Source organism: Streptomyces sp. NPDC006544 (genome assembly GCF_040611715.1).
Taxonomy (GTDB): Bacteria; Actinomycetota; Actinomycetes; order Streptomycetales; family Streptomycetaceae; genus Streptomyces.
In genome coordinates this window covers 1-56467 of the sequence record NZ_JBEXOV010000031.1, presented here as the reverse complement: position 1 = coordinate 56467, position 56467 = coordinate 1, and the positions used below count along the sequence as shown (strand labels likewise).

51 protein-coding genes and 2 pseudogenes (2 of these 53 running past the window's edge) are annotated in these 56467 nt (G+C 72.9%); 33 read left to right on the top strand and 20 right to left on the bottom strand.

Translation table 11 applies throughout. The annotated features are described in order from the left end of the window. A protein-coding gene (locus tag ABZY44_RS17090) for a phosphonate degradation HD-domain oxygenase (protein ID WP_356654461.1) crosses the window boundary here: on the top strand, positions 1-8 show its 3' end. Its footprint begins 622 nt before the window's first position; only the last 8 of its 630 coding nucleotides appear in the window; the start codon falls outside the window, past its left edge; it ends in the stop codon at positions 6-8. On the opposite strand, the gene ABZY44_RS17085 is transcribed toward ABZY44_RS17090, so the two are convergent. Continuing rightward, positions 1-768, bottom strand: the 5' portion of a protein-coding gene (locus tag ABZY44_RS17085; protein WP_356654459.1) for a GntR family transcriptional regulator. 3 nt of this gene lie to the left of the window's left edge; 768 of the gene's 771 nt are visible here — the first part of the coding sequence; it begins with the start codon at positions 766-768; its stop codon lies off the left edge, out of view. The two genes, ABZY44_RS17090 and ABZY44_RS17085, sit on opposite strands and share 11 nt — an antisense overlap. Before the next feature lie 88 nt (positions 769-856). Between ABZY44_RS17085 and ABZY44_RS17080 the strand changes: the two genes are divergently transcribed. After that, on the top strand, positions 857-1015 hold the full coding sequence (locus ABZY44_RS17080) for a hypothetical protein (RefSeq protein ID WP_356654457.1): 159 nt from the start codon (positions 857-859) through the stop codon (positions 1013-1015). Positions 1016-1184: 169 nt separating this feature from the next. Next, a complete protein-coding gene (locus tag ABZY44_RS17075) occupies positions 1185-1667 on the top strand; it encodes a hypothetical protein (RefSeq protein WP_356654455.1) in 483 nt (160 codons plus the stop codon). A 52-nt stretch (positions 1668-1719) separates the two neighbouring features. Here the strand turns inward: ABZY44_RS17075 and ABZY44_RS17070 are convergent, their stop codons facing one another. The 5 genes from ABZY44_RS17070 to ABZY44_RS17050 form a co-directional block, all read right to left on the bottom strand. Beyond that, positions 1720-2385: an HAD family phosphatase gene (locus ABZY44_RS17070; protein WP_356654453.1), complete on the bottom strand. Its 666-nt coding sequence runs from the start codon at positions 2383-2385 to the stop codon at positions 1720-1722. Next, positions 2382-3479: an ABC transporter ATP-binding protein gene (locus ABZY44_RS17065; RefSeq protein ID WP_356654451.1), complete on the bottom strand. Its 1098-nt coding sequence runs from the start codon at positions 3477-3479 to the stop codon at positions 2382-2384. The genes ABZY44_RS17070 and ABZY44_RS17065 overlap by 4 nt, the downstream gene beginning before the upstream one ends. 5 nt (positions 3480-3484) lie before the next feature. Next, positions 3485-4375 carry an ABC transporter permease subunit gene (locus ABZY44_RS17060; RefSeq protein ID WP_356654507.1) on the bottom strand — a complete coding sequence of 297 codons (891 nt, stop codon included), beginning with the start codon at positions 4373-4375 and terminating at the stop codon, positions 3485-3487. 98 nt (positions 4376-4473) lie between these two features. After that, positions 4474-5382 (bottom strand): ABC transporter permease subunit, encoded by a 909-nt coding sequence (locus ABZY44_RS17055; RefSeq protein ID WP_356654449.1) that lies wholly within the window; start codon positions 5380-5382, stop codon positions 4474-4476. Continuing rightward, positions 5382-6509 carry an extracellular solute-binding protein gene (locus tag ABZY44_RS17050; protein WP_356654505.1) on the bottom strand — a complete coding sequence of 376 codons (1128 nt, stop codon included), beginning with the start codon at positions 6507-6509 and terminating at the stop codon, positions 5382-5384. Before ABZY44_RS17050 ends, ABZY44_RS17055 begins: the two co-directional genes overlap by 1 nt. Positions 6510-6843: 334 nt before the next feature. Here ABZY44_RS17050 and ABZY44_RS17045 point away from each other — a divergent pair, with 334 nt between their 5' ends. Then, the gene (locus ABZY44_RS17045) at positions 6844-7590 is read left to right on the top strand and encodes a GntR family transcriptional regulator (protein ID WP_356654447.1); all 747 of its coding nucleotides are present in this window, start codon (positions 6844-6846) and stop codon (positions 7588-7590) included. Here the strand turns inward: ABZY44_RS17045 and ABZY44_RS17040 are convergent. Beyond that, a complete protein-coding gene (locus ABZY44_RS17040; RefSeq protein WP_356654445.1) occupies positions 7587-8492 on the bottom strand; it encodes a reductase in 906 nt (301 codons plus the stop codon). The genes ABZY44_RS17045 and ABZY44_RS17040 overlap by 4 nt on opposite strands. A gap of 71 nt (positions 8493-8563) precedes the next feature. Between ABZY44_RS17040 and ABZY44_RS17035 the strand changes: the two genes are divergently transcribed. Both ABZY44_RS17035 and ABZY44_RS17030 read left to right on the top strand, forming a co-directional pair. Further along, positions 8564-9562, top strand: coding sequence for a LysR family transcriptional regulator (locus tag ABZY44_RS17035; protein WP_356654443.1), 999 nt, complete (start codon positions 8564-8566; stop codon positions 9560-9562). Beyond that, positions 9559-11109 (top strand): hypothetical protein, encoded by a 1551-nt coding sequence (locus ABZY44_RS17030; protein WP_356654441.1) that lies wholly within the window; start codon positions 9559-9561, stop codon positions 11107-11109. The genes ABZY44_RS17035 and ABZY44_RS17030 overlap by 4 nt, the downstream gene beginning before the upstream one ends. Positions 11110-11183: 74 nt before the next feature. Here ABZY44_RS17030 and ABZY44_RS17025 read toward each other — a convergent pair whose 3' ends face one another. Further along, positions 11184-11876, bottom strand: a complete 693-nt coding sequence (locus ABZY44_RS17025; protein WP_356654439.1) for a hypothetical protein — start codon at positions 11874-11876, stop codon at positions 11184-11186. Between the two features lie 311 nt (positions 11877-12187). Here ABZY44_RS17025 and ABZY44_RS17020 point away from each other — a divergent pair, with 311 nt between their 5' ends. The 7 genes from ABZY44_RS17020 (at position 12188) to ABZY44_RS16990 (ending at position 20493) form a co-directional block, all read left to right on the top strand. Next, on the top strand, positions 12188-13042 hold the full coding sequence (locus ABZY44_RS17020) for a CoA transferase subunit A (RefSeq protein ID WP_356654437.1): 855 nt from the start codon (positions 12188-12190) through the stop codon (positions 13040-13042). 1 nt (position 13043) lies between these two features. Next, positions 13044-13688 (top strand): CoA transferase subunit B, encoded by a 645-nt coding sequence (locus ABZY44_RS17015; RefSeq protein WP_356654435.1) that lies wholly within the window; start codon positions 13044-13046, stop codon positions 13686-13688. A gap of 171 nt (positions 13689-13859) precedes the next feature. After that, positions 13860-15437, top strand: a complete 1578-nt coding sequence (locus ABZY44_RS17010) for a PHB depolymerase family esterase (RefSeq protein WP_356654433.1) — start codon at positions 13860-13862, stop codon at positions 15435-15437. Positions 15438-15651: 214 nt separating this feature from the next. Next, positions 15652-17130, top strand: a complete 1479-nt coding sequence (locus ABZY44_RS17005) for a tannase/feruloyl esterase family alpha/beta hydrolase (RefSeq protein WP_356654431.1) — start codon at positions 15652-15654, stop codon at positions 17128-17130. Between the two features lie 260 nt (positions 17131-17390). Continuing rightward, positions 17391-18158, top strand: coding sequence for a 3-hydroxybutyrate dehydrogenase (locus ABZY44_RS17000; protein ID WP_356654429.1), 768 nt, complete (start codon positions 17391-17393; stop codon positions 18156-18158). Between the two features lie 174 nt (positions 18159-18332). Continuing rightward, positions 18333-18965 carry an NAD(P)H-dependent oxidoreductase gene (locus ABZY44_RS16995; protein ID WP_356654503.1) on the top strand — a complete coding sequence of 211 codons (633 nt, stop codon included), beginning with the start codon at positions 18333-18335 and terminating at the stop codon, positions 18963-18965. Positions 18966-19047: 82 nt separating this feature from the next. After that, the gene (locus tag ABZY44_RS16990) at positions 19048-20493 is read left to right on the top strand and encodes a glyceraldehyde-3-phosphate dehydrogenase (protein ID WP_356654427.1); all 1446 of its coding nucleotides are present in this window, start codon (positions 19048-19050) and stop codon (positions 20491-20493) included. A 250-nt stretch (positions 20494-20743) separates the two neighbouring features. On the opposite strand, the pseudogene ABZY44_RS16985 reads toward ABZY44_RS16990, so the two are convergent. Continuing rightward, a pseudogene (locus tag ABZY44_RS16985) lies at positions 20744-22093 on the bottom strand (CoA transferase); the annotation flags it as partial. A gap of 264 nt (positions 22094-22357) precedes the next feature. On the opposite strand from ABZY44_RS16985, the gene ABZY44_RS16980 reads away from it, so the two are divergent. The 4 genes from ABZY44_RS16980 to ABZY44_RS16965 all read left to right on the top strand — a co-directional run bounded on the left by ABZY44_RS16980 (position 22358) and on the right by ABZY44_RS16965 (position 26389). Continuing rightward, positions 22358-23305, top strand: a complete 948-nt coding sequence (locus tag ABZY44_RS16980) for an ion transporter (protein WP_356654425.1) — start codon at positions 22358-22360, stop codon at positions 23303-23305. 171 nt (positions 23306-23476) lie between these two features. Then, complete coding sequence (locus ABZY44_RS16975; RefSeq protein WP_356654423.1) at positions 23477-23629, top strand: hypothetical protein; 153 nt, start codon at positions 23477-23479, stop codon at positions 23627-23629. Between the two features lie 130 nt (positions 23630-23759). Further along, positions 23760-25127 carry a GH1 family beta-glucosidase gene (locus ABZY44_RS16970; protein WP_356654421.1) on the top strand — a complete coding sequence of 456 codons (1368 nt, stop codon included), beginning with the start codon at positions 23760-23762 and terminating at the stop codon, positions 25125-25127. Between the two features lie 86 nt (positions 25128-25213). Next, positions 25214-26389: an MFS transporter gene (locus ABZY44_RS16965; RefSeq protein ID WP_356654501.1), complete on the top strand. Its 1176-nt coding sequence runs from the start codon at positions 25214-25216 to the stop codon at positions 26387-26389. A 6-nt stretch (positions 26390-26395) separates the two neighbouring features. On the opposite strand, the gene ABZY44_RS16960 is transcribed toward ABZY44_RS16965, so the two are convergent. Then, positions 26396-26965, bottom strand: coding sequence for a MepB family protein (locus ABZY44_RS16960; protein WP_356654419.1), 570 nt, complete (start codon positions 26963-26965; stop codon positions 26396-26398). A gap of 437 nt (positions 26966-27402) precedes the next feature. Here ABZY44_RS16960 and ABZY44_RS16955 point away from each other — a divergent pair. Further along, positions 27403-28248, top strand: a pseudogene (locus tag ABZY44_RS16955) (VanW family protein); the annotation flags it as partial. Positions 28249-28361: 113 nt separating this feature from the next. Here ABZY44_RS16955 and ABZY44_RS16950 read toward each other — a convergent pair. The 3 genes from ABZY44_RS16950 to ABZY44_RS16940 are packed head-to-tail and all read right to left on the bottom strand — an operon-like array spanning position 28362 to position 29985. Next, entirely contained in the window at positions 28362-29333 is a 972-nt protein-coding gene (locus ABZY44_RS16950; protein WP_356654417.1) for an NAD(P)-dependent alcohol dehydrogenase, read from the bottom strand. Beyond that, complete coding sequence (locus ABZY44_RS16945) at positions 29330-29563, bottom strand: helix-turn-helix transcriptional regulator (RefSeq protein ID WP_356654415.1); 234 nt, start codon at positions 29561-29563, stop codon at positions 29330-29332. Before ABZY44_RS16945 ends, ABZY44_RS16950 begins: the two co-directional genes overlap by 4 nt. After that, the gene (locus ABZY44_RS16940) at positions 29557-29985 is read right to left on the bottom strand and encodes a hypothetical protein (RefSeq protein ID WP_356654413.1); all 429 of its coding nucleotides are present in this window, start codon (positions 29983-29985) and stop codon (positions 29557-29559) included. Before ABZY44_RS16940 ends, ABZY44_RS16945 begins: the two co-directional genes overlap by 7 nt. 112 nt (positions 29986-30097) lie before the next feature. Here ABZY44_RS16940 and ABZY44_RS16935 point away from each other — a divergent pair, with 112 nt between their 5' ends. The 5 genes from ABZY44_RS16935 (at position 30098) to ABZY44_RS16915 (ending at position 35005) form a co-directional block, all read left to right on the top strand. Beyond that, complete coding sequence (locus ABZY44_RS16935) at positions 30098-31270, top strand: polyprenyl synthetase family protein (protein ID WP_356654411.1); 1173 nt, start codon at positions 30098-30100, stop codon at positions 31268-31270. An 80-nt stretch (positions 31271-31350) separates the two neighbouring features. Further along, a complete protein-coding gene (locus ABZY44_RS16930; protein ID WP_356654408.1) occupies positions 31351-31992 on the top strand; it encodes a hypothetical protein in 642 nt (213 codons plus the stop codon). 113 nt (positions 31993-32105) lie between these two features. Beyond that, positions 32106-32354 carry a ferredoxin gene (locus tag ABZY44_RS16925; RefSeq protein WP_356654499.1) on the top strand — a complete coding sequence of 83 codons (249 nt, stop codon included), beginning with the start codon at positions 32106-32108 and terminating at the stop codon, positions 32352-32354. Continuing rightward, on the top strand, positions 32347-33738 hold the full coding sequence (locus ABZY44_RS16920; RefSeq protein ID WP_356654406.1) for an FAD/NAD(P)-binding oxidoreductase: 1392 nt from the start codon (positions 32347-32349) through the stop codon (positions 33736-33738). Before ABZY44_RS16925 ends, ABZY44_RS16920 begins: the two co-directional genes overlap by 8 nt. A gap of 28 nt (positions 33739-33766) precedes the next feature. Further along, on the top strand, positions 33767-35005 hold the full coding sequence (locus ABZY44_RS16915) for a cytochrome P450 (protein ID WP_356654404.1): 1239 nt from the start codon (positions 33767-33769) through the stop codon (positions 35003-35005). A gap of 99 nt (positions 35006-35104) precedes the next feature. Here ABZY44_RS16915 and ABZY44_RS16910 read toward each other — a convergent pair whose 3' ends face one another. Both ABZY44_RS16910 and ABZY44_RS16905 read right to left on the bottom strand, forming a co-directional pair. After that, positions 35105-36220 (bottom strand): mechanosensitive ion channel family protein, encoded by a 1116-nt coding sequence (locus tag ABZY44_RS16910; protein WP_356654402.1) that lies wholly within the window; start codon positions 36218-36220, stop codon positions 35105-35107. 252 nt (positions 36221-36472) lie between these two features. Further along, on the bottom strand, positions 36473-36982 hold the full coding sequence (locus tag ABZY44_RS16905) for a hypothetical protein (protein ID WP_356654400.1): 510 nt from the start codon (positions 36980-36982) through the stop codon (positions 36473-36475). 445 nt (positions 36983-37427) lie between these two features. Here ABZY44_RS16905 and ABZY44_RS16900 point away from each other — a divergent pair, with 445 nt between their 5' ends. The 3 genes from ABZY44_RS16900 to ABZY44_RS16890 all read left to right on the top strand — a co-directional run bounded on the left by ABZY44_RS16900 (position 37428) and on the right by ABZY44_RS16890 (position 42853). Beyond that, the gene (locus tag ABZY44_RS16900) at positions 37428-38465 is read left to right on the top strand and encodes a lyase (protein ID WP_356654398.1); all 1038 of its coding nucleotides are present in this window, start codon (positions 37428-37430) and stop codon (positions 38463-38465) included. A gap of 14 nt (positions 38466-38479) precedes the next feature. Next, the gene (locus ABZY44_RS16895) at positions 38480-39880 is read left to right on the top strand and encodes a cytochrome P450 (protein WP_356654396.1); all 1401 of its coding nucleotides are present in this window, start codon (positions 38480-38482) and stop codon (positions 39878-39880) included. A 72-nt stretch (positions 39881-39952) separates the two neighbouring features. Further along, complete coding sequence (locus ABZY44_RS16890) at positions 39953-42853, top strand: AAA family ATPase (RefSeq protein WP_356654394.1); 2901 nt, start codon at positions 39953-39955, stop codon at positions 42851-42853. A 96-nt stretch (positions 42854-42949) separates the two neighbouring features. Here ABZY44_RS16890 and ABZY44_RS16885 read toward each other — a convergent pair whose 3' ends face one another. From ABZY44_RS16885 to ABZY44_RS16870, 4 genes are all read right to left on the bottom strand, one after another. Then, positions 42950-43498: an SRPBCC family protein gene (locus ABZY44_RS16885; protein WP_356654392.1), complete on the bottom strand. Its 549-nt coding sequence runs from the start codon at positions 43496-43498 to the stop codon at positions 42950-42952. Positions 43499-43596: 98 nt separating this feature from the next. After that, a complete protein-coding gene (locus ABZY44_RS16880; protein ID WP_356654390.1) occupies positions 43597-46020 on the bottom strand; it encodes a SpoIIE family protein phosphatase in 2424 nt (807 codons plus the stop codon). Further along, the gene (locus ABZY44_RS16875; protein ID WP_356654388.1) at positions 46017-50036 is read right to left on the bottom strand and encodes a HAMP domain-containing protein; all 4020 of its coding nucleotides are present in this window, start codon (positions 50034-50036) and stop codon (positions 46017-46019) included. Before ABZY44_RS16875 ends, ABZY44_RS16880 begins: the two co-directional genes overlap by 4 nt. 147 nt (positions 50037-50183) lie before the next feature. Continuing rightward, positions 50184-50540: an STAS domain-containing protein gene (locus ABZY44_RS16870; protein ID WP_356654386.1), complete on the bottom strand. Its 357-nt coding sequence runs from the start codon at positions 50538-50540 to the stop codon at positions 50184-50186. 337 nt (positions 50541-50877) lie between these two features. Between ABZY44_RS16870 and ABZY44_RS16865 the strand changes: the two genes are divergently transcribed. From ABZY44_RS16865 to ABZY44_RS16845, 5 genes are all read left to right on the top strand, one after another. Further along, positions 50878-51675, top strand: a complete 798-nt coding sequence (locus ABZY44_RS16865) for a SigB/SigF/SigG family RNA polymerase sigma factor (RefSeq protein ID WP_356654497.1) — start codon at positions 50878-50880, stop codon at positions 51673-51675. Positions 51676-51683: 8 nt separating this feature from the next. Continuing rightward, the gene (locus tag ABZY44_RS16860) at positions 51684-52118 is read left to right on the top strand and encodes an STAS domain-containing protein (RefSeq protein WP_356654384.1); all 435 of its coding nucleotides are present in this window, start codon (positions 51684-51686) and stop codon (positions 52116-52118) included. Then, on the top strand, positions 52115-53074 hold the full coding sequence (locus tag ABZY44_RS16855; RefSeq protein ID WP_356654382.1) for a sensor histidine kinase: 960 nt from the start codon (positions 52115-52117) through the stop codon (positions 53072-53074). Before ABZY44_RS16860 ends, ABZY44_RS16855 begins: the two co-directional genes overlap by 4 nt. A 148-nt stretch (positions 53075-53222) precedes the next feature. After that, positions 53223-53687 (top strand): ATP-binding protein, encoded by a 465-nt coding sequence (locus ABZY44_RS16850; protein WP_356654380.1) that lies wholly within the window; start codon positions 53223-53225, stop codon positions 53685-53687. Between the two features lie 92 nt (positions 53688-53779). Further along, positions 53780-54442: a DUF4230 domain-containing protein gene (locus tag ABZY44_RS16845; RefSeq protein WP_356654378.1), complete on the top strand. Its 663-nt coding sequence runs from the start codon at positions 53780-53782 to the stop codon at positions 54440-54442. Here the strand turns inward: ABZY44_RS16845 and ABZY44_RS16840 are convergent. Further along, positions 54433-54852, bottom strand: coding sequence for a VOC family protein (locus ABZY44_RS16840; RefSeq protein ID WP_356654376.1), 420 nt, complete (start codon positions 54850-54852; stop codon positions 54433-54435). The genes ABZY44_RS16845 and ABZY44_RS16840 overlap by 10 nt on opposite strands. 233 nt (positions 54853-55085) lie before the next feature. On the opposite strand from ABZY44_RS16840, the gene ABZY44_RS16835 reads away from it, so the two are divergent. Next, positions 55086-55535 carry an SRPBCC family protein gene (locus ABZY44_RS16835; protein WP_356654374.1) on the top strand — a complete coding sequence of 150 codons (450 nt, stop codon included), beginning with the start codon at positions 55086-55088 and terminating at the stop codon, positions 55533-55535. Positions 55536-55645: 110 nt separating this feature from the next. Then, positions 55646-56359, top strand: a complete 714-nt coding sequence (locus ABZY44_RS16830) for a DUF1206 domain-containing protein (RefSeq protein ID WP_356654495.1) — start codon at positions 55646-55648, stop codon at positions 56357-56359. Positions 56360-56467: the final 108 nt, after the last annotated feature.

Sequence of the window (56467 nt, the reverse complement as noted above, 5' to 3'; positions counted from 1 at the left end):
GGAGCTGAGCCGACGGCCCAGGGCACTGGTTGCCGTCGTGTGCACGGTGAAGGCCACCGTGCCCGGCAGGTACCGGTCCTGCGACCACTCCACCGGGACGCCCGCCGGGTCGGTGGACCGGCGCCGCTCGCGCAGCAGGGCCTCCCCGGTCCGGCAGCCCAGCAGCCGCGCGTCGTCCGCGTCCGCCGTCGCGATGTCGATGGTGTGGTGGGCGTCGGTGAACAGCACTCCGTGCGCGGCGAGTCGCTCGGAGTAGGAGACCGTGTCGAACGACATGCCCGCCACCAGGGCGCCGACCACCTCCGGGTAGGTGGTGCGCTCCACCATCACCGGGGACCCGGACAGCGTGCGCAGCCGCAGTACGCGGTGGACGGGCGCGCCCGCGGGGATCCGCAACTGCTCCGCCTCCTCGGTTCCGGCCTCGCCCCGGTCCACGGAGACGGTCCGGCCGCCCGGCTCCTGCCCCAGCGAGCGGGCCCACCGGGTGAAACTGCGGAGCTCGGCGACTCCCCCGTCCCGCCCGGGGCCGCCGCCGAGCACGACCCGGCGGGTGCCGCGCCGGGAGGTGATCAGTCCGTCGGCGCGCAGCGCGGCGAGCGCCTGGCGGACCGTACCCCTGGACACCTCGTACCGGCGGGCGAGTTCGTCCTCGGCGGGCAGCCGGGCGCCGGAGCCGTACTCCCCCGCCGTGATGGCGGTCCGCAGGTCCGCGGAGACCTTCAGGTAGAGCGGTGTCCTGCGTGCGGGTTCGCGCGGTGCCTCGTTCACGGCCCCAGCCTGCCACGGCCCCGGCCCGGCCCGGTCCCGGCGCCCGTACCGCAGCGCACGAGCCGGACGGGCCGGGGCCGCCTTCGACATGGATCCGTTCCACCTCTTCGAGGATGCGCCGTCCCCGTACGCGTTCTTCGGCGTCAATCCCCCTGCGTTGTCGCCTGAGGACTGGGACGCCCACCTGTCCTCCCTCGGGACCTCTCATCCGGGCTGGGTGTTCGACACGTGGCGGCCCGAGCTGTGACGGTCCGTCCGTTCGGCCGTACCGTGTCCCGCGCGGGTCCCGCCGGGCAGGGGGGCGGAGCGGCCGCGCGGCGGAAGGGCCGAGGCTGCCGGGGAGACGGTCTCTGACCTGGCGCTGCGCGGCGGGAGCGGCCCTGGACCGGAGGCCGCCCTGATCCCATACTGCTCTCGTGAGAACGACGGACAAGCAGCCCCGCACCAGCCCGCTGGTACCCGACGCGGTCGCGCGGGAGATCGCCCGGCACGACTGGGACGGCGTCGACTGCGGCTGCGGCCGCCCGGCGGGGCATCTCGTGGACACCTTGTGGGACGCGGCCGAGGGACACCCGGCCGCGTTCCACGCGTTGGAGGGCCACGCCTTCCACACCGGCCGGCTGCGGCCGCCCGCCCCGGCGGTGTGCGGGGTCCTGATGGCCGTCTGGTCCGCCGGGCCGCCCCGGCAGTCGACGCGCGAGGCCCTGCTGTGGGCTCTCCTGCGGCTGCTCGGCGCGGAGGACGACGGCTCCTCGCACGAGGCCGGGCTGTACGGCCAGTGCGCCGCCCACATCCGAGCGGCCCTGCCGAGCCTGCGCTCCGCGGCGGCGCACCGGCCCGACTCCGTCTCGGCGGCCTACGCGGACGGCGTCCTCCGCCTCCTGGCCCTGGCCGACTGACCCCGCAAGCCGGGGCCGGAGGCAGGAGTCCGGAGGCAGGAGTCCGCCGCCCTCAGACCTCCGCTGCCGCGGCCAGACAGGCGCGCAGGGTGGCCGGGGTGACCTCCGTCAGGGAGTGCGCGAAGGTGCGTACCGGGGAGGGCGGGACCGGCAGGAGGGACGGGACCACCAGGAGGCCGCAGCCCGCGGCCTCCGCCGAGGCCGCGCCGTCCGGGGAGTCCTCGACCGCCACGCACGCCTCCGGCGGCGCGCCCAGTCTCTCCGCGGCCGCCCGGTACGGGTCCGGGTGCGGCTTCGTCAGGGCCGTGTCGTCGGCGGACAGCGTGAAGGCGAAGGGGACGTGGGCCAGCGAGCCCCCGACCACCGAGTCCACGACCAGCCGGGGCGAGGCGCTGACCAGAGCGAACGGCACGCCTTCGGCCTCCAGCGCGGTCAGCAGCCGCTGCGCGCCGGGCCGCATCGGTGCGCCCGCCTCGACCCGGCGGAAGAAGCTTGCGGTCAGGGCGCGCGCCAGCTCCGGCGCGTCGCCCGCGCGGGCGGCCCGTGCGAGGTGCGCCGCGGTGTCCTGCACCGCGCGGCCCACCACTTCGGGCGCGTCCGCCGCGGTCAGCGCGTACCCGAGGCCGGCCGCTATCTCCTCGGTGGTCTCCCACCACAGCACCTCGGTGTCCACGAGGGTGCCGTCCATGTCGAACAGGACCGCGGCGAGTTCGTTCACGAGCCGGCACCCACGACGAGTACGGGGCGTTCGGCCAGGCCCACGGCCGCCCGCGCGCCCGGCAGGAGGGAGCCGGCGTCGCGCGAGGGAAGGTCGGCCTTGACCCGGGTGCCGCCGGGCAGGTCCAGGTGGAGCCGGGTCACCGAACCGAAGAACGAGGCGGAGACGACGGTCGCCGTGCCCTCCGCGTCCGGCGACACCGTGATGTTCTCGGGGCGCACGAGGACCTCGACGTCCACGGTCGAGGGCACCGGGCCGTCCACGGGCAGCCGGGATCCGGCCACCTCCACCGTGCCGGAGCCGGCGAGCCGGCCGGGGAGCCGGTTCATGGTGCCGACGAACTCGGCGACGAACGGCGTCGCGGGCCGCTCGTACAGCTCGGCGGGGGCCGCGCACTGTTCCAGGCGGCCGGCGTTGAGCACGGCGACCCGGTCGGCCATCGAGAGGGCTTCCTCCTGGTCGTGCGTGACGAACACGGTGGTGATGCCGAGGGAGAGCTGGAGGCGGCGGATCTCCTCGCGCAGGCTGGCCCGTACCTTCGCGTCGAGCGCGGAGAGCGGCTCGTCGAGCAGCAGGACGCGCGGGCGCAGGGCGAGGGCGCGGGCGAGCGCGACGCGCTGCTGCTGGCCGCCGGACATCTGGTGCGGGTAGCGGTCGCCGTGGTCGGGCAGGCCGACCAGGTCGAGGAGTTCGGCGGCGCGCTCGCGGCGCTGCGCCGCGCCGACCTTGCGGACGCGCAGGCCGAAGGCGACGTTGTCGCGGGCGCTGAGGTTCGGGAAGAGGCTGTACGACTGGAACACCATTCCGGCGTCGCGGCGGTTGGCCGGCACGCGCGTGATGTCCTGTCCGTCCAGGAGGACTTCGCCGGAGTCGGGCTGCTCGAAGCCGGCCACGACGCGCAGTGCGGTGGTCTTTCCGCAGCCCGACGGGCCGAGGAGGGCGACGAGTTCGCCGGGCTCGATGGTGAGGTCGAGTCCGTCGAGGGCGACCGTGGAGCCGAACGCGCGGCGCAGGCCGCGGAATTCGACGCGGGCCCCGACGGGGGACGCGTCGCCCTTCGGCGGGTTCCCGGCCTCGGTAAGGGTGAGGGACATGCGGGTCAGGACTCCTTGCCGGAGGTGCGGGACGTACGGGAGGCGGCGGGCGCGGCAGACACGGTAGCGGGGGCGGTTCCGGCCCGGGAGAGGAGGAGCAGCAACAGCCAGGTGATGAGGAGGCTGAGGACGGAGACGGCCACCGACATGCGGGCGTGGGCTCCGGAGATCGACACGATCCACACGGCGAAGGGCTGGAATCCGAGCAGCGAGGCGATGGTGAACTCGCCCAGGACCAGGGCCAGCGTGAGGAAGGCGGCTCCGGCGAGGGCGGCCCGCAGGTTGGGCAGGAGCACGCGCAGGACGACGTACGGCCAGCTCGCGCCGCAGCTGCGGGCGGCTTCGACGAGGGTCGGGACGTCCACGGCGCGCAGTCCGGCGTCGAGGGAGCGGTAGACGAACGGCAGGGCCAGGACGGTGTACGCGAGGACCAGGACGACGGGGAAGTCCGGGTCCTGGACGGCGAGGAAGGTCTGGTAGAGCGGAGTCTTCGCGAGGTGGTCGGGTCCCCAGCGCAGCACGGTGGTGATGCCGGTGACCAGGGCGATCGGCGGCACGACGAGCGGCAGCATGCACATCACCTCGACGACCGGGCGCAGCCTCGGCGAGCCGACGCGTACGGCGACCAGCGCGGGCACCGCCAGGAGCAGCGACAGCAGGATGGTCGCGGCGGCGAGGCCCAGCGAGAGCAGCAGGCTCTCGGCGAATCCGTCGGCGGAGAGCAGCTGGGTGTATGCCTCGAAGCTGATGCCCTGGCCGGGCACGTGCACGGTGAAGACGAAGGAGGCGACGAGCGGGAGGAGGAAGTACGCGCCGGCGAGTCCGAGGACGGCTCCGCGCCACACCCGGGGGCGGGGCCGGGACCGTCGTACGGAGCGGGGCCGGTCCCCGGTCATGGTCGGGCCGGAGCCGGAGCCGGAGCCGGCGGCGGCCTCGGTGGCGGGCGCGCTCGCGGTGGCCGGGGCGTTCGCGGTGCTCGGGGCGGGCGTCGGTGTCATCGCAGCCATCGGGCGCTCCGTCGCTGGAGGGGCAGGTAGACCGCCATGACCAGGCCGGCGATCACGATCATGTCGAGGCCGAGGGCCAGTGCCACGTTCTCCTGGCCGGTCAGCACGTTCCCGGACAGTGCGTCCGCGATCTTCAGCGTGACCAGGGGGACGGAGCCGCCGACGAGCGCGGCGGCCGTGGCGTGCGCGGCGAAGGCGGTGCCGAAGAGCAGCACGAACCCGCCGAGCAGGGAGGGCGCGAGGACGGGCAGGCCGACGTGGCGCCAGAACTGCCGTCCGTTCGCCCCGTTGTTCTGGGCGGCCTCGCGCCACTGCGGGCGCAGTCCGTCCAGCGCGGGGACGATCACCAGCACCATCAGGGGGGTCAGGAAGTAGAGGTAGACCACCGTGAGGCCGGTGAAGGAGTAGAGGTTCCAGCCCAGACCGGTGAGGTCGGCGAGCTGGGTGACGACTCCGGAGATGCCGACCGTGGCGATGAAGGCGAAGGCGAGCGGGACCCCGCCGAAGTTGGCGAGGACGCCCGAGGCGGTCAGCGCCGCGCCGCGCAGGGTCTGCGAGCGGGAGGTGACGACGGCCTGCGCGATCAGGACGCCGAGCACGCCGCCCACGAGTGCGGTGAGGGCGGAGAGCTGGACGCTGCCGACGAGCGATCCGAGGTACGGGCCCTGGAGGGAGCGCGTGAGGTGCTCGCCGGTCAGCCGGGTGGCGCCGCTCGCCGGGTCGCTGCGGGTGACCGCGCCGAAGGCGATGGCGCCCAGCGGGATGCCGAAGCAGAGTCCGGTGAAGGCGAGGAGGGGGAGGGCGGCGAGCCAGGTGCGCGGGCCGCGCCGCCTGCGGCGGGTGGTGACGCCGCCGGCGGTCCCCGTCGTGTGGGGGGTGGTGGTGGAGTCGGACATCAGCTGAGGGCCTTGTCCCACTTCTCGGCGAGGGTGGCCTTGGCCTGGTCCAGCTCCGCTGAGGCCGGGAAGGTCGGGGTGCCCTGGACCTGCGGGAGCTGGGTGACGGCGTCCTTGTCGACGGTGCCGTCCTGGGTCATGACGGGCAGCAGCACGGGGCGGGCGTGGCCCTTGAGCCACAGGTTCTGGCCCTCGGTGCTGTAGAGGAACTCCATCCACAGACGGGAGGCGGCGGGGTGCGGGGCGTCCTTGTTGACGGCCTGCGAGTAGTACTGGGCGTAGACGCCGTCGGTGGGGATGGCGACCTTCCAGTCGACGCCCTTGCCCTTGAACTGCTCGGCGTAGCCGGCGTTCAGGTAGTCCCAGTCGATGGAGATGGGCGTCTCGCCCTTCTCGACGGTGGCCGGGGTGGACTCGACCGGGATGAAGTTCCCGCTCTTCTTGAGCTGGCCGAAGAACTCGATGCCGGGCTGGATGTCGCCGAAGGAGCCCTTGTTGGCGAGGGCAGCCGCGTAGACGCCGCCGAAGGCGGAGCCGGACTTGGTCGGGTTGCCGTTGAGGGCGACCTTGCCCTTGTACTCGGGCTTGGCCAGGTCGGCGAAGGACTGCGGGCAGTTCGGGATGCGGGCGGCGTCGCAGCCGATGGAGACGTAGCCGCCGTAGTCGTTGTACCAGCGGGCGTCCGCGTCCTTCTGGGAGGCGGGGATCTTGTCCCACGCGGTGACCTTGTACGGGGCGAAGAGGTTCTCTCCGGCGCCGCTGCGGGCGAAGGCGATGCCGAGGTCCAGGACGTCGGGTGCGCGGGTCTGGCCCTTGCGGGACTTGACGGCCGCGATCTCGTCGGCACTGGAGGCGTCCGGGTTCTCCGCGCTGATCTTGACCTTGGGGTACTTGGCCTGGAACGCCTTCTGGATCTCGCCGTAATTCGCCCAGTCCGCGGGCAGCGCGATGACGTTGAGCTGGCCCTCCTTCTCGGCGGCCGCGACGAGGCCCTCCAGGCCGCCGAAGTCGGCGACGGAGGTGGCGGCGCCGGGCTGGGTCTTGTTCTTGCCGTCGGCGGCGGCGGTGCTCTGGTCGGGTGCGGCGCCACACGCGCTGAGCGTGGTCAGGACGGCGGCACTGAGCAGGACGGCCGCACCGCGACGGGCGGAGGAACTGAGCACGGTCTCTCCCGGAGACAGGAACTGTGACGGGGGGTCTACTTGTCTGAACAAGTTGACCCCAGTTCGCCCTGGGTCCCTGTACGCACGGTGAACAGCGACCGTCTCTTGGTCCACGTCTCGACGAAGACCGGAAATGGCCGGATGCGCACGTGACAGGAGACCGACATGATGATCTTCATCGCGGGTCCCGGGGTGGCGGCCAGAATGGCCGCCGGCGCACCGCGCAGACGACGAGACGACGAAGACGGCGAGGACGGCGCGCACACGTCCACGGCAGGGGGCACGGAAGAGCATGGCCATGGCTACGGTGCGGTATCTGGAGATCGCCGGGGCGCTGCGCCGGTCCATCCTCTCGGGCGAATACCCCGTAGGCGCCCGACTGCCCTCGGAGAGCGATCTGGCCGCGCGGTGGTCGGCCTCGCGCGGGACCATCCGCCAGGCCGTGGCCACCCTCGCCGCCGAGGGGCTGATCGGATCCCGGCAGGGCGCCCGCCGGATCGTCCTGCGCCACGAGCGCAAGCACAGCTTCGGCGAGCTCAACAGCTTCGCCCAGTGGGCGGAGGGCGTGGGCCACCGGGCCACGAGCCGCTTCCTGTCGCGCACCCTCCGCCCGGCCACGGCCGAGGAGGCGGAGCGCCTCGCGCTGCCGCCCGGTACCGGAATCCTGGCCGTCCTGCGGCTGCGGCTGCTCGACGGGGAGCCGACGATGGTCGAGCGGACCGCGTACGCCGACTGGGTCGCGGCGGCGGTCGAGGCGATGCCCCAGGACTGCCGGTCGGTGATGGACCGCCTGGCCGACGGTTCCGGGATCGTCGCCCATTACGGCGAGCACCTCATCGACGCGCTCGCGGCCGGCAGCGAGGACGCGCGGCTGCTCGAAATCCGGCGCGGCAGCCCGCTTTTGCGCCAAAGACACGTCTCCGCGACCCGGACGGGCCGCCCGATCGAGTGGTCCGACGACCGTTACCGGCCCGGCAGCGTCACCTTCAGTGTGAGCAACTCGGCAGTAGCAACGCCCTTGGAACGGAGGGCCGGAGACCGCTAGTGCCGCGCCCGGTCACCACCCTGGTGCCGCGGCGCCCCCGTCAGCGGGGGGCGATGCCGGGCCGGGTCGGCGCGCAGCACCGCGGCGGTCTCCCCGATGGCCTCCGGCAGCCAGTCCGTGAGCCTGCCGAAGCCGAAGCCGAGGGCGGTTGCCCGGCCGTTGTCCATCGCGTAGGCGCGGTCGAAGGAGAACGGCGAGGCGTCGTCCGCCCCGGGGCCGACGGTCCGGTAGAGCGGCGCCCGCCCGAGCCGCTCGCCGACGGCCGCTCCCAGCCCGAGGACGTCCAGCTCTCCGTGGGAGGCGGCGTTCACCGGCCCGGTGAACTCCTGCTCCCCGGCCCAGTGCAGGAACCGGGCGATCTCGTGGTGGTGGATGAAGGAGGTGGGGTAAGGGGCCTCGTGCACGGCCACCGGGGTCCCGGCCCCGATCCGCTCCGTGTAGTGCGCGAGGCGGCCGGTGAACTCCGCCCGGCCGCCGCCGAGTACGTGCGCGGTGCGGACGGCGACCACGCCGAAGGCGGACTCCCCTCCGAGGACGGCTTCGGCCTGCCGCTTGCCCTCGGCGTAGTCGAGCGCCTCGGAGGTGGGCGGAGCCGGGTCGTAGACCTCCATCGTCGAGGTCATCACGTACCGCCCGGTCCGGCCGGCGAAGACGCGGCGGGCGAGCCGCGCCTGTCGGGGCGTGTAGCAGACCTGGTCGAAGACCACGTCGAAAGAGCGCTCCCCCAGCGCCGCGAGCAGCCCCGCCTCGTCGTCGCGGTCGGCCACCAGGTGGGCGACGCCCCGGGGCGGGATGCCGGAGCCACGGTTGAGGACGGTCACCTCGTTCCCGGTTTCCCGCTCGAGGGCGACCAGGCCCTTGCCGAAGTAGCGGCTGCCGCCGATGACCAGAATCTTCTTCATGCGCAGGACTCTGCCGCTGTACGGTCACCAGCGGAACTACCGGAACACTGAACGGGTCGTAAGGGAAACTGATGATAGATGTGCAGCGGCTGCGCGTCCTGCGCGCCGTGGCCGAGCACGGCAGCTTCAACAAGGCCGCCGGAGCGCTGCTCCTGACGCCCTCCGCAGTCTCCCAGCACATCGCCGCGCTCGAGCGCGGCCTCGGCCACCGCGTCGCGGTGCGCAGTTCGCGCGGGGTGACGCTCACCGAGCCGGGCCGGCTGCTCGTGGAGGCGGCGGAGACGATATCCGCCGAGCTCGACCAGGTCCGCCACGCGATCGACCGGATCACCGCGGAGCGGCCCCGCCTACGGGTCGCCACTTTCGTGAGCGGGGGACGGCACCTGCTGCCGCGCGCGTTCACGCGGTTCGTCGCCGCGCATCCGGAGGTGGAACTGACCGTACTGGAGGCCGAACCGGAGGACGCGCTGGCGATGGTGCGCCGTGGCGCGGCCGATCTCGCGCTGACCTATCACTTCGACGGGCCGCTGCCGCTGGGGCCGGGGGCAGCACTCGACTGGCTGCCGCTGATGGACGACCCGCTGTCGCTGGTCCTGCCCCGCGGCCACCCCTTCGCGGACCGCACGTCCGTGGCCCTCGCCGAACTCGCCGACGACCGCTGGGTGCTGGGCTGCCTCAAGACGGAGGCCTACCTGCGCCGGTATGCGGATCGGGCCGGTTTCGCCCTGCGGGTGGCCGCCTCCACCACGGACTACTTCTTCGCTCAGGCCCTCGTCGCGGCCGGCGTCGGCGTCGCGCTGATCCCGCACGTCTCGGTGGTGCCGACGGACGCGGGCACGGGTCCGGGAACGGGTTCGGGAACGGGTCCGGGAACGAGTTCGGGAACGGCGCCCGGTGCCGGCAGCGGTACGACGACCGGGGGCGCCGTCGAGGCGCTCGCCGTCGCGGTGGTAGGCGTCCAACCACCGCGTCCCGCCCGGCACATCGGGGTGGTGACGCCACGCCGGCGCCGCCCGGATCCGTACGCGCAGGCGCTGGCCGAAGCACTGACCGGGGTGGTGGCGCAGTGAACCACCTGCTCGGCGGACTCGCCACCAATCCGGCGCTCACACCCGAACTCAGGTCCCTCCTCGTCTCGTTGGCCGTGGCGAGCGCGGACGAGGCCCTCGCCGACGCGCTGACCGAGCGGACGGACCTCACGGTCGCCCAGGCCATCGCACTGGCGGCGTCCGACGGGGGCGCCGCCCGGGGGCTCGCCGCGAACGGCCTGCTGCCCGCCGCCGAGATCGACCCGGCGGCCCGGCCCGAAGTGGCGCTCGCCCTGCTCGACCGGGGCGACGGGCCCGCGGAGTGGGCCCGGTTCCTGGCCGCCCATCCGGACCACGAGATCCGGTGGCAGCTGGCGTCCTGCTCCACGCTGCCGCTCGACGCGGCCCTGGCACTGGCGGCCGACGTGGACGTCCAGGTGGTTGCGGAGCTGGCCCTGTGGACCACCCACCCGGTGGTCGCGGGCCGCCTCGCGGCGCACCCCCACGCCGAGGTCCGCAGCGCGGCCGCCGCGAACAGGGCGACGCCGGCGGCCGCCTTGTCGGCGCTGCTCACGGGCGAGGGGCTCGCCGCCGCGGACTCCTGCCTGGTGTGCGAGCGCGAGGAGATCCCGTTCACCCACGATCCGTACTGTCGGCGCACCGACTGCGCGTTGGTCGGGGGCGCCGCGTGCGCGGGCGGCCACGAGTCCACCGTGCTCGACATGTACTACCGGGCGCTGGACAACCCCGCGACTCCGGTGGAGGCGGCGCTCACGCTCGTCGACCACCCCTCGACGCTGGTCCGCAGGGCACTGGCCGAACGGATCGACCTGCCCGAGGAGTCGTACGAGCTGCTGGCCGAGGACCCTCTCGGGAGCATCCGGTTGGCGGTGGCCGGGAATCCCGCCATCGGCGAGCGGCTGATCCGCCGACTGGCCGCCACGGCCGAGGGCGACCTCCACGCACTGCGCTCCCTCGCACGCCATCCCCTGCTGCCTCTCGACGTACTGATACCGATGGCGGAGCGCAACCGGATGGGGCCGGGGCCGCTCCCCCGGATCCGCGCCGCCACACCGGACGAGCTCGCGGAGCTGACCGCCTCCGCGCGACCGGGCGTACGGATGCTCGTGGCGCAACGGCGCGACCTCCCGGCCCACTTGCGCGATGTCCTGGCCGACGACCCGGACGCGTCCGTGGCCAAGGCCGTCGCCTCGCACCCGGGCCTTTCCGAGGAGCGGCTGCGCGCGATGGTCGCACGGTACGGCGTACAGGTCCTCGCGCAAGTGGCGGCCAACCCGGACACCCCACCGGCCCTGCTGGAGGACCTGGCCCGGCACGATCCGCCGGTGCGGCGGGCGTTCCGCGAGGTCGCGGCACATCCGAACGCCACGGAGGCCGCGCTCCTGCCCTGCCTTCGCGATCCCAAGGCCCAGGCCCACGCCGCGCGTCACCCCGCACTGTCCCCACCGGTGCTCGTGGACCTGCTCACCCACGCGTCCCCGGACGTGGCCGAGGCCGCGGCCGCCAACCCCTCGCTCCCCCGGGCGGCGATGGAGGAGCTCGTCGCGCGAGGACGCAGACGCGTCTGAGCGGGTAAGTGGGTAAGTGGGCGGTGCGGGACCCATCGGCCACCGCGTCGGTACGGAGGACCGCTCCGGCCCGGTCAGGGTGCCGAGGTCAGCGCGGCGTCCGCGGCGACGGGGGGCGCGCCCCGCGTGAACGTGACGGGAATGCCGCCCGATGCCTCCTCCAGCCTCGCCCTGAATTCCGGTGACCTGGCACCTTCTTGACTGGTCGTCACTTCGAGTACGGCGCCGCGTTCGCCGGAGACGCCGTAGAGCGGGAAGTCCGCCTCCAGGCCGATGAGGCGGACTGCGGCGGCGTCGAGGACCTGCCGGGAGTACCGGCTGAGGTACAGGTCGGCGCGGGCCGGGTCCGCATCCGGATCCGCCGCGTGCGCGGCCGCCACGAGGAGCCGGCCGCGCGCGAGGTCGGTGACGCAGAGGGCCACGCGGCCCGCCGGTTGGTCGGTGATCTGCGTGGAGTAGACGTCGGCGAAGGCGTGGCGCCCCTGCTCGCCGATGGCCTGGGAAAGCCGCGCGCCCTCGGGGGTGTTGACCGGTGCGCCGTCGATGGGCGTCGGCGCCGCATGCGGTTCGGCGGGGTCGTAGGCGGGGCACGGCGACGGGGACGAGAACCGGATCTCGCCCGCGGACCCGACCTGGCCGCGCTGCACCGCGTTGCCGCAGCCGACGAGCAGGACGGCGGTCCCCAGGGCCACGGTGGCGGCCACCGCCACCGCCCTGTCGACGCTCGCGTTCACCACGCCCAGGCCTCGAGTGGCGGTTCGGTGCATCTTCGGTCCCCCTCGCGTTCCGGTGCCGGAGCCGGCGCGGCTGGGACGCACGCGCCCGCCGACCGGTTCCCCGCTCGCCCTCCGGCCCGGCACCAGGGACGTCCGGCAGGTCTTCCCGGTCCGTCCCGGCCACACAGTCGGGCGGTCCGGTGTGTACGCGGCCGCCATGGCCGGGGCGGGTCCGCGGTTCCTAGGGTCGGTCGGGTCGGCCCGACCGCACACCGGTCGGGCCGAGGCCGCCGGACCGGACGACGGCGACGGGGGACGGCGACGGCGAACGCGAAGGCGAAGGCCTAGGTGAAGGAGGACCTGTGACGGGGCTGGACAAGGAGGTCGCGAGTGCGGCCGAGGCGGTGGCGGACGTCCACGCGGGGGCCTCACTGGCGGTGGGGGGTTTCGGACTGTGCGGGGTGCCGGGCGTGTTGATCGGCGCGCTCCTGGAGCACGAGGGCGCGGACGCCCTGGAGGTGGTCTCCAACAACTGCGGGGTGGACGACTGGGGCCTCGGACTGCTGCTGCGCGCGGGCAGGATCGCCCGGATGACCAGCTCCTACGTCGGCGAGAACAAGGAGTTCGCCCGGCAGTACCTGAGCGGTGAGCTGGAGGTGGAACTGGTCCCGCAGGGCACGCTCGCGGAACGGCTGCGGGCCGGCGGCGCGGGCATCCCGGCGTTCTACACGCCGGCCGGGGCCGGTACGCAGGTCGCGGAGGGCGGGCTGCCGTGGCGGTACCGGGCCGACGGGGGCGTCGCGGTGGCCTCGCCGCCCAAGGAACTGCGGAGCTGGGGCGACCGGGAGTACCTCTTGGAGGAGGGCATCACCACCGATTTCGCCCTGGTCCGGGCGGCGGCCGGAGACCGGCACGGCAACCTCGTCTTCCATTCCTCGGCACGCAACTTCAATCCCCTGGCCGCGATGGCCGGACGGATCACGATCGCGGAGGTGGAGGAACTGGTCGAGCCGGGCGAACTGGACCCGGACGCCGTCCACCTGCCCGGCGTGTTCGTCCAGCGGGTGCTGCGCGTGCACCCAGGTGATCCGGCGGCCGAGCGGCGCGTCGAGCGCCGTACCGTCCGCCGCGACGGCGCTGACCGCACCGATCACGCCGACCGCAGTGACCGCACCGACCGCACCGTACGTTCGGCCGACCACGAAAGCGGCGTGTGACATGGCCCTTACGCGTGAACAGATGGCGGCCCGCGCCGCGCGCGAGCTGCGGGACGGTACGTACGTGAACCTGGGGATCGGGCTGCCGACCCTCGTCCCCAACCACCTCCCGCCGGGGGTCGAGGTGGTGCTCCAGTCGGAGAACGGAATCCTCGGCGTGGGCCCGTACCCGTCGGCCGAGGACGTGGACCCGGACCTGATCAACGCGGGCAAGGAGACGGTCACGGTGGTGCCGGGGGCCTCGTTCTTCGACTCGGCGCTGTCCTTCGGGATGATCCGCGGCGGACACGTCGACGCCGCCGTCCTGGGCGCGATGCAGGTGTCCGCCTCGGGGGACCTGGCCAATTGGATGATCCCCGGCAAGATGGTCAAGGGGATGGGCGGCGCGATGGACCTGGTGCACGGTGCGCGCCGGGTGGTCGTGCTGATGGAACACACCGCGAAGGACGGCACGCCCAAGCTCGTGGAGCGGTGCTCGCTCCCCCTGACCGGGCGGTCCGTCGTCCAGCGCGTGATCACCGACCTCGCGGTCGTCGACATCACCCCCGACGGGTTCCTGCTGAGCGAACTCGCCCCCGGGGTCGGTCTGGAGGAGGTGCGCACGGCGACGGGGGCCGCGCTGACGGTGGCCGCCGGGCTCGTTTAGCAGCGGGCCAGGGGCCCCCGCAACCCCTGTGGACCGGTCAAGCGGTGGCTGGATTGTGTCGGTCCGTGCCATGCCGCCGCGGACCGGGCCACTTCTACGGTGACGGACACCGCGGGCCTCGGACAGAGGCCGCAGACCCGCGGACCACCCACGTCACCTCGAGGAGCCGCCATGTCCGCGCGCCGCCCCACGTCGTCCGGTTCGCCGTCCGGATCACTGTCCGGATCGCCGCCGGGATCCCCGCCCCGATCGCGGTACGGACCCCCGGCCATCGCACGGCTGCTCGCGCAGGGTCCCGTACGAAGCCTCGTACGGGGACTCGCGCTCGTACTGCTGGCCGCCGGTGGCGTCCTGGCCGGGCCTCTCGCCCCGGCCGGTGCGGCCGTCGCCCTCCAGCAGATCGGCGATTTCGGCGCCAATCCGGGGCAGCTGACCATGTACGCGTACCGCCCGGCCTCCCTTCCGGCCCACCCGCCCGTGGTGGTGGCGCTGCACGGCTGCACGCAGAACGCCCGGACCTACGCGGACAACTCCGGACTGCCCGAACTCGCCGACCGCAGGGGCTTCGTCCTGGTCTTCGCGGAGACCACGTCCGCGAACAACCCCAACAAGTGCTTCAACTGGTTCCAGACGACCGACAACCGGCGCGGCCAGGGAGAGGCCGCCTCCATCCGGCAGATGGTCGCCTACGCCGCGTCCGCCTACTCCACCGACCCGGCCCGCACCTTCGTCACGGGCCTGTCCGCCGGGGGCGCCATGACCTCGGTGATGCTGGCGGCCTACCCGGACGTGTTCGCCGCCGGGGCGGTGGTGGCCGGACTGCCCTACGACTGCACGAAGGACACCGGTCCCTACGCCTGCATGAGCCCCGGCGTGGACAAGAGCCCGGCCGCCTGGGCACAGCTGGTGCGCGACGCGTTCCCGGCCTGGAGCGGCCCCTGGCCACGGATGGCGATCTGGCACGGGGACGCGGACACCACCGTCGCCCCGCGCAACGCCGACGAACTGCGCGACCAGTGGACCGCGTTGCACGGTCTGGCGCAGACGCCCGACCGCACCTCGGTCATCGGCCCCGACGCCACCCGGCACGAGGAGTACCTCGCCGGGAACGGCACGGTGGCCGTCGAGGTGGACCGGGTACCCGGCATCGGGCACGGCACCCCCGTCGACCCCGGCGCCGGCCCCGAACAGTGCGGTCGCACCGGTGCCCCGTACTTCCTCGCCTCGATCTGCTCCAGCCACTGGATCTCGGGGTTCTTCGGTCTGAACGGCTCCGGCCCGGGTCCCGGACCCGGGCCGGGCGATCTGCCCGCGCCCACCGGCCTGGCGTCCACCGGGGTCACCGACACCAGCGTCACGCTCACCTGGAACCAGGTGGCGGACGCGTCTGGCTACGAGGTCTTCCGCGACGGAACCCGGGTCGCCACCCCGGCCGTGCCCCCGTACACGGACACGGGCCTCGCCCCGGGTACGAGCCACGCCTACGCGGTGGCGGCCCGCAACGCATCGGGGACCGCGGGCACCCGCTCCGGCCCGGTCACGGCGAGCACGACGGGCGCGGCCGCGGTGTGCTGGACGGGAGCGAACAACTACCAGCAGGTGCAGGCAGGAAGGGCCACCACCGACGGGGGCTCCGTGTACGCCAAGGGCTCCCACCAGAACATGGGCCTCTACAACGTCTTCGTCACCCACACCCTGAAGGAGGTACCCACCGGCTACTTCGTCATCGCCGACGCCGGCTGCCCCTGAGCCCCGCGTCCTTGAGCCCCGTGCCCCGTGCCCCGGAGCGCCGTGCCCTGCACCCGTGTCCCGGCCCGCGTGTCCCGGCGCACGCGCGCCCGCCATGGCTCCCGTCCCCACCGGGGCGGCCTCGATCATGGCGGGCGCAGCCGTGTCGACGCCGGCGCACCCGCCCGTAGCCTCCGGGCCAGTCCCCCGTACGCCCGCCCCCTGGAGGCTCCCGATGCCATCCGCCGTCCGTTCCACCACGACCAAGCAACCGGCCACGGCGGTCACTGCGGTCACTGCGGCCGTCGCCGCCGTGACCGCCGTGACCGCGGCCCTGCTGACGCTCACCGCACCCCCTGCCCGCGCCGCCGACACCGGAACCAGCACCAGCACCAGCACCAGCGAATCGCACTGCGGCCGCCGAGCACAGCTCCACGTACCGGGAGCAGAGCGCCAACAGGCTGACTGCCTCGACGAGTTGACGACCGCCGGGACCACTCTCTCCGGGCACACCGATCCCGCCGACTGGGCCGGCCTCACCCCCAAGGACCTGGCCGTCCCCACGGGCGTCCCGGGAATCCAGATCGACGGCTACTTCCCCGACACCTCGGGCTCCAACACCAACCACGGCTGGAACCACGACGCGCAGTTCGTCATCCGGCTCCCCGACCACTGGAACGGCGGGCTCGTCGTCGCCGGATCCCCGGGCGTGCGCGAGCAGTACGCCAACGACCGCGCCATCGGCGACTGGGTGCTCTCGCGCGGCTATGCCTTCGCCGCCACCGACAAGGGCAACACCGGGGCCGCCTTCCACCGCGACGGCCGGACGCCCGGTGACGCCGTCGCCGAGTGGAACACCCGGGTCACCCAGCTCACCCGGGCCGCCCGCGCGGTCGTCGCGCAGCGCTACCACCGGCCGCCGTCGCGCACCCTGGCGACCGGCATGTCCAACGGCGGGTACCTCGTGCGCTGGCAGTTGGAGAACCATCCGGAGCTGTACGACGGCGGGGTGGACTGGGAGGGCACGCTGTGGCGGGCGGACGGCCCGAACCTGCTCACCTTCCTGCCCCCGGCGCTGGCCGCCTACCCCGTGTACGCGGCCGGCGGACCGGGAGCCGAACAGGCCCACGCGGCCATGACCGCCGCCGGCTTCCCCGCCGGTTCGGAGTTCCTGTGGCCCTTCCACCACAGCTACTACTGGGACCTCACCCAGCGGATCTACCGCGAGGAGCTCGATCCGGACTTCGACGGCCCGACCGAGGCCGGCACGCCCTTCTGCCGGCCCGGCATCCCCGGCGCCCCCGCCTGCGACGCGGACTACGCCTACGCCGACCGCCCCGTAGCGGTCCGCGATGCCGTCGCGAAGATCGCGCTCACCGGGCGGATCGGCAAACCGCTGGTCACCCTGCACGGCACCCTCGACGTGCTGCTCCCCATCTCGAAGGACTCGGACGTCTACGCCGAGATGGTCCGGCAGGCGGGCCGGGGCGCCCTGCTGCGCTACTACCGCATCGAGGGCGGCACCCACGTGGACTCGCTGGTCGACGCCTTCCCCGACCGGCTGCGTCCTCTCACGCCCTGCCACCGTGCCGCCTTCGCCGCGCTGGAGGACTGGATCGGCCGCGGCGTGCGCCCCCCGCTCGGCCACACGGTCCCCCGGGATCCCGCCGCCGACCCGGCGACCCTGCTGACCAACTGCCCGCTCGGCGCCTGACGGCCGACCACCGATGGCGCACGGCGGGACGGCCGACACCCGGTCGGCCGACCGGGCGAGCCGGGCGACCAGGCGACGACCACCGGACGCCGGCCCCGGATCCGGCCCCGGATGCGGCGCCCCGGACCCGGATACGGATGCGGCGCCCCGGACCCAGGCCACGGCCGCCGGGCGCATGGCGTCAGCCTCCATACGGACGGGCGCGAGTATGGGCCGGGACACCGTGGGCGCCGTCCCGGCCCCTCCCTACGCTTCGAGCCATGACGAGCGAATCTCCTTCCCTTCCGCACCTGCGGGGGCGCGTCGCCCTGGTGACGGGCGGCGCCAGCGGTATCGGCCGGGCCTGCGCCGTGGCCCTGGCCGAGGCCGGGGCCACCGTGCACGTGGTCGACCTCGACGAGAGGGCGGCCAAGGCCGTGGCCGCCCTCGTGGGCGGCCACGCCCACGTCGCCGACCTGGCCGATCCCGCCGTCATCGGCGGGCTGCCCGCCGCCGTCGACATCCTGGTCAACAGCGCCGGGCTCCAGCACGTCGCCCCGATCACGGAGTTCCCGCCCGAGCGCTTCGCCCTGATCCAGCAGGTGATGGTCACCGCCCCCTTCCTCCTGCTGCGCCACGTGCTGCCGCACATGTACGCCGCCGGCTGGGGCCGGGTGGTCAACATCTCCAGCGTCCACGGGCTGCGCGCCAGCGCGTACAAGTCGGCCTACGTCGCCGCCAAGCACGGGCTGGAGGGGCTCAGCAAGGTCACGGCGCTCGAGGCCGCCCCGTACGGGGTCACCAGCAACTGCATCAGCCCCGGCTACGTCCGCACCCCGCTGGTCGAGGGGCAGATACGGGACCAGGCCGCCGCACACGGCATCGGCGAGGATGACGTGCTCTCCGAGGTGCTGCTGACCCGGTCGCCGATCAAGCGGCTGATCGAACCCGAGGAGGTCGCGGCGGCCGCCGTCTGGCTGTGCGGCCCGCACACCGGCTACGTCACCGGCTCCTCCCTCCCCCTGGACGGCGGCTGGGGCGCCAACTGACCCCGTCCGGGTGACAGCCCGTGCGCCACGGCGCGGGGTCGCGCCGCAGCTCACGTACGGCCGCGTACGGTCCCGCACGTGACCGATGCGAGCAACGCGAACGCGAACCGATCGAGCGGCCGGACCGCCCCGGCCGACCCGGACAACCTGAACATCACCACCGGACCCGGCGCCCTGCGGGTCTTCGTCCTCGCGGGGTCCTCCCGCGAGGACTCCGTGAACACGCGGCTGGCCTCCCTCGTCGCCGCCCAGGTCGAGCGGTCGGGCGCCGTCGTGGACCTGGCCCGGATCGGCGATTTCGCCATGCCCTCGTACGACGGCGACGCCGAGGCGGCCGACGGTCCGCCCGTCGGCGCGGCCACGCTGCGTGAGCGGCTGCTCGCCGCGCAGGCCCTGGTCATCGCCTCGCCCGAGTACAACGCCTCCGTGCCCGGCGTCCTGAAGAACGCCGTCGACTGGGTCTCCCGGTTCCGGCCGCAGCCCTTCAAGGACAAGCAGACGCTGCTGGTGTCCGCCTCCCCGTCGATGATCGGCGGGAACCGCGGCCTCTGGGCGCTGCGCGTCCCCCTGGAACACCTGGGGGCCCGGGTGTACCCGGACATGTTCAGCCTCGCCAGCGCGCACACCGCCTTCGGCGACCAGGGTGACCTGCACGATGCCGGCCTGAGGGAGCGCCTGGCGAACACGGTCGACTCCTTCCTGGCCCTCGCCGAGGCCGATACCCGCTACCTGTGCCTGCAGCGCCGCTGGTACGAGTTCCTCGGCGACGAGAGCAGCGCTCCCGTGACCCAGCGCGCGGAGGGCTGACCGCCTCCTCAGGGGGCGCTTGAAGGCGCGACACGGGCGCGGGTTAGCATATGAGCGCCGCCTAGCTCGAAAGATAATTCCTGTGACTGTCAATGACGACTCGTTCACCAATTGGAAGAACCGCGAGGAGATCGCGGAGTCGATGATCCCGATCATCGGGAAGCTGCACCGGGAGCAGGACGTCACCGTCCTCCTCCACAGCCGCTCCTTGGTGAACAAGTCCGTGGTCAGCATTCTCAAGACCCACCGGTTCGCCCGCCAGATCGCCGGTGAGGAGCTCTCGGTCACCGAGACGCTGCCGTTCCTGCAGGCGCTCACCACGCTGGACCTCGGTCCCTCGCAGATCGACATCGGTCTGCTCGCCGCGACCTACGCGGCCGACGACCGCGGCCTGTCGGTGGCGGAGTTCACCGCCGGGGCCGTCGCGGGTGCCACGGGGGCCAACAAGATCGAGCGCGGCTCCTCGCGCGATGTCGTCCTCTACGGGTTCGGCCGCATCGGCCGCCTCGTCGCCCGCCTGCTGATCGAGAAGGCCGGTTCCGGCAACGGTCTGCGCCTGCGCGCGATCGTCGTCCGCGGGGGTGGCGAGCAGGACCTGGTCAAGCGCGCCTCGCTGCTGCGCCGCGACTCCATCCACGGCCAGTTCCAGGGCACGATCACCGTGGACGAGGCGACCAGCACCATCGTCGCCAACGGCAACGAGATCAAGGTCATCTACGCCAACGACCCCTCCGAGGTCGACTACACGGCGTACGGCATCAAGGACGCCATCCTCATCGACAACACCGGCAAGTGGCGCGACCGCGAGGGGCTGTCCAAGCACCTGCGCCCCGGTGTCGAAAAGGTCGTCCTGACCGCTCCGGGCAAGGGCGACGTCCCGAACATCGTGCACGGCGTCAATCACGACACGATCAAGCCGGACGAGCAGATCCTGTCCTGCGCCTCCTGCACCACCAACGCGATCGTCCCGCCGCTGAAGGCGATGGCGGACGAGTACGGCGTCCTGCGCGGCCACGTGGAGACGGTCCACTCGTTCACCAACGACCAGAACCTGCTGGACAACTACCACAGCGCCGACCGCCGCGGCCGTTCCGCGCCGCTCAACATGGTCATGACGGAGACCGGCGCCGCCTCGGCCGTCGCGAAGGCGCTGCCCGACCTCAAGGCCCCGATCAGCGGCAGCTCGATCCGCGTCCCGGTACCGGACGTCTCGATCGCCATCCTCAGCCTGCGCCTGGGCCGCGAGACCAACCGCGACGAGGTCCTCGACTACCTCCGCGAGGTCTCGCTGACCTCGCCGATGCGCCGCCAGATCGACTTCACCACCGCCCCCGACGCGGTCTCGAGCGACTTCATCGGCTCGCGCCACGCCTCGATCGTCGACGCCGGCGCCACCAAGGTCGACGGCGACAACGCGATCCTCTACCTCTGGTACGACAACGAGTTCGGCTACTCCTGCCAGGTGGTCCGGGTCGTCCAGCACGTCTCCGGCGTGGAATACCCGACCTACCCGGCCCCGGCGGCCTGATCCCCGCCCGGACCCGTACGTCAGCGTGCCCCCGAACGGCCACCGGTCGCTCGGGGGCACGCGGCGTTGTGCGGACGTTCCGTTCGGGGGCGGCCGACGCCGCGGCGAGCCGGGTGCGCGCGCGGACACCGCGTGCGCGGCGGACCCGGCTGTGCATGCCCGCGACGGTCTTGACCCCCACGCAGCCCCCGGGCCGCCCGCCGGTTCGCGGCTCGCAGACGGACGGGGTCGGCCCGGCGCTGCGCGGGGGTCAGAGCCATCTGGGGCGGTCGGTCCCCCACCGGGAGGGTCCGTGCTGCCACTCCCCGCCCGCGAGCGGGGACGCCGCGTACCGCAGCGTCCCGTATCCCGATGCGGTCTCGCGCAGCCAGGGTTCCGGCGCGTACGAGGGACCGGCCCCGGCCGCCCCGTCGGCCCCCGGCACGTCACGGACCAGCCACGACGCCGTTCCGGCGAGGGAGAACCGCAGCGCCCTCCCGCCGCCCTGTGCGAGGGCCCGCAGGACACCGGCCGCCATCAGGTACCCCGTCGCGTGGTCCAGGGCCTGTGCCGGCAGCACCCCGGGGGCCCGCCCGTCGCCGTAAGCCGCGGCGATCCCGTACCCCGCCTGCACGAGCGAGTCGAACCCCCTGCGGTCCGACCAGGGCCCCCGCCACCCCCACGCGCACAGCTGCGCCACCACCAGCCCCGGGCGCTTCGCGAGCAGTTCGTCCGCTCCCAGGCCGTACCGTTCCAGCGCTCCGGGCCGGTACCCCGTCACCACGACGTCCGCCGCGTCGAGGAGCCCCTCGAAAACGGCCCGGTCCGCCGCGCCCCCCAGGTCGAGCAGCGCCGACCGCTTGCCGAACCCGGTGTCCGCGTACGCGTCCCCTGACTCCTCGAGGCCCGGAGAGTCGACGCGCAGCACGTCCGCGCCCAACAGCCCGAGCGTCCGCGTGGCCACGGGCCCGGCGATGACCCGGGTCAGGTCCAGCACCCGCACCCCGGCCATCGGCCCCGCACCCCCGCCCTCGACCGGCGCCCCCACCGGCATCGGCGTCCACGCCGAGGGGCCGTCCGCTTCCGCCCGACTCGCTTGTCTCCACCAGCGGTTGTGGGGCTCCGTACGAGTCCGCCACGGCCACCGCGAGCCCGCCGTGCGCGTACACCGCTTCCTGTACGTCCACCGCCGACCGACGGGAGATCGCCTCGGCCACGCCCTCCGGCGTCCCGGCCGCCAGGACCCGTACCAGCGCGGCCTCGTGGTGCGGGTAGTTCGCGTGCGTCCGCACCCATCCGTCGGACGCCCGCCAGAAGCCGGACAGCGGGGCGAAGACCACCGGCACCCGTCCGTCCACCCGCAGGTGCCGCTCGCTGACGAACGCCGTTGCCACGGCCCCCTCGTCGACCACCAGCGGGGCCACGTCGTCCGCCCCGTGCCCGGCCCGTACGGCGGCCAGCTCCGCCGCGGCCAGCGCGCACGCGCCCACGGCGGCCCGTGCGAGTTCCCGGACGGGCAGCGGCCCGTCCCCCAGTCCACTCGTACCCCGGTAGGCGACGCGGCCCACCAGCTCCCCGGCCCCGCCCAGCGCGGCCCAGGCCTGCGCGGTCCCACCGTCATGACGCGTCATGGCACCCATTCTCGCGCCCGGCGGCGGCTGTCGCGGGCGCGCGGCGGCGGGTGGACGACCGGGGACGCCCGACCGGCCCCGGGACGGGCGTCCCCGATCGGGCGATGTGTCGATCCAGGGCGTCTCGTATTCGCCCTTCAGGCGTTACACGACCCGGAACATGATCAGCGCCTCGGCGGCCCCGTCCCTCTGTCGCGTCGCAGGCCGGCGCGTGCGGACCGGGGGGCGGCCGACGGCCCGCACGAGGGAGCACGATGACAGACCCGACCACGGTGGCCACCGGGCGCGAAAGGTTCGCCGCGCGCTGCCGTGCCGTGTGCGAGGCGCCCGCCTTCTCGCTCGCCGTCTTCACGGTGATCCTCTTCAATGCCGCGCTGCTGGGCCTCGAGACGTACAGCGGCCTGTCCGTCGAGTACGCCGGCGTCCTCTCCACGACCGAGCGCTTCTGCGTGATCGCCTTCACCCTGGAGATGCTGGTCCGCCTGGGCGCGCACGCCGACCGGCCGAAAGCTTTCTTCCAGGACCCCTGGAACGTCTTCGACCTGCTGGTCGTCTCCTCTGCGTTCGTCCCGTTCCTCAGGGAGAACACCACCCTGCTGCGGCTGCTGCGGCTGGCGCGCGTCCTGCGCACCGCGCGGTTCATGCCGCAGCTGCGGATCCTCCTGGTCGCCGTGGGCCGCAGTGTGCCCGGCACCGTCAGCTTCCTCTTCGTCGGCGCTTTGATCATCTACGTGTACGCGATGATCGGATGGATCTGCTTCGCCGGTCACGACCCCGCTCACTACGGGTCGATCGGCCGGGCCGGGCTCACCCTGTTCCTCCTGATGACGCTCGACGGGCTCGGGGACGCCGTCCACGCGGGTCTGGCCGTCTCCCCGTTCAGCATCCTCTACTACGCCTCCTACGTGCTCTTCGGATCCTTCGTCCTGGTCAACGTCCTGATCGGGGTGGTCCTCAACGCCCTCGAGGAGGCCCGCGAGATGGAGGCGGAGAGCGAGCTGGCGGCGCGCAGGGCGTCCGGGGACGTGATGCCGGACGCGGCCGACGAACTGCGGCTGCGGATCGCGGCGGTGCGCAGCGCCCTCGACGACATGGAGACCCAGCTCGATCCCACGCACGGAACTCCCGCGTCGGCGGCGGCGATGGAGGCCTCGCTCGAGGCCTCTTCCCGGCCGGAGCACGCCTCGGCGGGCGTCCGGTAGAGCGGGGGGGGAGGCAAGAAGAAGGGCGCCCCCGGTCCTCGGGCGGGCGCCCTTCCCGCGTCCCGGCTGCGGGCGCGCCCGGCCGACGCGGCTTGGGCGACGCGGCCCGGCCGGCGGGGCCCGGCGGCGGCGCTGTCCGGGGACGGGTTCGACCGGCTCTTCACCGACGCCTTGTGCGCGCGCCTCACCCAGTCGCTGCTGCTCCGCGCGGGCGAGTGCGCCTCGGGAGGCGCCGGGGAGGCGCGGGAGCCCGCCGCCGCGATGGAGAAGTCCGGCGCCGAGCAGCCGGCGCCGCTCGACGCGGTTCTGCCCCGGCGTTCATAGAAGTTGAGGATTGTTCACTTTCCATTGACAGGACGGGGTCGGGGACCCGAAAGTGCCGTGAACAGCACCCCGACAGCGTGTCCCCGCAGCCGTGCCGGGAATCCGCGCTCCCCGACCGAAGCGAGTCCGCATGACAGCGCCCGTACCCCAGTTCCCGGCCGCCTTCCTCTGGGGGGTCTCCGCCTCCGCGTTCCAGATCGAGGGCTCGACCACGGCCGACGGCCGGGGCCCCTCCTCATGGGACGCCTTCACCAAGGAGCAGGGGCGCGTCAAGGACGGCTCGCACGCGGACGTGGCCACCGACCACTACCGCCGCTACCGCGAGGACGTGGCGTTGATGGACGAACTGGGCGTCGACGCCTACCGGTTCTCGGTCTCCTGGTCCCGCGTGCTGCCCGAGGGGCAGGGGCAGGTCAACCGCCCGGGGCTGGACTTCTACGACCGGCTCGTCGACGAGCTGTGCGCCGCGGGCATCGCCCCGGTGCCCACCCTCTTCCACTGGGACACCCCGCTCGTCCTGGAGGAGCGGGGCGGCTGGCTGCAGCGCGACACCGCCGAGCGGTTCGCGGAGTACGCCTCCGTGGTCGCGGAGCGCCTCGCCGACCGGGTGCCCCTGTGGATCACCCTCAACGAACCCGCCGAGGTCACCCTCCTCGGCTACGGCCTCGGCGAGCACGCCCCCGGCAAGCAGCTGGTCTTCGACGCCCTGCCCGCGGCCCACCACCAGCTCCTGGCCCACGGGCTCGGAGTACAGGCCCTGCGTGCGGCGGGCGGCCGCCGGATCGGCATAGCCGTCTCGCACAGCCCCGTCTGGGCCGCCGGCGAGAGCGACGAGGACCGTGCCGCCGCCGAGTTGTACGACACGCTCACCAACCGCCTCTTCGCAGACCCGATCCTGACCGGTGCCTACCCGGACGGTCTGGACGCCCTCCTGCCCGGCCCGGTGGCGGACGACCTCAAGACGATCTCGGCGCCGCTGGACTGGTACGGGGTCAACTACTACAACCCGATGCTCGTCGGCGCCCCGGCCCCGGCCGGCGGCTCCGCCTTCGGCGGGATCCAGATCCCCTCCGGACTCCCCTTCGCCGTCCGGGAGATCGAGGGGTACGCACGCACCGACTTCGACTGGCCGGTGGTCCCGGACGGGCTGCGCGAGCTGCTGGCGACCCTGCGCGCACGCTACGGCGACCGGCTGCCGCCCCTGTACATCACGGAGAACGGCTGCTCGTACGACGACGGACCGGACCCGGGCACGGGCAGGATCGAGGACGCGCGCCGGATCGCCTACCACGAGGGCCACGTACGCGCCCTGCACCAGGCCATGGCCGAAGGTGCCGACGTGCGCGGCTACTTCATCTGGTCGATCCTCGACAACTTCGAGTGGGCGGAGGGCTACCGGCAGCGGTTCGGTCTCGTCCACGTCGACTTCGAGACGCTCGCCCGGACCCCCAAGGAGTCGTACGCCTGGTACCGCGACCTGATCAGGAACAGCAGGTGACCGCCGATCCGGAGGTTTCGCCGGCCGCGGGTGGAGCGGATGCCCCCGGAGCGGGCGCGGCGCCGGGCGGCCGGTGGGTCGGCGCGCTGTCCCTCGCCAACCTCGGGGTGTGGGTCGGCTGGTTCGGCCCGCTGCAACTGCTCCTGGCCCGCCAGGCCGAGCAGCTCGCCCCCGACCACAAGGCGTCCACCCTCGCCCTGGTGACGGGGCTGGGAGCTGCGGTCTCGATGGTCTCCAACCCGGTCTTCGGAGCCCTGTCCGACCGTACGACGGCGCGCGCGGGACGCCGGATCCCCTGGGTCGTCGCCGAGGTCGCGGGCGGCGCCGCCGGCCTGGTGGTGCTCGCCCTGGCGGCGAGCGTGCCGGCCGTGATCGCGGGCTGGTGCCTGACGCAGCTCGCCCTCAACGCGGCCTTCGCCGCCCTCACCGCGGCCGTCCCCGACCAGGTGCCGCCCCGGCAGCGCGGCCTGGTCGGCGGGTGGCTCGGCGTCTCCCAGGTCGTCGGCATCCTGGTCGGTACGGCGCTGGCCACGGTCGCGGGCGGGATCACCGCGGGCTACCTGGCCTGCGCGGCCTTCTCGGTGGTCGCCGCCGTGCCGTACGTACTGATGCGGCGCGATACGGCGCTCGCCCCGCAGGCCCGCAGCGCGTTCCGGTGGCGGACCTTCCTCACCGGCTTCTGGATCGATCCGCGCCGCCACCCCGACTTCGGCTGGGCCTGGCTCACCCGGTTCCTGATGAACCTGTCGTACTCCATCAGCACGATGTACCTGCTCTACTACCTGACCGACGCCGTCCGCTACGGGGGCGACGCGGACACCGGCGTCCTGATCCTCACCGCGCTCAACGCGCTCGCCCTGCTCTCCACCGTGGTGATCAGCGGCATCCGGTCGGACCGCAGCGGCCGACGGAAGTCTTACGTCCTGTGGTCGGGGCTGGTCATCGCCGCGGCCACCCTGCTCCTCGCCGTCTGGCAGACGTGGACCGGCGCGATCGTCGCCTCGCTCGTCCTCGGCCTCGGCTTCGGCGTGTACACGGCGGTGGACTTCGCCCTGCTCACGGACGTGCTGCCGACCGCAGAGGACCGGGGCAAGGACCTGGGGGTGATCAACATCGCCAATTCGATGCCTCAGGTCCTGGCTCCGGTGGTCGCGGCGCCGGTCATCACCCACCTCGGCGGCTACCCGGCCCTGTACGCCCTCGCGGGCGGCCTGGCCCTCGCGGGATCCGTGCTGGTCCGCCGCATCCGCTCGGTGCGCTGAACCCGCCTACGGGTGGTAGAGCTCCCGGGCGCGGGCCACGCCGGCCGGTCCGTCCAGGGGCAGGCACAGGAAGTGGTCCAGCTGCCAGGCCTGCGTACGGGCCGCCTGGCGGCTGGTGGTGGTCACCCACGGCGGGTAGACGCGAAAGCCCCGCTTCCCGCCGACGCCCTCCACCGACACGATCCCGTGCCGGCGGAGCGCGTCCTGGGGGAACACGAACTGGCCGACGTGGTCACCGTCCCGCGCGGCGATGACGAAGAGGTCGACCGGGTCCGCGGCGTCGTAGGGCTGGATGGGTCCGTCCGGGGACCTCTTCCACACGGTGACGAACTGGCCGGCCTTGGCGGGGGTCGTCTTCGCCGCGCGGAACCGGACGGCGCGGCCGTCCAGGGTGAAGGCGTGGGCGGCGTACTCGGCGCTCTCGGCTTCGGCGGCCGGCTGGGAGCAGGCGAACCCGCAGGGGTCGTAGACGAGCGCTTTCGCCGCACGCAGATCACCGTGGGCCGGGGTGCCGTCCGACCACGGTGCGAGTTTCTCGGGCGGGAGACCGGTCGAGGGGGTGCGGGGTGTCGGCATGCCTTCAGCCTGTCACGGAAACGATCACGGCTCTCTCGTGAGCATGGGCACATTCATGCCCCATTCGGTCGTAAATCACCCAGAATGGTGTGCGGTCCTGGCCCGCCCCCGGTTTTCGAGGGGCGGCGCCGGCACGGTACCGACATTCCAAGGCGACAGGGAGAGACATGCGACGGGCACACGGCCGGACGGTCACCAAGCGGATCGCCCTGACCTCGGCGGCCGTGGCCGCCGTACTCGGCCTCAGCGGCGTTGCCGCCGGTTCGGCGGCCGCAGCCGGTCCAGCGGCGGGTTCCGGGGCGAGTTCCGGATCCGGTTCCGCGGCCGCCGACCGGCCCGCCGGGACCGGGGACGCCCGCGGCGGGGCGCGGGGCGCCGCCGCGGCACCGGGCACGAAGCCCGGCACCGCCCCCGGAGAGGGCCTCGGCGCGGCACGGCAGCAGCTCTCGTCCTTCACCGTGGCGTTTCCGTCCGCCCCCTACCGCACCCACAACATCGCCCGCGCCGTCGAGCTGATCAACGGCGCCGTGGTCCAGCCGGGCGAGGTCTGGAGCTTCAATCGGGCCGTGGGCGAGCGGACCAAGGAGAACGGTTTCGTCGACGGGATCATGATCAACGACGGCCGCTACGTGAAGTCTCCCGGCGGCGGCGTCTCCGCGGTCGCGACGACCATGTACAACGCCATGTTCTTCGCCGGCCTGGCGCCGGTGGAGCATGGGGCCCACTCCTTCTACATCGAGCGGTACCCCGAAGGCCGCGAGGCCACCGTCGCCTGGGGCACGCTCGACCTGCGCTGGCAGAACGACTCCGGCCACCCCGTCACCATCCGGGCCTCCTCCACCGACACCTCGGTGACCGTCTCCCTGCTCGGAACGAAGCGGTACGACGAGATACGCGCGACCAAGGGTCCGCGCACGCACGTCACGCCCCCGGCCAAGCGCACGGTCGCCGGCCCCACCTGCGAGGCGCAGACCCCGCTGGAAGGTTTCGACGTCTCCGTCGACCGCGTCTTCGTCCGGGCCGGCAAGGAAGTCGGCCGGGAGACGTTCCGTACGCACTACACCCCGCGCGACGAGGTCACCTGCACCCCGGAATCACCCGCGGCCACGACCGGCCCGGCCGGTCCGAGCGCGTCGGCCACCCCCGGGGCACCGACCACACCGACCGCATCGACCACACCGACCGCGCCGACCCCGTCCGCGACGCCCGCCGCACCCGCCGCTCAGGGCACCCCCGCGAGCCCCGCCGCCACCTCCCCCGCACCGGGCCCGAGCCGGGGCTGAGGCGGGCCGGGCCGGGCCGAAGCCGGGCCGAGGCCCGCGCGGGCCGGCGGGCGCGCGGCATCGGCATCGGCATCGGCCCTCCGCGGACGGCCCGGCGAGGCCGGACCGCCGGCTCAGGGCTTGATCAGGATCTTCCCCCGCGCCTCGCCCCTATGGAGCTGGTCGACGGCTTCCGCGGCTCCGGCGAGCGCGCAGGTGCGCTGGACGGCCGGAGCGAGGACGCCGTCCTCCACGTACTGCTTGAGGACCTCGAGGTCGGCCTGCCGTTCGGCGGCGAAGACCCCCTTGAGCCCGTGCCGCACGAAGGGGTTCAGCAGCGCGGCCCGCAGGACCCGGTCGATGCCGCCGAGCCAGCGCCCGCCGCCCTCACCGCCGACGATGACCAGCGTCCCGCGCGGGGTCAGGGCGCGCCTGAGGTGCGTCAGGGTCCGGTTGCCGGCGGTGTCGAGGATCAGGTCGTAGCGGCGGATCCCGTCGGCGAACTCCTCGACGGTGTAGTCGACGACCTCGTCCGCCCCGAGCGAGCGCACCAGCTCCGTCTTCGCCGTGCTGCACACCCCCGTGACGTGGGCCCCGTACGCCTTGGCCAGCTGGACCGCGAACGTGCCGACCCCGCCCGCGGCGCCGATGACCAGAACTCGCTGTCCGGGCCGCACGCGCCCCACGTCGCGGAGCGCCTGGAGGGCGGTGAGGCCGGAAACGGGCAGCGCGGCCGCCTCCTCCAGGGGCAGCCCGGCCGGTTTGCGCGCGAGCTTGTCCTGCCGGGCGCACGCGTACTCGGCGAAGGACCCCTCGCAGATGCCGAAGACCTCGTCCCCCGGACGGAACGCGCTCACCCCCTCCCCGACCGCCTCGACGCGTCCGGCGACCTCCCGGCCGCGCACGGCGACCTTGGGTGCGCGCAGTCCGAAGCCCAGGAGCCGCAGCAGGTAGGGGCGGCCGCTCATCAGGTGCCAGACCCCGGCGTCCACCGCGGCGGCCCGGACGGCGACGAGCACCTCGCCCCGGCCCGGCTGTGGCTTCTCGATGTCCCGGAGCTCCAGCACATCGCTCGATCCGTACGTGTCCTGCACGATCGCCTTCACGGCGCCGTCCTTTCCTCGTCCGCGTACTGGAAGACCTGTTCGAGGGGCACCGCGAGGACGCGGGCGATCCTGAAGGCCGTTTCGAGCGAGGGCGAGTAGCGGCCCTTCTCGATGGCGATGACGGTCTGGCGGGTCACCCCGATGCGTTCCGCCAGGTCCGCCTGGGTCATTTCCCCGCGCTCGAAGCGAAGGGTCCTGATCCGGTTCGTGACGCCGGTCGCCTTCACCACGACGGGAACCCCCAGCGGTAGACGGCGAGCTTCACCACGGATCCGAGCACGGCCGAGAGGACGAAGCCCAGGTAGATCGCGTTGGAGATCCAGAACCGGTCCGCCCCGGCCATCGACAGGATCAGCGCGGCGACGGCTCCGATGACGAGGAAGGACTGTCCGGCGAGGTCTCCGAGGCGGCCGATCTCCTTGTCCCGCTGGTCCCTGACACCGGCCTCGGCGGGCACGGCCGCCGCCACCGCGACGTTCAGGAGGATCGAGGCCGCGATGGCTCCGCCGACCGTCCAGAGCAGCGGGGCGACGTACGCGACCTGGGCGGTCGGGGCGTCGCCGGCCCGGCCCAGTACGAGGGCCAGGTAGACCGCGTACCCGGCGACCGAGACCACCGCCATGATCCACGCGCGCTTCTCCTGGAAGGCCACACCCGCTCCTATGTAAAACAACTTTGACCTGTGGAAGGTAAAAGAATCCATACCTCGTGTCAATGATTTCTTACCTCGCCCGCACTCCTGGGCCATGCGGATAATGATCTTCATGAACGACACGGCCACCGTCGCCCGCACCCTGGAACGGATCTCCGGACACCGCAGGCGCTTCGACGCGCGCTTCGAGCGCTACTTCGACACCCTGGGGCAGCGGCTCGACACCCCGCTGCCGAGCCGGTTCGCGCCCCGCGCCCTCGAACTGCTGCGGGAGCTGTCGACGCGCGGCGGCAAGCGCCTGCGGGTCGTCCTGCTGTACGAGGCGGCCCGGCTGGTCACCACCGAGGAGCTGCCGGGGCTGGCGGAGGCCGGCCTGAGCCTCGAGCTCCTGCAGACCCACGGGCTGGTCCACGACGACATCATCGACGACGCGCCCCTGCGGCGCGGCGGCCCGTCCACGTACTACGCCTACCGCCAGGACCTGCCCGACGACCTCCCGGCCGCCCTCGGCCTGGCGGTCCTGGCGGGCGACCTCGCGGCCTTCCTCTCGATGCAGGTGCTGCTGGAGGCCGAGGTGCCGGCGGAGCTCCGCCAGGCCCTGCTGGCCGTCCAGATACGGACGGCGGCGGAAACCGTGGCCGGGCAGATCGCGGACCTGGAGCGGGACTCCCTCGAGAACCCGGACGAGGAGTTCCTGCACGCCGTCACCGACTTCAAGAGCGCGCGGTACTCCGTGCTGGCGCCGCTGACCATGGGGTTGCTGGCCGCCGGCGAGGATCCCGCGCCGCACCGCGACCGGCTGCACCGGTACGCCCGCCTGGTGGGGATCGGCGAGCAGATGCGCGACGACTTCCAGGACCTGTTCGGCGAGAGCGCCCAGGTCGGCAAGTCCACCGGGGCCGACATCCGCTCCGGGCGCCGTACGTACGCCGTGAACGCGGTCCTGGCCCGGGCGAGCGGGTCCGGTGCGGCGCTGGTGGAATCCGCGCTCGGCGACCCGGGCTGCTCCGACGCCACCATCGAGCGGATCCGGGAGATCGCCCGCGAAGGCGGCGCGGACCACCGGTTGCGCGCGGAGATCCGCCGGTACGCGCACGAGGCGTCCGCCGAGGCCGCGTCCTGGGCCCCGTACTGGCGGGAGGAGGCCGTGGGCTTCTTCCGGACCCTGCCGCTGTGGAGCATCGACCAGATGGACCGGGCCGCGGACGGGCCGACGCGGGCGACGAGCGCGGTGAACGCGACGGGCGCGGTGAACGGGCCTGACGGGGCACACCGGACGGCCTGAGGCGCTCGGGCCGCGGTCCCGCTTCACCCGGGCGCGCGGCCCGGCTGGCACGACGGCCGGGTCCCCGGCTTGCTGGACGAATGACACAAGGAGCTACGGGGGCCTCCCCCGGCCAGAGCCTGAGCACTCCCCGCGCGGCGGGGCTGGCGGGGATCCTCTTCGCCGCCCTCATGGCGACGGCCATCGTCCTCGCCCGGCTCGGCCTGCCGGAAGGGGGCGGCGCCGCTCAGATCACGGTCACCTCGGGCCAGCGGGACGCGGTGAGCACGGCGCTGGAGCTGGTTCCCTTCGCCGGCATCGCCTTCCTGTGGTTCATGGGCGCGCTGCGGGAGCACTCCGGGAAGGCCGAGGACCGGTTCGTCTCCACCGTGTTCCTGGGCAGCGGCCTGGTCTTCACGGCCAGCCTCTTCGGCGCCGCAGCGGCCGCCGGGACGGTGCTGGACGCCGATCAGCCGCAGGCGTTCGGCCGCCACTTCGCCTACACGCTGCTCACCACGTACGGGATGCGGATGGCGGCCGTGTTCGTCTTCGCGACCTCGACGATCGGCCGCAGGCTCGGGGTCTTCCCGCGCCCGCTGGTCCTCACCGGATACCTGGCCGGCCTCGTCCTGCTGGTGGCCGGCTCCTCGCTCCCCTGGTCCGAGCTGGTCTTCCCGGCCTGGGCCGCGGTCGTGAGCGTGTACATCCTCCGGTCGGGCCGACGGCGCCGCTCGGCCACCTGAGGGCGGCCGTAGGGCGGACGTCAGCCCGATGGCGGTACCGGACGGGCACCCGGGCGGCGGCGCCCGCACGCTGGTGCGGGAAGCACAGGGGGGCACCGAAAGGACACACCTTGCTGAGGCTCGTCGTCGATCTCAACCGGTGCCAGGGATACGCCCAGTGCGCCTTCCTCGCCCCCGACGTCTTTGCGATGCACGGGGACGAAGGACTGCTGTACGACCCGCAGGCCGAAGAGAGCCAGCGCGCACGCGTGGCCCAGGCGGTCGCGGCCTGCCCCGTGCAGGCGATCCTCGTGGACGAACTGGACCTGGCCGGTACCGGTGCCGGCCCTGCCGGTACCGGCGGGGAGGCCTCCCATGCCTGAAACCGCCCTGGAGCAGCTCAAGCGGTCGGGCCGGATCGTGGTCGTCGGCGCCTCGCTGGCCGGACTGCGCGCCGCCGAGACCATGCGGGAGAAGGGCTTCGCGGGTTCGCTGACCCTGATCGGCGACGAACCGTACGAGCCGTACGACCGCCCGCCGCTGTCCAAGCAGGTGCTGCTGGGCCGGGCCGACGCCGAGCGCACCGCGCTCCCCCGGCGCCGGGACATCGACGCCGAGTGGCGCCTGGGTGTGCCGGCCGACGGCCTCGACATGGCGGCCCGGACCGTCCGGCTCGCCGACGGCGACGAGGTCCCGTACGACCGCCTGCTGATCGCCACGGGGGTACGGGCCCGGCCCTGGCCCAACGAGGCGGAGGGCGAACTCGACGGGGTCTTCACGCTGCGCACCCGCGAGGACGGGGCGGCGCTGGCCCGGCGGCTGAACGCCGGACCGCGCCGGGTGCTGGTCATCGGCGCCGGGTTCACCGGATCCGAGATCGCCTCGGCGTGCCGCGAACGCGGACTGGAGGTCACCGTCGCCGAACGCGGGGACGCGCCCCTGGTCGGCGCCCTGGGCGGGGTGATCGGCGCCGTCGCCGCCGAGATGCACCGGGAGAACGGCGTCGACCTGCGGACCGGGATCATGGTCACCGCTCTGGAGGGCGACTCCACCGGCCGGGTGCGCGCCGCGCACTTCTCCGACGGCACCACGTTGGAGTGCGACGTGGTGGTCGTCTCGCTCGGCGCGCAGCGCAACACCGAGTGGCTGACCGGTTCGGGCCTCGGGGCGGGGCCCCGCGGCATCGCCTGCGACGCGGGCTGCCGGGCCTTCGACATCCGCGGCATCGTCACCGACGACATCTACGTGGCGGGCGACGTGGCCCGTTCCCCGCACGCCCTGTTCGGCTATCAGTTCCTGTCGCTGGAGCACTGGGGCAACGCCGTCGCGCAGGCCGAGACCGCGGCCCACAACATGCTCAGCGAGAGCACGGACCGCCGGCCGCACCTGTGGGTGCCGGCCTTCTGGTCCTCGCAGTTCGGGGTGAACATCAAGTCCGTGGGCGTGCCCTCCATGGGCACGGAGATCATGATCACCCAGGGTTCGCGGGCCGAGCGCCGCTTCACCGGGGTCTACGGATACCAGGGCCGGGTCATCGGCGCGGTCACCTTCGACAACGCGCGCTGGCTGCAGTTCTACGAGCGGCAGATCGAGCACACCGCTCCCTTCCCGCCCCCGTTCACCACGGTGGACCGCCGCGCCGAGGGGCAGCGGCCGATCCCCGCGGACTTCCCCGACCCGTCCGTTCCCACGCACGGCCCGACCATCACCCTCAGCGGGTACTCGCCGGCCGACCGCCGGATCACCTTCACCCCCGCCGGGCACTGACCCGCACGCCCACGGAGGACGACCCGCCATGAGCCACGGCATCCTGAGCCAGATCCTGGACTACGCCAACCGCGCGAACCCGTACCCGTTGTACGAGGAGCTCCGCAGGACACCGGTCTTCCAAGACGGGACCGGGCCGTACGTGATCAGCACCTACTACGACATCCAGAGCCTGCTGCACGATCCCCGCCTGAGCTCCGACTCCCGCAACCTCGCGCCCTCGGCCGGCGACCCGCTGGCCGAGGGCGGGGAGGAGGAGGCCACGGCGCTGCCGCCGAGTTTCCTGAAGCTGGACCCGCCGGAGCACGACCGCCTGCGCCGGATGACCAACCGGCCCTTCGGCCCTCCGCACTCCCCGCGCCGCGTGGACGGGATGCGCGACGGTCTGCAGGACATCGTCACCGGTCTCATCGACCGTCTCGGGGACCCCGGAAGCATCGACCTGGTCGACCAGTTCGCGTACCCGTTCCCGGTGACGATGATCTGCCAGCTGCTGGGCGTACCGCGCGAGGACGAGGCCCGCTTCCACGTCTGGGCCGACACCCTCGCGGCGAGTCTGGACCCGGATCCGGACTCCGACGTCGCGGAGCGGCAGCGGACCACCCACGACGCCCGGATGGAGCTGGGCATGTACCTGGCCGGGCTGATCGAGGAGCGGCGCAAGAACCCCGGCGACGACATGCTCTCCCAGCTGGCGGCGGGACACGGGCCGGACGAGTCGATGTCCACGATGGAGCTGCTCAGCACGGCGGCCCTGCTGCTGATCGCCGGCCACGAGACCACGGTCAACCTGATCACCAACGGGATGCTGACCCTGCTGCGCCATCCGGACGTGCTGCTCCGGTTGCGGGAGGAGCCCGGGCTGGCCGTACCCCTGGTGGAGGAGCTGCTGCGGTTCGAACCGCCGGTGCAGCTGCTTCCGCAGCGGACCCCGCTCACGGACATCGAGGTCCGCGGGGTGACCATCCCGAAGGGTTCTTCGATGTGGCTGATCCTGGCGTCCGGCAACCGGGATCCCGAACGCTTCAAGGATCCCGACCGCTTCGACCCGTACCGCAAGGACATCCAGCACCTGGGCCTGGGCAGCGGTATCCACAGCTGCTTCGGCGCCCCGCTGGCCCGGCTGGAGGCGCAGCTGGCGCTGAGCGAGCTGGCCCGGCGGCTGGAGAACCCCCGGCTGCTGGAGGACCCGCCGCCCTACCGGCAGAACGCGGTCCTGCGCGGCCCGCGGCACCTGCGGATCGCGTGCGACGGGATCCGCCCCTGAGCGGTCCCCGCGGGTAGCGGGTCACCGGCCGCGGTGGAGACCGGCCTCGCGGCCGGCCCGCCCGGTCTCCCCGCCCCGCCCGGCTTCCCCGCCCCGCCGTTACCGCCCGCTGTTCGCCGGCATCGGGGGCGGGGTGTCGCGCTGGTGCGGGACCGCCGGGGGCGACGCGTCGAACGCCGGCCTCGGGCCGCTCTGCTGGAGGTCGACCGTCCGGGTGGGGGCCGGGATCGAGATGCCCTCCGCCCGGAACCGGCGGTGCAGGCGCTTGATGAACTCGTGCTTGATCCGGTACTGGTCGCTGAACTCGCCGACGCCCAGGATGACCGTGAAGCCGATCCTGGAGTCCGCGAACGTGTGGAAGCGGACGGCGCCCTCGTGGTCGGGGACCGCGCCGTTGATGTCGGCCATCACGCTGTCGACCACGTCGAGGGTCACCTTCTCGACGTGCTCCAGGTCGCTCTCGTACCCCACTCCCACCTGCACGAGGATCGACAACTGCTGCTCGGGCTGCGTGAAGTTGGTCATGTTCGTGCGCGCGAGACGGCCGTTGGGGATGATCACCAGGTTGTTCGACAGGTTGCGTACCACGGTGTTGCGCCAGTTGATGTCGACGACGTACCCCTCCTCACCGCTCGTGAGACGGATGTAGTCGCCGGGCTGCACCGTCTTCGAGGCGAGGATGTGGACGCCGGCGAAGAGGTTGGCGAGGGTGTCCTGGAGCGCCAGGGCGACGGCCAGACCGCCGACCCCCAGCGCGGTCAACAGGGGCGCGATGGACACACCCACGGTCTCGAGTGCGACCAGCAGGCCCATCGCGAGCACCACGACCCGCGTGATGTTGACGAAGATGGTGGCCGAACCGGCCACTCCCGTCCGCGACTGGGCCATGGCCTGGACGAATCCGGCGACGACCCGGGCCGCACTGACCGTGGCGAGGAGGACGAGCAGGGCGGTCAGGGACTGGTTCACGTATCCGGAGACCCGGGCGCTCAGCGGCAGGGTCGACGCGGCCACCGCGGCGCCCGCGATGACGGCCGCCCACGGTGCGAGGGTGCGCAGCGCGTCGACGACGATGTCGTCCCCGCTCCACCGCGTCTTGAGGGCGTGCTTGGCCAGCCAGCGCACGAGGGCCCGCAGGAGCAGCCCGGCCAGGGCGCCGGCGGCCAGCGCGATGCCGGCGACCAGCCAGTCGTGCAGGACGAGGTCCCTGTTCACCGGACGCCCTCCGCCCCGCGCAGGACCGGGGGTGCGGCGACGGACGCCGCCGGCCGCCGTATGAGGGGTGTGCTCACCTTGTCACCTGTCAGTTCGTCGTGCCTGGTACCGCGTTCGGGCGTGCGTACGCATCCGGAACGGGCTGCCATCCTGCCTCATGGCCACGACGGCGGTGCAGGTGGGCCGGTGCGTAGGGACGGGCGTACGGGCGGGCGTACGGGTACCTCGCGCTCACCGGCGGCGCGGGGTCCTTCAGGGGGTCGTGCGGCCCTTGAGGGGGTCGTGCGGCCCTTCGGGAGCCGTGGAGCCGGTCGCGCGGACGATGCCGTCCAGCTGCCCGTCGATCCAGGCCCGTCCCGCCGCGTCCCACCCGGGGGCGGTCGCGGGCGGTGCGGCCGGAGCGGGGGTCCGTCGCGGCCGCGCGGGGGCGGTCTCCACGACCGCCCAGCCCTTGCCGCCGCCGGGGGTGTCGAGTTCGACCAGCCGGTGGTCCAGGTGGCCGGTGATCATCACGGCCATGAGGGAAAGGTACTCGCCCCGCAGATCGAGGGCGAGCTCGTCCTCCCCCGGTACCTCGAGGAGGGCCTGGTACTCCTCGGCGAGGAGGGCGCAGGTGCTCTGGACCGCCCTGACGAGCGCTTCGAACCGCTCGCCGCCCAGGCGTATCCGGAGGAACTCCAGGTAGGTGCCGAGGACATCGGGCTCCTGGCCGTCCCGGGGATCCGCCGGGTCTGCCGGGCCTGTCGGATGGTGCGCGGTCATGCTCCCATCCCTCCCCCGGCCGCCGTGGCCCTTCGCAGTGTAGGGAAGGACGGCCCGTCGACGGCGGTCTTCGGCCACGCGGCAGGCCCGTCTCACGAACCCACGGACCCCGGGGGTCCCTGGCGTCCCGGACGCCCCAGGCGGAAGCGACTATGCCGATTGCACATTCCGAACGAATGCCATTTCGGCAATTCCGGGATGGATTCCCCAAGTTGGATCGTCCTACATTGACAGTCCGCTGCACCCTGAGGGTAAATTAGTTCACGGGTGGCCTGATGTGGTCACGCGTGGCCAGGATGAGGCCACCCGGCGACCGGTTCACTCCGATCGCCAGCAGGTGCCATCGCAACGACACCGCAGCATGAAGGGCGTTCGGGTCGCGACCGGAAAGCGCGACCTTGTATTGAGCGGGTATTGACGAATCCGACTCTTCCGTGGGGGATCAATGGCCCGACTCAGTTCTTTCTCCGTTCCCGATTTCCACCTTCCGTTCGGGAACTCCAAGCATCCGGACGCCGCCCGGGCCAACGCCGAGGCCACGTCGTGGGTGCTGGGACACGAGCTCGTCACCGCCGGCGCCGAGCAGTTCTCGGGGATCGGCGTGGGACATCTCGCGGGCCGGGTGAGCGGCGAGGTGCCCTACGAGCGCATCGTTCTGCTCGCCGAGTGGATGGCCTGGTCGTTCGTCCTGGACGACCAGCACGACCACCTCATCAGGGCGGGCGATCTGGCGGCCTGGCGGCCCATCACCGACGCGATCACCAGCTACCTGGAGACGGGGCGGACCGGTCCCCGCGCACCCGGCCGAAATCCGCTGGTGACGGGGTTCGTCGACCTGTGCGACCGGATCCTGGCCGGCATGTCCGAGGAGACCGCGGCCCGTTACCGCGCCCACGTCCCGCTCATGCTCCACTCCCTCGACCAGGAGGCGGGCAACCGCGGGAGCCGCGGACGCCAGACGGTCCAGGAGTACGTCCTCATGCGCCGGCACAGCTCCCAACTGCTGCCGATGATGGACATGGTGGAGGCCGGGCTCGGGCTCGCGCTCCCCCAGCACGTCCACGACCTTCCCGAGCACCAGGCCCTCGTCGCGAGCGCGGTGGACGTCATCTCGTGGGGCAACGACGTGTTCTCCCTGCCGAAGGAGCACGCCTGCGGGGACACCAACAACCTCGTCTCCCTCATCTCCTCGTGGGAGGGCTGCTCCCTGCCGGAAGCCGTCCGGGCGGTCGAGGGCCGCATCCAGAGCCGCATCGAGGAGTACCTGGCCGAAGAACGACGCCTGTTCCAGGCCGTGGACGGGCTCCCCGGCACGGACCCGGCCCTGCGCGACGCGGTCGCCCGATGCGTCCGCAGCTACGAGGACTGGATGATCGGCGCCGATCTGTGGCAGCGTTACGAGTGCACGCGGTACAGCGACGAACGGTTCGCGGCCGGGCTGGAGTCTGCGTACACCCGCCCGGATCTCGTCTCCGTGGCATGACAGGGAGTCGGCCCATGGCACATGCGGAGCACCCAGGCCCTGCGGTCCAAGCTCCGGTGGCCCCGGGCCGGTTACCGCTGCTGGGGCACGCCCTGCACCTGTGGCGCCGGCCCATCGCGTTCCTGGAGTCCTTGCGGGAGCACGGCGACATCGTCCGGCTCGACATCGGCACCTGGCCCGTCCACGTCCTGACGAGCCCTGAGCACGTGCACGCCGTACTGGTGCAGCAGGCGAACCAGTTCGGCCGCGGCCGGATCTTCGACCGGCTCCGCCCGGTGTTCGGCAACGGGATCGTGACGACGGACGGCGACTTCCACCGCAAACAGCGCCGGATGATGCAGCCCGCCTTCCACCGCAACCACATCGCCGAGTACGTGCAGGTGATGTGCCGGCAGGCGGAGGCGATGTCCGCGTCGTGGACGGACGGACGCGAGATCTCCTTGGTCACGGAGGCCCGCGGGTACGCCATGTCCTCGGTCGCCGAGATGATCTTCTCGGGGGACCTGAGCCGCTCCGCCGTGGCGGAGGTGCACCGCTCGCTGCCCATCGTCCTGGAGGGCATGCTCGTACGGGCGGTCATGCCCAAGTCGCTGGACCGGCTGCCCGTCCCGTACAACCGGCGGTTCGACGCGGCCGCCGCCCGCCTGCGCGAGATCATCGACCAGGTGATCGTCCGGTACCGCGCCGAGGCCGGGAACGCGGGCGGGGACCGTCACGACCTGCTCTCCCTGCTGCTGTCCAGCGTGGACGCCGAGACGGGTGCGACGATGGGCCCCGAGCAGGTGCGGGACGAGGTGATCGCCATCATGCTCGCCGGCACCGAGACCTCGGCGACCACCCTGTCCTGGATCTTCCACGAGATCGGCCGGCACCCCGAGGTGGAGAAGCGCCTCCACGCCGAGGTCGACGCGGTGGTCGGCAACCGCTCCGTCCGCCCCGAGGACATACCCGCGCTGACCTACACGAACAACGTCTTCCAGGAAGCGCTGCGCCTGCACTCGCCGCTGCTCTTCACGCGGCGCGCCCTCGCCCCCCTCACGCTCGGCGGCGTCGCCATCCCGGCCGGCGCCGAACTGGCCTACAGCCCCTACGCGTTGCACCGGGACCCCGCGCTCTTCCCCGACCCCACCACCTTCGACCCGGACCGCTGGCAGCGGGGCGCGGGCGAACGGTCCCGTACGCACAGCTACGTCCCGTTCGGGGCCGGCCAGCACAAGTGCATCGGTGACTCGTTCGCCGTGGCGGAGATCCTGACCGCCGTGGCGACCGTGGCCTCGCGGTGGCACCTGACCCCCGCACCGGGCGTCACCGTCCGGGAACTCCCCGCCGGCATCCCGCAGCCCAGCGCGCTCCCCATGATTCCCGTGGCGCGAAGGGTACAGCGGTCTTCTCGTACGGGTGACGAGATGCCGTAATAGTATGCTGAAACAGCATCAACTCTCCCTGAGCACCGTACACTCGGGCGCACGCGCTGGAGGGGGCTACAGATGTCACACGTCACGGAACCCAGGGGCTGGGACTCTCAGCCCCTGCTGGAACGAGAGTCCGAGGTCCTCGCGATCCAACGCGCGGTGGACGTCCTCTGCGGCATCTCGGCCAGAGGTCCGGCCACCCGGCTCGGAGGCGTCCTGACCTTCGCCGGATCGGCCGGCATAGGCAAGACCACCCTGCTCAACGAGGCCCGCCGGCACGCCGGCGAACGCGCCTGCACGGTGCTGTTCGCACGCGGCGGCGAGCAGGAGCGGCAGGTCCCGTTCCACGTGATGCGCCAGCTCATCCAGCCGGCCCTCGCCGCCATGAGCGAGGACGAACGGCGCGACGCCCTCGGCAACTGGTACAGCATCGTCGCCCCCGCTCTCGGACTGACGGCCGCGCCGAAGGGTCCGACGGGGCCCGACCCGCAGGGTGTGCGCGACGGGCTCGACTGGGTGGTCACGCATTTAGCGGTACGCAACGCGCCCGTCGTCCTCATCGTCGACGACGCGCACTGGGCGGACGCCGAGTCCCTGACCTGGCTGACCGCCTTCGCGGCCCGGGCGGAGGAACTGGCCATGCTGATCATGATCGCCTGCCGGCCCGACGAGATCCCGGCCGACGCCGGCTCGCTGCGCGCCCTGATGGGGCGCCAGGGGACGCGTCCGCACGAGCTGGCTCCCCTGACCACGAGCGCGGTGGCGCGCATCGTGCGCGACGCCCTGGGCGAGAGCGCCGACGACGTGTTCTGCCGGGAGTGCTGGGCGATCACCGGCGGAAACCCCTTCGAAGTCGTCGAGTTGGCGATGAAGGGCCGCGACCGCGGGCTCAAGCCGCACCAGGAGAACATCCCCCAGCTCCGCGACCTGGCCTCGGCCGTCAAGGGCAGCGGCCTGATCGACCGGCTCGAACAGCTCGGACCGTCCACCGTGCGCCTCGCGTGGGCCGCCGCCGTGCTCGGCACCGCGGTCCCGACCGGCATCGTCGGAGGCGTCGCCGCCCTCGGTGAGGCGCAGGCCGCCGAGGCCATCGACCAGCTGCGGGCCGCACGCATCCTGACCGTCCTCACCAGCGTGCGGCGCAAGCAGGTCGTGGAGTTCTTCCACCCGCTCATCGCCACCGCCGTGTACCGCTCGATCCCACCCGGTGTGCGCGTCGCCATGCACGGGATGGCCGCACAGGCCCTGGTCGACGACGGGCACGGTGCGGCGGCCGCCGCCCGCCACCTGCTGGAGATGCATCCGGAGGGCGACCCGTGGGTCGTGCAGCAGCTGCGCCAGGCCGCACGCGAGAGCTTCTCCGCGGGTGCTCCCGACGCCGCCCGCCGCTATCTGGCCCGTGCGCTGCGCGAGCCTCCGGACGTCGAGGACCGGGCCGAGGTCCTCTTCGAACTCGGCTCCGCCAACCTCCTGCACGATCCCGCGACGACGATCAACCAGCTCAGGGCCGCGCTGGAAGAGCCCAAGACCGACCAGGGGCTGCGGGAGGCGATCACCTACCGGCTCGCCCAGGCGCTCGCGCACACGGGCCGGCTGGCCGAGGCGTCCGCCCTCCTCGCGGAGGAGGCCCGGCGCGCCACCAGCTCCCGTACGCGCCTGCGCATGCAGGCGGAGCAGTTCAAGTGGAACTCGGTCCGGGTCGACGAGGAGAACTCGCCCGCCCGCTCCCGGCTCCTCTCCCAGTTCGCCAAGCGGCTCACCGGGCGCGGTCTGCCCGAGCGGCACATCCTGGGCCTGCGGTCCTGGGACGCCGCCATGCGCGGTGAATCCGCCGCCACCGCCCTGGAGTACGCGGATCAGGCGCTGGACGGCGGCATGAGCTGGACCGACCAGGACTTCGGCTTCGAGGTGCCGGCCGTCGTGGCGGTCACGCTGATGTACTGCGACCAGCCGGGCCGGGCCGAGGAGCTCTTCAACACGGCGATCCTCGAGTTCGAGGCGAAGGGCTGGCGCGGCGCGCACCTGTCCTTCGTCTACACGCTGCTCGGCTACGTCCGCTACCGGCGCGGGCGGCTCGCCGAGGCCGAGGACTTCGTGCGCAACGGCCTGCAGATCGCCGATCGCGTCGGACACGGGATCCCGGCGCAGTGGTACGCGGTCGGCACCCTGATCGAGACGCTGCTCGCCCGCGGGAACACGGCCGAGGCCCAGCAGGTCGCCCACGCCTACAAGCTCGGGGAGGGCTTCCCCAAGGCGGTGGTCTACCCCGATCCGCAGGCCGTGTGGGGCAAACTCCTCCTGGCCCAGGGCAGGATCGAGGAAGCCGAGCACCACCTCACGGCGGCGGGCAGGCGCCTCGACCTGCGCGGCACGCGCAACCCCTCCTGGAGTCCCTGGCAGCTCGACCTGGTGCAGGCGCAGGCGACCCACGCGCCCGAGCTGGCACGCGCCACGGCGGCCGAAGCCGTCTCCCGCGCCCGGGCGTTCGGAACGGCCAGCGTGATCGGTCACGCCCTGCGCGTCGCGGCGTCGGCCACGGACGCCGCCCAGGCGAGCGGCCTGCTGCAGGAGGCGGTGGACCATCTCGAACAGTCCCCGGCCGCCAGCGAGCTCGCCCATGCGCTCATCGACCACGGAACGGCCCTGCACACCATCGGCGACCCGCACCTGGCGGCCCAGCAGATCTACCGGGGCATGGAGCTCGCCTCCGCCTGCGGGGCCGACGGCCTCGCCGACCGGGCCCGCGCCCAGCTCGCGTCGTCCGGTCTGCGCCCGCGTCGGCTGCACACCTCGGAGCAGGACACCCTCACCGTGGCGGAGCACGCGGCGGCCGGGCACGCCGCGCTCGGCCTCGACAACCGGGCGATCGCCACGGCGATGCACACCGACGCCCACGCGGTCTCCGAGCTGCTGTCCGCGGTCTTCACCAAACTGGGGACCGACCGGCTCGGACTGCGCCGGGCACTCGAGGTCTGACCGCCCGGCCGGCCCCCCTCGCGGGGGCCGGTGCCGGGCCCTTCGCGAGCCGGCGGCCGTGCCGCCGGGAGATCTTCCCGTGCGGGTCCTGACCGGTCAGTGAGCGCCGCCGCCACCGGCGTCGGCGGGACCGGCACAGGCGCCGTGTCCGGGCTCCAGGGCCTTCTTGAGGTTGCGCAGGGTGGTGCGGATGTTGCCGCGCTGGAAGTCGGCGAAGGTGCGCCCCCGCGTCGCCACCCGGTCGAAGGCGTGGGCGACGACGTCCGGCCAGCCGCGGCGGTCGTCGGTCCACGTCTCGGTCACCCGGGTCCCCTCCGGGACCGGCTCGAACCGGTACTCCCAGGTGGCGATGGGGCCGCGGATCCGCGGGCGGCGGACGCCGATGGCGTGCACCCGGAACCTGAACAGCCGGTCCTCCTCGACCGCCGTCACGGTGCACCGGGTGGTCCAGCGGAAGGCTCCGCGTTTGTTCCGCCCGTCGAAGACCATTCCGACCCGGGCCCGGCCGCCGCCCCCGTGGACGGTGGCGCCGAGGTTCTCCGGACTCCACTCGCCCATCCGGGCGGGGTCCGAGACGTGCCGGTAGACATCGGCGGGCCGGACGTGGACGACGATGCTGTCGGACACCGTGAACGTGCGAGACATGGCACTCCCTCTGTGTCCCACCGACGCTACCGTCCCTCACACACCCTGACTACCCTCCAGTAACTTCGGGGCGTCGTGCGCGGGTCCACGGTCCGGCCTCAGCCGACCTTGATGCCGATCACGCAGGTGTCGTCGTCCGTGTCGGAGCGGCTTTCGGCGAGGAGGCGGTCCAGCTGGCCGTCCAGGTCGCCGGCGCCCGCGGCGGCCGCGGTCACCAGGTGGCCGAGGGAGTCCTGGACCGAGCAGTCGCGCCGCTCCAGCAGCCCGTCGGTGAACATCAGCAGGGTGTCGTCCGGTTCGAGCCGCACCTCGCGCTCGACGTACGTGACATCGGGCAGGGCGCCGAGGAGCAGGCCCTCGATGAGCGGGAAGGCCTGGGCCTCGCCCCCACGGACGAGTACGGGCGGCAGGTGACCCGCGCGGGCCCAGCGCATCACCCGGGTGCTCGGGTCGAAGACACCGCAGACGGCGGTGGCCGTGACGTGCTTGGCCAGGTGATGGGTGACCGTGTTGAGCCAGGTCAGCAGCTGGGCCGGGCCCGCACCCGTGACGGCGAGGCCGCGCAGGGCGTTGCGCAGCACGACCATGCCGGTGGCCGCCTCGATGCCGTGGCCGGCGATGTCCCCCACGGACAGCATGACCAGTCCGGAGGGCAGGACCACGGTGTCGTACCAGTCCCCTCCGACGAGCGACTCCGTCTCCGCCGGCCGGTAGCGGACGGCCACCCGCAGGCCCGGAGCCTCGATGGCCGGCGGAGAGGGCGGCATGATGGCGTGCTGGAGCTGGAGGGCCAGGCGGTTGCGTTCGGCGGACTCGGCCTCGCTGTGGGCGAGCCGGTCCCGGGTCGCGGCCAGCGCGACCTCGGTCCAGTGCTGCGCGGAGATGTCCTGGTAGGCGCCGCGCACGGCGTGGAGCTGCTGGTCCGCGTCGAGCACGGGCTCTGCGATGACGCGGATGTGGCGGGTGATGCCGTCGGACCGCTGGAGGCGGAAGTTGACGGAGGCGGGGCGGCGGTGGCGCAGCACCGCCCGCAGGAACCGGCCGAGGGCGGCGGAGTCGTCCGGATGCGCGTAGCCGGGCAGTTCCCGCAGCCGGACCGGGGGCCCGGCGGCAGGGAGTCCGTGGAGCGCGTAGATCTCCGCGCTCCAGGTGGTCTCCCCGGTGGCCAGGTTCTCCTCGAACCCGCCGATCCGGCCCAGGCGCTGGGCGTGCTGGAGGAGGTTGGCCAGCCGCGCCTTCCCGTCCTCGAGCCGCCAGATCAGCAGGACGGCGGCGCCGTGGCGGCTGACGCTGATGTCCGCGACCGAGCTGAGCGGGATCTGGTCGACGAGAGCGGTCAGGCTCATGCGTTCGGCCCGGAACGGCTCGCCCGTGGCGTGGACGCGCTCGATGATGTCGAACAGCCCGCTCTCCCCCGCGGCCATCGGATAGGCCTCCAGCAGCAGCGCGCCGTTGACATCGCCGCGCGGCCGTCCCACCGGGTCGACGAAGCGGCTGCCGGTGTGACGGATGCGGAAGTCGCCGAGCCGTCCCTCCGAATCGAGGACCGGCGTCAGCACCACGGCGGGGTCCTGGAGTCCCTCGGCGAGGTCGATGAGCTCCGCGACGTCCGGGAGCACCGCGTCGGTGGCCGTGAGGTCGCGCGGCGGCGCGACGTCCATGGTGTGGGCGCAGAGCTCGGCGAGGGCCTCGACCTGTCGCTCGATCTGCGGCGGCTGCGGCGCCAGGGGCTCGGGCCAGCAGATTTCGAGGACCCCGTGGATCCGTCCGCCCGTTCCGGTCGGTACGGCCATCCGCCCGCCGTCCGGCCACTGGAGGTGGCCGATCGAGGGCAGCCCTTCGTGTGCGAGGCGGCCGAGGGTGACCAGCTGGCGCCGGCGCAGCGCGAGGCGGGCGACGGTGGACACGCCGGGGGGTACGTGGCGCCAGCGAGCGGCCTCCCCGGGCGCGAACCCGGCGTGGCCGGCGAGGGCCAGCGAGCCGTCGGGCACGGCGGTCCACACGGCGACGGCGACGGCTCCCAGGGGGTGCAGGGCGTTCGTCAGGAGGGCTTCGGCCACCGCCTGGGTGTCGGCCGCGGCGGCCAGTACGCCGCTCTCGGCGGTGCGCAGCCGGACCGACACCGTGGCAGAGGGACCGGCCGGGTCCGGCGCCGTCGCGGCGCGCTCGACGAACTCGGCGGCGATCTCGCTGACGTGGTCGCGGGACGCCTGGTTGACGATGTCGGCGGCGAGACCGAGCGGAGACATCCCGCTCTCGCGGCACAGTACGTCCAGCTGCCGGGCCGCCGCGGCCGGGGTGCAGCGCAGCTGCCCGATCAGGATGCCCTTGGCGAGTTCGACCAGGGCACGGCCGTCGGCGGCCGCCTGCGCCTCCAGCACCTCCCGGCGCAGCCGCTCGACGGTGGCGACCAGGCGCCCCAGGGGGGTCGGGGACTGCTGCGGGACGCTGCCCGCGGCCTGGCCGCCGGCCGGGTCTCCCGGTCGGCGGGCGCCGTCGTGCCGCCGTGTGTCCCCGGTCATCGCGTGAGCCAGTGCCGGACGCGGGCGATGAGGTCCTCGGCGTCCACCGGCTTGGTCACGTAGTCGCTGGCGCCGGCCGCGAGGCTCTTCTCCCGGTCCCCGGGCATCGCCTTGGCGGTGACCGCGATGATGGGCAGACCCTCGTACGCCGGCATCCGCCGGATCTCGGCGGTGGCCGCGTAGCCGTCCAGCTCGGGCATCATCACGTCCATCAGGATGATGTCGACGCCGGTGTTGCGGGTGAGGGCGTCGATGCCCTTGCGGCCGTTCTCCGCGTGGAGCACGCGCATGCCGTGCAGTTCCAGGATCCCGCTGAGGGCGAAGAGGTTGCGGGCGTCGTCGTCGACGACGAGGACCGTGCGCCCGGCCAGGTCTCCGTCGAGCACGTGGGCGCTCAGCTGCCGCTGCGTGTCGTCGTGCACGAGGGGCGGCACGTCTCCGGGCTGCTCGGCGGACAGGTGGAGCGCGATCCGCTCGCGCAGCTCGTCCAGGCTGGACAGCAGTTCCACGTGGCGCAACGCGGACCGCTCCCGCAGGGCCTTCTCCTGACCGTTCCTGGACCGGGGGTTGTTGTGGGCGAGGACGGGGAGCGAGGAGAGGGCCGGGTCCCCGTCGAGCGCGTCGAGGAAGCGCAGCGCTTCGCCGTCGGGCAGGTCCAGCTCCAGGACCACGCAGTGGAAGGAGTCGGACGCCAGGGCGGCGGCGGCCTCCCGGGAGCTCGTGGCGTTGACCATCTGGATGCCGCCGTACTCCCCCGTCACCTGACGGTGGGGGGCGAAGTCCCGGCCGACGCTCTCGGCGACCAGGGAGAGCAGGCCGTTGGGGCGCTCCTCGATCACCAGCAGACGGCGGGCCTGCCGCTGCGCGGGGAGGACCGGCGTGTCCGGACGGACCGGACCGGGTGTCCCGGACGCGTCGGCGGGCGGGAGGGCCGCGGGGGCGGCGGCGCCGGGGGCGTTCTCGTACGCCGCGCGGCTGACCGGCAGGTAGAGGGTGAAGGTACTGCCCTGGCCGGGGGTGCTCTCCGCGGTGACGGCCCCGCCGAGGAGCTGGGCGATCTCACGGCTGATGGAGAGCCCGAGGCCGGTGCCCCCGTACTTGCGGCTGGTGGTGCCGTCGGCCTGCTGGAAGGCTCCGAAGACGGACTCCAGCTGCTGCTCGGGGATGCCGATGCCGGTGTCCCGTACCCGGAAGGCCAGCATGGGCCCGCGGCGGGTGAGCACCGCGGGGACGTCGGGGGCTGCGGCCGGTTCGATGCGCAGTTCGACGCCGCCGCGCTCGGTGAACTTGACGGCGTTGGACAGCAGGTTGCGCAGGACCTGGCGCAGCCTGGCGTCGTCGGTGAACAGGCCGTCGGGGGCGTCGGGGGCGGTGGTGACGGTGAAGTCGAGGCTCTTCTGCGTGGTCATCGGCCGGAAGGTGGCGTCGACGTACTCGAGCAGCTGGGGCAGGTCCACCCGCTCGGGATGGATGTCCATCTTCCCGGCCTCGACCTTCGACAGGTCGAGGATGTCGTTGATCAGCTGGAGGAGGTCCGAGCCGGCCGAGTGGATGATGCCCGCGTACTCGACCTGCTTCGGGCTGAGGTTGCGGGTGGGGTTCTGGGCGAGCAGCTGGGCGAGGATGAGGAGGCTGTTGAGGGGGGTGCGCAGTTCGTGGCTCATGTTGGCCAGGAACTCCGACTTGTAGGTGGAGGCCAGCGACAACTGCTGTGCGCGGGTCTCCAGTTCCTGCCGGGCCTGCTCGATCTCGAGGTTCTTGGCCTCGATGTCGCTGTTCTGGCTGGCGAGGAGGGCGGCCTTTTCCTCCAACTCGGCGTTGGAGCGCTGGAGTTCCTCCTGCTGGACCTGGAGCTCCTCCGAGCGGGCCTGGAGTTCGCCGGTCAGCCGCTGGGACTCGCCGAGGAGTTCGTCGGTGCGGGCGTTGGCGACGATCGTGTTGACGTTGGCGCCGATGGTCTCCATCAGCTGGGCGAGGAAGTCGCGGTGCACGGGGGTGAAGGCCGTGAAGGAGGCGAGTTCGATCACTCCGAGTGCCTGGTCGTCGACCACGATCGGCAGGATGATCAGGCTGCCCGGGGTGGTGTGGCCGAGCCCGGAGGAGATGACGTATCCGCCGGGGACCTGGTCGGTGGCGATGATGCGGTGGCTGCGGGCCGCCTGTCCCACGAGGGACTCTCCGAGCGCGAACCCGGTGCCCTCCCCGGCCCCGGCAGGGCGGCCGTAGGAGCCGACGAGGGTGAGAACGGTGGCGCCGGGGCCTTCCTCGGCGAGGTAGAAGGCGCCGTACTGGGCGGCGACGAGCGGCGTCAGTTCGTCCATGACGAGCTCGGCGACGGCGGCGAGGTCCCGGTGGCCCTGCATCAGGCCCGAGATGCGGGCGAGGTTGGACTTGAGCCAGTCCTGCTCCTGGTTGGCCCGGGTGCTCTCCCGCAGCGAACCGACCATGGAGTTGATGTTGTCCTTGAGCTCCGCGACCTCGCCCGAGGCGTCGACCGTGATCGAGCGCGTCAGGTCTCCCTCGGCGACCGCGCTGGCGACCTCGGCGATGGCCCGGACCTGGCGGGTCAGGTTGCCGGCCAGCTCGTTGACGTTCTCCGTCAGGCGCTTCCAGGTGCCGGACACCCCCTCGACCTCGGCCTGGCCACCGAGCCGGCCCTCGCTGCCGACCTCTCGGGCGACGCGGGTGACCTCGGCGGCGAAGGAGGAGAGCTGGTCGACCATCGTGTTGATGGTGGTCTTCAGTTCCAGGATCTCCCCGCGGGCGTCCACGTCGATCTTCTTGGACAGGTCGCCGTTGGCGACCGCTGTCGTGACGAGGGCGATGTTGCGGACCTGGCCGGTGAGGTTGTTGGCCATGGAGTTGACGTTGTCGGTGAGGTCCTTCCACGTGCCCGCCACGTGGGGGACCTGCGCCTGGCCGCCGAGCCGGCCCTCGGTGCCGACCTCACGGGCCACGCGGGTCACCTCGTCGGCGAACGCGGACAGCGTGTCGACCATCGTGTTGATGACGCCGGCCAGGGCGGCGACCTCGCCCTTCGCCTCCACCATGATCTTCTGCGAGAGGTCTCCGCGGGCGACGGCCGTGGCCACCTGCGCGATGGAGCGCACCTGACCGGTCAGGTTGGACGCCATGACGTTGACGTTGTCGGTGAGGTCCTTCCAGGTGCCGGAGACCCCCCGGACCGTGGCCTGGCCTCCCAGGTTGCCCTCGGTCCCGACCTCGCGGGCCACGCGGGTCACCTCGTCGGCGAACGCGGACAGCTGGTCGACCATCGTGTTGATGGTCTCCTTCAGCTCCAGGATCTCGCCGCGGGCGTCCACGCGGATCTTCTGCGTCAGATCGCCCTGGGCCACGGCGGTGGTGACCTCGGCGATCGAGCGCACCTGGGCCGTCAGGTTGTCGGCCATGACGTTGACCGATTCCGTCAGGTCCTTCCAGGTACCGGAGACGCCCTTGACGTCCGCCTGGCCGCCGAGCCGGCCCTCGGTGCCGACCTCGCGCGCCACCCGGGTGACCTCCCCGGCGAAACCGGAGAGCTGGTCGACCATCGTGTTGATGGTCTCCTTCAGCTCCAGGATCTCCCCGCGCGCCGTGACGGTGATCTTCTGCGAGAGGTCGCCCTTGGCCACGGCGGTCGCGACCTGGGCGATGGAGCGCACCTGGGCCGTCAGGTTTCCTGCCATGAAGTTGACCGAATCCGTGAGGTCCAGCCAGGCGCCCCCCACTCCCGGTACGTCGGCCTGCCCGCCCAGCGTCCCCTCGGTGCCGACTTCTCGGGCCACCCGTGTCACCTCGGAGGTGAACAGCGACAGCTGGTTGACCATCCCGTTGAAGACGGTGGCGATCTCGCCGAGCAGCCCGTCCGCCGCATCGGGCAGCCGGGTGCGGAAGTCCCCGTCGCGTACGGCGGTCAGCCCGGCCAGCAACTGGCGCAGTTCCCCGTCGCCGATCGCGCCTTCACCCTGCACCGCGGGCGCCCCGCTCGGTGAATCCGTGCCCACCCGCTCGGCCATCCGCCAACCTCACTCTCGATACCGGTCCGCTCCGGTGCGCGGGACATGCCAGCAGCCCGGCAGCGTCAGGGCGTGCCGGTTCGCCGGTGCCCGCGGCACCGGTCGGGTGAAGGCTAGCGCCGCCGGGAGGGCGCCGGGCACGGTCGGTCACACCGGCGGCTGCGCCCCGAGGGCGTCTTCGACGCTCTCGTGCAGGGAAAGGACGGTATCGGCACCGGTCACGGCGAAGAGCCGTCGCAACTGCTCCCCGGGGGCGGCGATGCGCAGGGCGGTGAGGTGGTGCATCCGCAGGAGCAGGTTCAGGAACGAGGAGTCTCCGAACGTGATGGAGCCGACGTCGAGAACCACCGGTGAGTGGCCGGCCGCGGCCGCGGCCAGGGCTTCCTCCAACGGTTCCAGCGTGTCCTGGTCGAGCTCGCCGCGGGCCGCCACCACCCACCCCGGTCCCGCCGGATAGCTGTCCGCGACCACACCTCGCTGGTACGCGTCCCCTGCTCCGGTCATGTCCGCTTCCCCCGTTCGCGCCTGTACGTCCTGGTCATGGGAGTATGCCTGTTCGTGGCACCGTCGCGGTCGGCCCGGCCGCGAAGAAGCCCCCTCGGACGCGCGGAGGGGCCGGGGAAATAATAAATTGACCTCGAGGTGTGTAGAACCGGGAAGCCCGGGCAGAAGCGCCCGAGCAGTCGTCGTCAATCGGGAGGGAGCGGCCGCTATGTCTCGCTCGGCCACCGCCGTAGGACCCATTCGTGCAACCGCCACGCAAGTCCCCGCTCGTGACCGAGGTACCGCCACGGCGCCAGAACCGGCCGTGGACCCGTTGCAGGTGGAGAACGCCCGTGAGATGGCGCCCGGCGACGCACGGGAGCTGTCACGGCTCTTCTTCGCGAAGCTGCGCACCCTGGAAGAGGGAACGCGCGAGTACCAGTACACCCGCAACACCCTGATCGAGATGAACCTCTCGCTCGTGCAGTTCGCGGCGCGGCGGTTCCGTGCCCGCGTGGTCGGCGGGGGTCTCGACATGGACGACATCATCCAGGTGGGGACCATCGGCCTCATCAAGGCCATCGACCGCTACGACCTCGGGCGCGAGGTCGAGTTCTCCACTCTCGCCCTCCCCTACATCACCGGCGAGATCAAGCGCTACTTCCGCGACAGCACATGGGCCGTACACGTCCCGCGCCGCCTGCAGGAGCTGCGTACGGAGCTCGCCAAGGCGCAGGAGGCCCTCACCGACGTCCTGGGCAGGGCGCCCACCGTCAAGGAGGTCGCCCAGCACCTGGAACTGTCCGAGGACGAGGTCATCGACGGGCTGGTGGCCGCGAACGGCTACACGAGCGGTTCGCTCGACACCGCCGCCGCGGACGGCGACGCGCCGTCCTCGACGAGCCGGACGACCCGACCGCTCGCGGAGCGCCTCGGTACCGTCGACCCGGGCATGGAGCTCTTCGAGGACTTCCACACCCTCGCGCCCCTGCTGCAGGAACTGGACGACCGCGAGCGGCACATCCTGCAGATGCGGTTCGGCCAGGAGAAGACCCAGGCCGAGATCGGCGCCGAACTGGGCATCTCGCAGATGCAGGTCTCCCGCATCCTGTCCCGGACGCTGACCCGGCTGCGCGCCGGCATGCTCACGGTGTAGGCCCGGCCATGGCGTCCTCTCACCGACACGACCGCTCCGCCTCCCCCGTGGGCGCGCACACGCGCCAGGACGACGCGGCGGAGGCGGACGCGCTCGTGCGGCGTGCGCACACGCGCACGGGGACGGGCGCGCCGGCTCAGCTGACGGCCCTGCCGTTGCAGGGCCGGCCCGGCGCCCGCCTGAGCGGCAGCTGCGACCTCGACACCCGGGAGTCCCTGTCCGCCGTCCTCGGTATCCTGGCCGGGGTCCCCGGGGCCGTCGTCCATCTCGACCTGTCGGCCGTGGCCTTCCTCGACCCGGCCGCGGTCGCCGCCCTCGTACAGGCGTCGGCCGCCCTCAACGGGCAGGGGCGTCGCCTCCTGCTCCACGACCCGCCATACTCGCTGCGCAAGGTAGTGGAGATGTTCCCGGACGAATGCGCCGCGCTGGAGGTCGCAGCATGATCACTGTTCCTGCGCCCGCCGAGGCCGGGGCCTTCGTCCACCCTGCCCTCTTCTACCAGGGCCTCGACGAGTACCTGACCGGGGTGGGTGGTTTCGTACGGGGCGCCCTGTCGGCCGACGAACCGGTCCTCGTCGCGGTACCGGGCGCGCACCTGGACGCACTGCGCGAGACCCTCGGCGCGAGCACGGCCGAGGTCACCTGGACGGACATGACGGACCTGGGCCGCAACCCCGGCCGCATCCTGGCCGCCCTGCAGGACTTCGCCGACCGGCACGCGAACAGGTCGGCCCGGATCGTCGGCGAGCCGATCTGGCCCGGCCGCTCCCCCGCCGAGGTGCTGGAGGCCACCCGCCACGAGGCCCTCATCAACACGGCCTTCGCCGGCCGGCCGGCCACCATCCTGTGTCCCTACGACGTACGGGGCCTCGCCCCGGCGGTGGTGGCCGACGCCCGGCGCACGCACCCGCTGCTGATCGAGCGGGGCGAGGACCTGCCGAGCACGGCGTACACCGACGCCTCGCGGGTCTCCGCGGACTGCGACCTCCCCCTGCCCGAACCCGACGGCCCGGTTCTGCGGCACGAGTACACCTTCGGAGGCCTGGCGGAGGTGCGCGAGCAGGCGGAGACGTGGACCCGCGCGACGTCCCTGCCGCCGGAGCGGCGGGGCGATCTCGTCCTGGCCATCAGCGAGGCGGCCGCGAACTCACTCGCCCACGGAGGCGGGAAGGGCACGCTGCGGCTGTGGACCACCGCGGGAACCGGGACGCGGGAGATCGTCGCCGAGATCCAGGACGGCGGCCGCCTGGCCGACCCCCTGGCGGGGAGACGCCGGCCTTCTCTGGCCTCGGCCCACGGCGGCCGCGGACTGTGGATGATCCACCAGCTCTGCGACCTGGTCGAGGTCCGTGCCACGGACAGCGGCCTCACCCTGCGGCTCCACGTGGAAACGCCCTGAGAGCGGCGGTCCCCTACACTGTCGAAGGCAAGTCCGAGTGGCCTCGTACCACTGGGGGGCGTACGGACAGTCCGGGACGACGACCGTGGCCGGGCCGGGGACGTCCCGGGGACGAAGACCAGTGCCAACGTGGGGGTGAACGACCGCTGTGGGGACCATCGGACCGGAAACGGGCGATCCAGTGACTGCCGGCCTTCCCGCAGGAGGGCAGCGCCGTCGGCTCGCCCTGGCGGGAGTCCGCGGATCCGTGGCCAAGGGCCGCGAGTTCACGCGCCAGGCCCTGCGGGACTGGGGGTGGGACCGTACGGACACCTCCGAGGACACCCTGCTCCTCGTGTCCGAGCTGCTGACCAACGCGTCGCTGCACGCGGGCGGTTGCCACGAGCTCGTGCTCACCGCGGGGGAAACCCTGCGCATCGAGGTGACCGACGGTACGACGGACCTGCCCGCCCGCGATCCGGCCCCGCAACGCGGCGTCCCGGGCGGCCACGGCCTGTACATCGTGGAGCGGCTGTCCGACCGCTGGGGCGCGCGCGCCCACGGGGACGGGAAGGCCGTCTGGGCCGAGATCGACGCCGCCCGCCTCATGTCCGGCAGCCCCAAGGAGCGCTGACCGCTCCGGCGCGGGGCCGCCGAGGCCTTGCGAGGCGGCCGCCGGTGCGGGATCGCGGTGCTGGAGCCGTGTCCGCGGGGTATCCGCGAGGTATGGAAACCTCTTCGGAACGGCCGCGCGGCTCGCGCCGCGCGTGGTGGGGGCGGCTCGCCGCCGGCCTGACGGTGATCGTGGTGCTGATCGTGCTCGTGGCACGCTTCAGCCTGGTTCCGGGATTCGGCAGCCTCTTCGGCGAGGACACGCGGGACCGCTCCGGTCCCGCACTGCTCAAGTCGATCCAGGACATGGACCGTTACGAGGCGGCCGTCGGCAACTTCCAGGTGGTCGTGGACCTCGAGAAGGACGCGGCGTTGCTGCCGGACGCCATCCGCGGCACCCGCACCCTGTACGTGGGCGCCGGCACGGTCAGCGGCTACGTCGACTTCGGCGCACTGGCCGAGGGGAACGTCACCGTGAACGGCGACCGCACCAAGGTGTCGGTCAAGCTGCCGCACGCGGTGCTCGGCACGGCGGCCCTCGACCCCGAGCGCTCCTACGCGGTGTCGAAGCAGCGGGGCCTGCTGGACCGGCTCGGCGACCTGTTCTCCGACAATCCGGCCGGTGAGCAGGCCGTGCAGAAGCTCGCCGTGCAGCACATCGACGAAGCGGCACGCGACAGCGGGCTCGCCGAACGGGCCGAGCGCAACACCGAGTCGATGCTGGAGGGGCTGCTGCGCTCGCTGGGCTTCAGCGAGGTGACGGTCGCCTACGGCTGAACGAGCGGGGCCTCCCGGACGGCCGCGAGGACGAACGCGTGGCCCGCCGGGTCGGTGTACCGGCGCAGCGTCGTGCGGTTGTCCAGCCGGGTGCCGTCCTCCTGGGCCGCCACGGGGCGCGCACCGAGGGCGACGGCCTCGCGCTCGGCCTCGTCGAGGGAGTCCGCGGCCACCAGGATCCGCAGATGGGTCTGCTGGGCGTCCTCCGGCGGAGGCCAGGCCGCGGGGACGTGCGCCGGATCGCGGCGGATCCCGAGCACCACCACGCCGGCGCTGCCGGTGACGAGGAACAGTTCCCCGTCCCCCGGGGCGGGGCCCGACGTGGCGTCGAGCAGTTCGGCGTAGAACCGGGCCAGGGGTTCCGGTTCCGCGCAGTCCAGGACGAGAACGCTTGTCTTGAGTACGGTCATGCTCCGCGTGTGCCCTGCGTCGTCACCCGTACACGCGGCGTAGACGCCGCCCGCCCGCGCGCTCCGGGCCCGCGGAGCCCCGTACGGCAGCCGCGTACGGCGGCCCCGGGGTGCACCTGGGCATACGGCCCGCCGCATGGGCTCCCCCACGGCGGGTACCCGCGCACCGATACGTCCTGAGAGACGGCGCGCACCGCAGGGTGCGGGCCGTCGACGACACGGAAGGGGTGCGCATGTCGCATGTCGAGGAGTATGTCGAAGTCAACGTCCCCGTACGCACGGCATACAACCAGTGGACGCAGTTCGAGGAGTTCCCCGCCTTCATGGAGGGTGTCGAACGCATCGACCAGCGCACGGACACGCTGACGCACTGGGTCACGAACGTGAACGGCGTGGAGCGCGAGTTCGACGCGCAGATCACCGAGCAGCTGCCGGATCGGCGCGTCGCGTGGATGACGGTCGGCGGGGAGACCCGCCAGGCCGGGCTCGTCACCTTCCAGCCGATCGACGCGACCACCACCAAGATCGTCCTGCACATGAACTGGGTGCCGGACGGCCTGGCCGAGAGCACCGCCGACGTGCTCGGCTTCGTCAAGCGCCAAGTCGCGGGTGACCTCAAGCGGTTCAAGCTCTTCATCGAATCGCGCGGGGTCGAGACCGGCGCTTGGCGGGGCGAGGTCTGAGCGCGATGAGATTCGGGGCCGCGAGCAAGGGCGCACGGAGCGCATCCCGGGGCGGCGGGTTCCGCGAGGTCACGGCCCGCTGCGGGCTGGTCACGCGCGGGGTGCTGTACATGTTGATCGGACTGCTGGCCGTACGCGTCGCCCTCGGCGACGGCGGCAACGAGGCCGACCGTCAGGGGGCGCTCCAGGAACTGGCGGAGAAGCCGTTCGGCGTCGTCCTCATCTGGGCCGTGGGCATCGGCCTCGTCTGCATGATGCTGTGGCGTCTGTCGGAGGCGGTGTTCGGCGCGGCCGGGCCCGAGGGCGACAAGCCCACGAAACGACTGGCGTCGGCCGGCCGTTGCGTCTTCTACGGCGCGGCGGCCCTCTCCGTGCTCACGTTCTCGGCGGGCGGCGGCCGGTCCGGGGACCAGCAGTCGCGGGATGTGACCGCGAAGGCGCTCGATCTGCCCGCCGGCCAGTGGCTGGTGGGGGCCGTCGGGCTCGGGATCGCGGTCGCGGGCCTGGTCATCGCGGTGCAGGCGGCTCGGCGCACCTTCCGCAAGCACCTCGCCATGGGCGGGGCTTCGGCACGGTGGCGCACGGCCGTGGACTTCCTCGGGGTGGGCGGCGGCCTGGCCCGGGGAACCGTGTTCGCCGCGGCCGGCGGCTTCGTCGTGTACGCGGCGGTGCGTTACGACCCGGCGCAGGCGAAGGGGACCGACGACACCCTGCGGTCGTTCACCCATACGGCGGCCGGGCCGTGGCTGCTGATCGCGGTCGCCGTCGGGCTGGTGCTCTTCGGAGTGTTCTCCTGGGCGATGGCCCGGTGGCGCGAGGTCTGACGTCCGCCGCGGAACCCGCGGCGCGAGAAGGGGCGGGGACCGCGCGCGACCTCACCCAGCGCGTCCGAGTGCACCTTGCCGTGCTCGGCGGTGATCAGCTCGGCGATC

Excerpts from the sequence above, each read along its gene's own strand:
- ABZY44_RS16935 (WP_356654411.1), top strand. The coding sequence starts at position 30,098 with ATGAACGACACGGCCACCGTCGCCCGCACCCTGGAACGGATCTCCGGA.
- ABZY44_RS16840 (WP_356654376.1), bottom strand. The coding sequence starts at position 54,852 with ATGACCGTACTCAAGACAAGCGTTCTCGTCCTGGACTGCGCGGAACCG.
- ABZY44_RS16960 (WP_356654419.1), bottom strand. The coding sequence starts at position 26,965 with ATGCCGACACCCCGCACCCCCTCGACCGGTCTCCCGCCCGAGAAACTC.
- ABZY44_RS17005 (WP_356654431.1), top strand. The coding sequence starts at position 15,652 with ATGCCATCCGCCGTCCGTTCCACCACGACCAAGCAACCGGCCACGGCG.
- ABZY44_RS16900 (WP_356654398.1), top strand. The coding sequence starts at position 37,428 with ATGGCCCGACTCAGTTCTTTCTCCGTTCCCGATTTCCACCTTCCGTTC.
- ABZY44_RS17015 (WP_356654435.1), top strand. The coding sequence starts at position 13,044 with ATGGCCCTTACGCGTGAACAGATGGCGGCCCGCGCCGCGCGCGAGCTG.
- ABZY44_RS17025 (WP_356654439.1), bottom strand. The coding sequence starts at position 11,876 with ATGCACCGAACCGCCACTCGAGGCCTGGGCGTGGTGAACGCGAGCGTC.
- ABZY44_RS16875 (WP_356654388.1), bottom strand. The coding sequence starts at position 50,036 with ATGGCCGAGCGGGTGGGCACGGATTCACCGAGCGGGGCGCCCGCGGTG.
- ABZY44_RS17055 (WP_356654449.1), bottom strand. The coding sequence starts at position 5,382 with ATGTCCGACTCCACCACCACCCCCCACACGACGGGGACCGCCGGCGGC.
- ABZY44_RS17080 (WP_356654457.1), top strand. The coding sequence starts at position 857 with ATGGATCCGTTCCACCTCTTCGAGGATGCGCCGTCCCCGTACGCGTTC.
- ABZY44_RS17045 (WP_356654447.1), top strand. The coding sequence starts at position 6,844 with ATGGCTACGGTGCGGTATCTGGAGATCGCCGGGGCGCTGCGCCGGTCC.
- ABZY44_RS16860 (WP_356654384.1), top strand. The coding sequence starts at position 51,684 with ATGGCGTCCTCTCACCGACACGACCGCTCCGCCTCCCCCGTGGGCGCG.
- ABZY44_RS17065 (WP_356654451.1), bottom strand. The coding sequence starts at position 3,479 with ATGTCCCTCACCCTTACCGAGGCCGGGAACCCGCCGAAGGGCGACGCG.
- ABZY44_RS17040 (WP_356654445.1), bottom strand. The coding sequence starts at position 8,492 with ATGAAGAAGATTCTGGTCATCGGCGGCAGCCGCTACTTCGGCAAGGGC.
- ABZY44_RS16980 (WP_356654425.1), top strand. The coding sequence starts at position 22,358 with ATGACAGACCCGACCACGGTGGCCACCGGGCGCGAAAGGTTCGCCGCG.
- ABZY44_RS16930 (WP_356654408.1), top strand. The coding sequence starts at position 31,351 with ATGACACAAGGAGCTACGGGGGCCTCCCCCGGCCAGAGCCTGAGCACT.
- ABZY44_RS16885 (WP_356654392.1), bottom strand. The coding sequence starts at position 43,498 with ATGTCTCGCACGTTCACGGTGTCCGACAGCATCGTCGTCCACGTCCGG.
- ABZY44_RS17060 (WP_356654507.1), bottom strand. The coding sequence starts at position 4,375 with ATGACCGGGGACCGGCCCCGCTCCGTACGACGGTCCCGGCCCCGCCCC.
- ABZY44_RS16970 (WP_356654421.1), top strand. The coding sequence starts at position 23,760 with ATGACAGCGCCCGTACCCCAGTTCCCGGCCGCCTTCCTCTGGGGGGTC.
- ABZY44_RS16920 (WP_356654406.1), top strand. The coding sequence starts at position 32,347 with ATGCCTGAAACCGCCCTGGAGCAGCTCAAGCGGTCGGGCCGGATCGTG.
- ABZY44_RS17010 (WP_356654433.1), top strand. The coding sequence starts at position 13,860 with ATGTCCGCGCGCCGCCCCACGTCGTCCGGTTCGCCGTCCGGATCACTG.
- ABZY44_RS16845 (WP_356654378.1), top strand. The coding sequence starts at position 53,780 with ATGGAAACCTCTTCGGAACGGCCGCGCGGCTCGCGCCGCGCGTGGTGG.
- ABZY44_RS16895 (WP_356654396.1), top strand. The coding sequence starts at position 38,480 with ATGGCACATGCGGAGCACCCAGGCCCTGCGGTCCAAGCTCCGGTGGCC.
- ABZY44_RS16835 (WP_356654374.1), top strand. The coding sequence starts at position 55,086 with ATGTCGCATGTCGAGGAGTATGTCGAAGTCAACGTCCCCGTACGCACG.
- ABZY44_RS16915 (WP_356654404.1), top strand. The coding sequence starts at position 33,767 with ATGAGCCACGGCATCCTGAGCCAGATCCTGGACTACGCCAACCGCGCG.
- ABZY44_RS16830 (WP_356654495.1), top strand. The coding sequence starts at position 55,646 with ATGTTGATCGGACTGCTGGCCGTACGCGTCGCCCTCGGCGACGGCGGC.
- ABZY44_RS16870 (WP_356654386.1), bottom strand. The coding sequence starts at position 50,540 with ATGACCGGAGCAGGGGACGCGTACCAGCGAGGTGTGGTCGCGGACAGC.
- ABZY44_RS16880 (WP_356654390.1), bottom strand. The coding sequence starts at position 46,020 with ATGACCGGGGACACACGGCGGCACGACGGCGCCCGCCGACCGGGAGAC.
- ABZY44_RS16865 (WP_356654497.1), top strand. The coding sequence starts at position 50,878 with ATGGCGCCCGGCGACGCACGGGAGCTGTCACGGCTCTTCTTCGCGAAG.
- ABZY44_RS16855 (WP_356654382.1), top strand. The coding sequence starts at position 52,115 with ATGATCACTGTTCCTGCGCCCGCCGAGGCCGGGGCCTTCGTCCACCCT.
- ABZY44_RS16905 (WP_356654400.1), bottom strand. The coding sequence starts at position 36,982 with ATGACCGCGCACCATCCGACAGGCCCGGCAGACCCGGCGGATCCCCGG.
- ABZY44_RS17035 (WP_356654443.1), top strand. The coding sequence starts at position 8,564 with ATGATAGATGTGCAGCGGCTGCGCGTCCTGCGCGCCGTGGCCGAGCAC.
- ABZY44_RS16890 (WP_356654394.1), top strand. The coding sequence starts at position 39,953 with ATGTCACACGTCACGGAACCCAGGGGCTGGGACTCTCAGCCCCTGCTG.
- ABZY44_RS17000 (WP_356654429.1), top strand. The coding sequence starts at position 17,391 with ATGACGAGCGAATCTCCTTCCCTTCCGCACCTGCGGGGGCGCGTCGCC.